Below are 55,933 nucleotides of genomic sequence, written 5' to 3' on the forward strand. Positions count from 1 at the left end.
CATGTCGTGGGCCTGTCGATTCTGAGTGGTTCGCACATGCCGCTGGTTGAGGAAACACTTGCAAAGATGCGGGCAGAAGGGCTGGGCCATATCCCTGTAATCGTTGGTGGTATCATTCCCGAAGATGATGCCCAACGGTTGCGCGAACACGGCGTCGCGTTGGTCTATACGCCCAAGGATTTCGAGTTGAACACCATCATGATGGATATTGTGGCGCTGGTTGATCCGAAGGTTGAAGCAGCGGAGTAGGCGCGGCGTTGAAACGATTGCCCTTGTCTGGCGCAGGTGTATTCTGCGTGGGACCAAGGGAGTTCGAGAATGACCATCCATATCGGGGCCAAACCCGGAGAGATTGCCGAAACCGTGCTGATGCCGGGCGATCCGCTGCGCGCCAAATGGGCCGCCGAAACGTTTCTGAAAGACGCGAGATGTGTCAATGAAACCAGGGGGATGCTAGGTTTTACCGGAACCCGGAACGGCCATAGAGTCAGCATTCAGGGCTCGGGGATGGGCATGCCGAGCCTGTCGATCTATGCTAACGAATTGATCCGCGATTTCGGCGCCAAGACGTTGATCCGCATCGGCTCTTGCGGGGCGATGCAAGAAAGCGTGGGTATCCGCGACGTGATCGTGGCGATGACGGCCAGTTCGCTTTCAACACCGTCGCGCGGCTTTTTCAAGGAGCTGAATTTCGCCCCCTGCGCCGATTTCGGATTGCTGCGCCGCGCGGTGGCCGCGGCCGAGGCCAAGGGGATAGCAAGCCACGTTGGCGGGATCTATTCGGCGGATGTGTTTTATGACGAACGCTCTGATTTAACGGAACAAATGACCCGCCACGGCATTCTTGCCGTCGAGATGGAGGCGGCCGAGCTTTACACCGTGGCGGCGCGGTTTGGGGCGCGGGCGCTGGCGGTTCTGACCGTTTCGGACCATCTTTTGACTAAAGAGGCGCTGCCGAGTGAAGACCGCGAGCGCAGCTTTGGCGAGATGGTGGAGATTGCACTGGAGGCGGCATTTGACTGAAAACTTGGCAAAACGCGACTGGGTTCCGGCAATCAGCGAAGACCGGGTGCAAGAGGTCGCAAATCGTGTCGCCGGGCAGGAAACCGGAGCGATCGCAGCGCGGATCGAGGAATTGGCGCGCGATAACAGGACTGTCCACGAAAAACATTGCTTTAACCTTAACCCAGCGACCAACGTGATGAATCCGCGCGCCGAAGCCTTGCTGGCAAGTGGTTTGGGGACGCGGCCGTCGTTGGGCTATCCGGGCGACAAATACGAAATGGGGCTGGAAGCGATCGAGGAAATCGAGGTGATCTGCGCCGAATTATGCGCCGAGGTGTTTGGCGCGAAATACGCCGAGATTCGCGTGCCATCGGGGGCAATCGCCAATCTCTATGGCTTCATGGCGCTGAGCAAACCGCGAGATCAAATCATTGTTCCGTCAGCGAAAATTGGCGGGCATGTTACGCATCATACCGCCGGATGCGCCGGGCTTTACGGGCTTGAGAGCATCGCGGCGCCGGTGGACGGCGATGGTTTTACGCTGGACCTGGCGGGGCTGGCGGAAATGGCCGAGCGGGTGAAACCGGCGATCATCACCGTGGGAGGGTCGCTTAACCTGTTTGAGCATCCGGTGCGCGAAGTGCGGGAAATCGCCGATAAAACAGGAGCTTGGGTGCTGTTTGATGCGGCGCATCAATGTGGGATGATCGCCGGAAAGGCCTGGCGCAACCCGCTGGACGAGGGCGCGCATCTGATGACGATGAGCACCTATAAATCGCTTGGCGGGCCGCCGTCTGGTTTGATCGTGACAAACGAGGCGGAGATTGCCAAACGGTTGGATTTAATCGCTTTTCCCGGCATGACGGCGAATTTTGACGCGGCAAAATCGGCGGCGCTGGCAATGGCGATGCTGGATTGGAAAGACCATGGGGAAGCCTATGCGCGGGCCATGATCGAGACCGCGCAAGCGCTGGCCAAGGCGCTGAAATCAGAAGGGATTCCGCTGTTTGAGGGCAGGGAGGGCGCGACGCAAAGCCACCAATTTGCAGTGCTGGCCGAGGGATTTGGCGGCGGGCAAACGGCCTCGAAAAAGCTGCGCAAGGCGGGCTTTCTGGCCTGTGGAATCGGCCTGCCGGTCGCGGAATTAGATCATGATCTCAATGGTTTGCGCTTTGGCACGCCTGAGCTTGTGCGGTGGGGGATGGGCGCGGCAGACATGCCGGAACTGGGCGCGCGGATCGCGGCGGCTTTGCGGGCGAACGCGCCCGAGGAGATGGCCGAGGAGACCGCAAGGTATCGCGGGTTGTTCAATCGTATCCACTACGTTCACGGCGGTTAATGGCAGAATCTGACGCCGGATGAGGGGGGTGACTCGCGGCTGCCACCCGGCTGACATTCGGCTGCCGATGGCTATGGCAGAGGTTAACCGCCGATTAAGTTAATCGAGCGTACCGTGGGTGCCGTCATAAGTGTTGAGCGGCGGCGGGGTCCAGCCGTTGAGCGCGCCCGGCGCGGGGGCGAAGACTTCGACGAGCAGCGGGAAGCAGGCGGCAGCATCAGAGGTGTGTTCGGCCGAGCAATCGCCACCGGGGCAGGCGGAGAGCGCGCCCAAGAGGTCGATCTCGGCGAAGAACTCGACGTAGTCGCCGGGGCGCACCGGCGAGGCCTTCATGAAATACTGTCCCGTGTCGCGGGTGAAGCCGGTGCACATGAAGACATTGAGAACGTCATGCACGAGTGGCTCGGCCTCGGTGAGCGGCAGGCCAGTCTCGGCGGCCAAGGCGCGGGTCAGGTTGGAATGGCAGCAATAGTGATATTGCGTGCCCTTGAGCAGATTGCCGGTGTAGGGATCGCAGCGGGTGCCGATCACGTCATGCACCGAGCCGCCAAATTGGTCGATGCCATACCAGGCGAGGGTATCGTCGGTGATCGTGGCCATCGGGCGCAAGTTCGGGAAGCTGCTCCACATGCGTTCGCCTGTGGTGAGATGGGTGCCGTGCAGCGCGCGGGTTTTGCCGGAATAGAACCTTTCGGACAGGTCGTGGGCGTTCCAGAGGTTGAGATCACCGACCTGCGGGCCATCTACAGACGTGATGCGGAAGAAGTGCCCGGCGGGGACATGGAAGGTGTTGGCGTCACGCGGTGGGATCAGAACTTCGGCGGTCTTGATGGCGGTGTCTCGGGCCGACGCATAGAGCGCGAGGTCGGGCTTTGGCAGGGTTTCGTTGGGGTAGCAGATCACCGGCTTGATGGCGCGGCGGGCGGCGGCGTCGGGGGGCGTGGGCATGGGGGCGTCCTTGGGTTGGTTTGGAGAAACCTTCGGACGGAATAGCGTTAAACGCAACAGGAGGCAGCGCCAGCCAGGGGCGGCGCTGCCTTCGGGTTGTTCAGATCACAACCACATCCAGCGGCGGGAAGCCGTTGAAGCCAACAGAAGAATAGCTTGACGTATAAGCACCGCAGTTGCGGATCAACACGCGATCACCGGCGCGCAGGCCGAGCGGCAGATCAACCATGCGTTTTTCATAGAGCACATCGGCGCTGTCGCAGGACGGGCCGGCAAGGATACAGGGGCCAAAACGCTCGTCATCGCGGGCGGTTACGAACTGATAACGGATCGCTTCATCCATGGTTTCGGCAAGGCCCGAGAATTTGCCGATGTCGAGGTAAACCCAGCGGTGCAGGTCATCGTCGGTCTTGCGCGAGACCAGCAGCACTTCGGCGGCGATCATGCCGGATTCGGCAACCAGACCACGGCCCGGCTCGGCCATGATGCGGGGGACATCGCCGAAACGCTCGGCAATCAGCTCCATTACGCGGGCCGCATAGGGTGTGGGCGCTTCGATCGCGTCGCCGTAAAAGGCCGGGAAGCCACCGCCGATGTTGAGCAGGCTGAGATCATGGCCAGCGGCACGGGCGGCGTGCCAGAGGGCGGCGACCTGATCGAGCGTGGCGGTCCACATGCGGGCTTCGCGGGTTTGCGAGCCGACATGGAAGGAAAAGCCGACAGGGTCGAGGCCGAGCGCGCGGGCGTGATCAAGCAGTGCGATGGCCTTGTCACGGCCACAGCCGAATTTGCGCGACAGGGGCCAATCGGCTTCGGAAGCGTCAACGATCAGGCGGATGTAAACTTGGGCACCGGGTGCGAATTCGGCAATTTTTTCAAGCTCTTCTTCGGCATCGGCGGCGAACAGGCGGATGCCTGCGTGATAGGCGAACTCAATATCGCTGGCGCGTTTGATGGTGTTGCCGAACGAGATATGGGCCGCATCGGCGCCTTGGCTGAGGCAAAGCTCGATCTCGGCGCGGCTGGCGGCGTCAAAGCCGGAACCGAGGTTGACCAGCGTTTCGATGATCTCACGCGCCGGGTTGGCTTTGACGGCGAAATGGATGTGCGCGCGGCCCAGACCGGCGGCGAGGGCTGCGTATTGGCGCGCCACGGCTTGGGCGTCGATCACAAGCGTGGGGCGATCGAACTGCGTGGTTTGAAGGAAAGTTTCTACTCGGGAAACAGGCGCAAAACGGGTGTCGACCGACAGGTCGGTTACGAAAGCGTTCATAATCATCTCCAAAAGACTCGGCCAACTTTATGACCGCTCAGTTCCAAGGGAGACGTTACCGTCGCTGCGTAACCATAGGGGTGGCCCCCTTACGCCAGAGGCGCGTGCGTTGGCGTCTTGATTTCGCATTTGGGGCCAAACGCGATTCCAATCAAGAGGGAAAATGACTGGGGGCGAAAATTTTTGACGCCGGGTCTCAGCGCGGCGGGTTTGCATCTTTGAGGTGACAGTTGTGCGGAGGTTTGCCGTTTGAGGTCACGGCGTGGGCTCCGCAGGCGGCGCAGACGTAGGCTTTCTCGCGCGACTTGACCCCACGGCGGCGATCCTCGCGCCAGCGGCACTGTCGGGTGGCGCGGTTGGAAAACAGCGCGATCAGGATGAAGGCAACAACGAAGCCGACAATGAAGATCATTGTTTGGCCTCTGGCTGGGCGGGCTTTGCGCTCATGCGTTTTCGCCTGCGGCGCGCCCCGAGAAGATGCAACCGCCGAGGAAGGTGCCTTCGAGTGCGTTGTAGCCGTGATAACCGCCGCCGCCAAAGCCCGAGACCTCGCCCGCCGCGTAAAGCCCCTCAAACGGGGTGCCATCGGGGCGCAGCACGCGCGAGGCGAGGTCGGTGTGCAACCCGCCGAGCGATTTGCGCGTCAGGATGTTGAGCCGCACGGCGATGAGCGGGCCTTTGGCCGGATCAAGGATGCGGTGGGGTTTGGCGGTGCGCACAAGACGGTCACCGCGATAGGCGCGCGCGGCGTGAATGGCGGTAATCTGGGCATCTTTGGAGAATTTGTTGGTGATCTGGGAATCGCGGGCTTCGATCTGGGCGCGGATATGGGCGGGGTCGAGCGGTGTTTCGGGGCTCAGGGCATTCATTCCGCTGATGAGTGCGTCGAGATCATCAGCGACGATAAAGTCCTCGCCATGTTGCTTGAAGGCTTCGACCGCTTTGGTCGCGCCTTTGGAGAAGGTGCGTTCCTTGAGCACTTCCCAGAGCTTGCCCGAGACGAAATCGGGGTTTTGTTCGGAGCCGGAGAGGGCGAATTCCTTTTCGATGATCTTTTGGGTGAGGATGAACCAGCTGTGTTCATGGCCCGTCGAAAGAATGCGTTTGAGTGTGGCCAGCGTATCAAACCCCGGCAGGCAGGGCGGCTCCATCCGCTCGCCAAGTGCGTCGAACCACATTGAGGAGGGGCCGGGCAGCACGCGGATGCCGTGGTTGGGCCAGATCGGATCCCAGTTGATCACGCCTTCGGTGTAGTGCCACATGCGGTCTTCGTTGATCGCGCCTGCGCCGGCGGCTTTGGCGGCCTCGGCCATCTGGCCATCGACGTAATCGGGCACCCCGGCAACCATACGCGCGGGCGGTGGGCCGAGACGATCCCTGGGCCAGACCTTGCGCACCATGTCATGATTGCCGCCGATGCCGCCGCTGGCGATGATGACGCTCTCGGCGTGATACTCGAATTCGCCCGCGACTTCGCGATTGGTCGAGGCACCGCGGCGGGCCTGATCCGGGGTCAGCATGTCGCCGCGCACGCCAGTAATGCGACCATCGGTGACATCAAGCCCGGTGACGCGGTGGCGAAAGCCGAAACGCAAGAGACCGGCGGCTTCTGCCTCCTGCGCGAGGCGCACATAGGGGGCGACGACACCTTCGCCGGCACCCCATGTGATGTGAAAACGCGGCACCGAATTGCCATGACCATCGGCAAAGCCACCGCCGCGTTCGGCCCAGCCGACCACGGGGAACCAGCGCATGCCGATGGCGGCGAGATCGGTGCGCATTGGCCCGGCGGCATAGTCAAGATAGGCCTCGGCCACGGCACGTGGGTTGTTATCTTCGGGACGGTCAAACCCGGCGCTGCCCATCCAATCGTTACGGGCGAGATCGCGGCTGTCGCGGATCCCCATACGGCGTTGTTCGGGGGTGTCGATCAGAAAGAGCCCGCCAAGCGACCAGAACGCCTGACCGCCCAAGGATTGTTCGCCCTCTTGATCGAGCAGCAGAACCTTGCGGCCACGCGATGTGGCGGCATGTGCGGCGGCCAGCCCTGCCAGGCCGCCACCGACGATAATGATGTCTGTATCTGCCATGAATTTCTCCCTTCGCCCCGTCCTATAGGGTAAGGGGCGGCAAGGCGATTTGTCTATCCTGACGAGGGGTTATTGTTCAAGCACTTCGACGGACAGGACTGTTGGTAGATGGCGCGCGATTTCGTTCCAGTTTTCGCCTTCGTCAAAGCTGGCAAAGATCGAGCCGGTATTGGTGCCAAAATAGACCCCGGCAGGATCATTGGTGTCGGTTGTCATGGCCTGGCGCAGGACGGTGAAAAAACAGTTTTCGACGGGTAAACCGGATTGGCGGGCTTGCCAGTTCGTGCCGCCATCGCGGGACTTCCAGACCGCAGCCGAGGCATTTGGTGGGAAGCGTCCGGCGCTGTCACCGTTGAGCGGTATGACCCAGAGCGTATTGGTGTCGCGCGGGTGCACGGCGATGGGAAAGCCAAAGGTTGAGGGCAGGCCCGCTGTTATATCGGCCCAGGTGCGCCCGCCATCAGACGAGCGCCATGTGCCGTGGTGGTTTTGCTGATACAGTAGATCAGACGCACCGGAGCGGGCGCGCACGAAGTTGTGCACGCAATGACCGGTTTCGCCATCACGCGGGGCAGCCGGGTGATCGTGATCGCTGCAAACCGTTTCATTGGAGAGGCGATTGCGCCGCTCCCAGCTTGCGCCGCCGTCTTCGGTGGCAAAAACCCCCGCCGCCGAAATGCCGAGCCACATGTGCGAAGGTTTGTCAGGGTCGCTGACCAGCGTGTGCAGGGTCAAACCTGCCGCGCCGGGGTTCCAGTTTTCTCGGCTGGGGTGATCCGCCAGCGCTGCGTTGCGCTGCCAGGTGTTGCCGCCATCGCGGCTGATGTAGAGATTTGCGGGGTTGGCCCCGGCATAGAGAACGCCATCGCAATGATGCAGTGACCAAATCGCGGTGATTTCATCTGCGAAGGGGTATTCGGCGGGTTCCCAACCGATCATCGCGGCAAATTCCGGGTCGTTGGCCGCCCATTCATCCATCCCGCCGCTGGAAAGCTTGCTCAGGGTCCAGCTTTCTCCACCATCAGTAGAGCGCCAGACCCCCGCGCCGTGAAATTCACCGCCGCCCCCGGCCCAGAGATGGCCGGTTTCGGGGTCGCCGATCACATGGTTGATGCCCCAGCCCTCACAATACGGGCCGCTGACATTCCAGCTTTCAAGCGTCTCTTGAGGGGTCATCAGGAACGCCCCCTTGGTGGTCCCGATCAATATACGACACGCCATCAGACGCCCTCCAAAGGGCAAATCATAGCACGAATCGATATTCCACAAAGTGTGAAGACGCGTTTGGACAGGTGCGTGGCAGACCAGCGCCTATGCAGGGGTCTTTATTCGTCGTCAAACATCAACTTGAGAAGTGCCGCGCGACGCTCGTCTTTGGCGAGGGTGCCTTTGGAGAGGCCGTAACCAAAAGCCGCTTGCACGTCCTTGTCGTTGTAATGCTTATCAAACACCCGACCCAGTCGGGAAAGCATATCCGCCACTTCCCACGAGAAATGGCTTTCGCCCATGGCGACGCGGTTGAGATAGTGCATCCGCATCGCCATCTGATGGCACGCCGCGCGAAACTCCTCTTTCGATTTAAAGTCGAGCAGGGAGTGCGGTTCTTCTTCGCCCATCAGGTGATCCGATTGACCATCAGTCTCTTGATTTCGGCAATTGATTTGGCCGGGTTCAGACCTTTGGGGCAGGTCTTGGTGCAGTTCATAATAGTGTGGCAGCGATAGAGCTTGAACGGATCTTCCAGATCGTCGAGCCGTTCGCCCGTTGCCTCGTCGCGGCTGTCGATGATCCAGCGATAGGCATGCAGAAGCGCGGCAGGGCCGAGATAGCGATCAGAGTTCCACCAATAGGACGGGCAGGACGTGGAGCAGCACGCGCACATCACGCATTCATAAAGCCCATCGAGCTTCTTGCGATCCTCGATCGACTGTTTCCATTCTTTCTGAGGCCGGTTGGTCTTGGTTTCGAGCCACGGCATGATGCTGGCGTGTTGGGCATAGAAATGCGTGAGATCGGGGATCAGATCCTTGACCACGGGCATGTGGGGCAGCGGGTAGATCTTGACCACGTCGCCCTTGATTTCGTCCATGCCATAGATGCAGGCCAGCGTGTTGATGCCATCAATGCTCATCGCGCAGGAGCCACAGATACCTTCGCGGCACGAGCGGCGGAAGGTCAGCGTGGGGTCCACCTTGTCCTTGATATAGATGAGCCCGTCGAGAACCATCGGGCCGCAATCGTCGAGATCGACGAAATAGGTGTCGACCCGCGGGTTTTGGCTGTCATCCGGGCTCCAGCGATAGATCTGGAACTTGCGCAGATTGGTGGCACCTTGCGGCTTTGGCCATGTCTTGCCTGTGACCATCCGGGAGTTTTTGGGCAGGGTAAGTTCAACCATCTGTCGGTCCTCTGCTTAATTTATAGCTAACGTGATGCTGAATTTGGCGATGCATTGCAGGGCGGCGGGGCGCCGGGCAATGCCCAAAGTCAGCTCAGTCACGTCGGCATGAGCGCCGGTGGAGGCGCTCGCTGCTATTTGAAGAAGTTCCTTGGCGCTTGCGGCGTCGATGATGCAATCGGTGACGGGGGCCGCGTTTACACCGGGAAATTTCTCGGTCACGACCGCGTTGACCGCAGTTTTGGCACGGCCACGCGCCACATCGTCGGCGGCCTGTTGGGCCGCCTCGCAGGCACCAAGCGCCATGAGCGCAAGAAGGGCCGCAGCCAGACGCATCAGAATGTCCGCGCCTTGGGGGCGATTTTCTTGAGGCTGATTCCGCCTTCTTTCTCGGTGGTCAGCGGATCTTTGACCACATCGCGATAGCTGAGATCGACCTTGTTTCCGTCGATGCGCGCGATGGTGTGGACGCGCCATTTCTCATCGTCACGCTTGGAGTGATCCTCGGAGGCATGCGCGCCCCGGCTTTCCTTGCGTGCCTCGGCGCCGACGATGGTGGCGAGTGCGTTGGGCATGAGGTTGGTCAGCTCAAGCGTTTCCATCAGGTCGGAGTTCCACACCAAAGACGTGTCGGTAACGTGGAGATCGCCGAGTTTGGCGGCGACGGCCGTCATCTTTTCGACCCCCTCTTTCAGCGTCTTGTCGGTGCGGAAGACCGCAGCGTCGGCCTGCATGGTCTTTTGCATTTCAAGGCGCAGTTCGGCGGTGGGGATGGCACCCTTGGCATGGCGCAGACTGTCAAAACGATCAAACGCCTTGTCGACGCTGGCCTGATTATAGGCGGCGGCGGAAGCTTCGGGGTCAACCACTTTGCCGGCGCGAATGGCGGCGGCGCGGCCAAACACCACGAGGTCGATCAGCGAGTTTGAGCCAAGACGGTTGGCGCCATGAACAGAGGCACAGCCCGCTTCACCAACAGCCATAAGGCCCGGCACAACGGCGTTGGGGTCTTTTGCGGTCGGGTTCAGCACTTCGCCCCAATAGTTGGTCGGAATGCCGCCCATGTTGTAGTGCACCGTGGGCAGAACCGGGATCGGCTCTTTCGTAACGTCGACACCGGCGAAGATGCGGGCCGATTCCGAAATGCCCGGGAGGCGTTCGTGCAGGGCTTCGGCGGGCAGGTGGCTGAGGTTGAGGTGAATATGATCGCCCTCTTTGCCGACGCCGCGGCCTTCGCGGATTTCCATCGTCATCGAGCGTGACACGTAATCACGCGGGGCGAGGTCTTTATACTGGGGCGCATAACGCTCCATGAAGCGTTCGCCCTCGGAGTTGGTCAGATAGCCGCCTTCGCCGCGCGCACCTTCGGTGATCAGGCAGCCCGAGCCATAAATGCCGGTGGGGTGGAACTGAACAAACTCCATATCCTGCATGGGCAGGCCCGCCCGCGCCACCATGCCGCCGCCATCACCGGTGCAGGTATGCGCCGAGGTGCACGAGAAGAACGCCCGGCCATAGCCGCCGGTGGCCAAAACGGTGGTCTTGGCATTGAACACATGCATGGTGCCGTCGTCGAGCTTCCAGCAGACGACGCCCTGACAGACGCCATCATCGGACATGATGAGATCAATCGCGAAATATTCGATGTAGAATTCTGCGTTATGCTTGAGCGACTGACCATAGAGCGTGTGCAAAATCGCGTGGCCGGTGCGGTCGGCGGCGGCACAGGTGCGCTGCACGGCGGGGCCATCGCCAAATTCGGTGGTGTGGCCGCCAAACGGACGCTGATAGATCTTGCCCTCTTCGGTGCGCGAGAAGGGCACGCCGTAATGTTCCAGCTCGTAAACCGCCTTGGGCGCTTCGCGGGCAAGGTATTCCATCGCGTCGGTATCGCCGAGCCAGTCAGACCCTTTGACGGTGTCGAACATGTGCCACTGCCAATGGTCCGGCCCCATGTTGGAGAGCGAGGCGGCAATGCCGCCCTGGGCGGCAACCGTGTGGCTGCGTGTGGGGAAAACCTTGGTCACGCAAGCGGTGCGCAGACCCTGTTCTGCCATGCCCAGAGTGGCACGCAGACCGGCCCCACCGGCCCCCACGACGACCACGTCAAAATCATGTGTCTCGTATTCGTATTCGGCCATGTTCTTGGTTCCTCAGAGCGCCATCTTGGCGAGTGCGTAAAGCCCGACGGCGGTAATGGTGTAGCTGAGCCCGATCACCAGCATGATCAGCCCCTTGCGCAAGGAGCCTTGCCAGTAATCCTCGATCATCATGATCGCGCCCATCTTGAAATGGATCATCGAAACAAAAATCACCAACCCGGCCAGAATCGCCGGGAAGGGGCGTGAAAAGGTTTCAAGCACCCCGGCATGGTCCTGCCCGATGGCGCGGCCCATGATGATGATGAAGGTCGGAACCAGAAAGGCCAGCGCCACGGCAGAAATCTGCATGTGCCAGTGATGTTCGGTGCCGGTTCCGGAGGCGCCTTTGCCGATGGCGCGTTTGTGGGCGGTAAGGTAGCGCATGTGATTTCTCCTTACACGATCAGAATTGTAATGAGGGTGAGAACGACGGAGCCGATAAGGCAGACCCAGCCGAGCTTGTCTGCGGTCTCCATATCAAGTCCGTGACCGGCGTCGAAATAGAGATGCCTGAGGCCCGCGAGATAATGATACCAGAGGCCCAACACCGAAAGCGTCAGCACCAGATCGCCAAACCACGAGGTGATAAAGCCGTTAGCGGTGGCAAAATAGCTTTCCGATGTGGCGGCGGCGAGAAGCCACCAGACAATCAGCATCGCAGTCACGATCATCGCATTGCCGGTGATCCGTGTGAGGATCGAGGTGAATGAATTCAACTGTGGACGATAGATCGAAATATGTGGGCTGAGCGGACGTTCGACCGGTTTCTCAATGGCCATGGGCGGTTCCCCTGCATGTCGTTGGCATGCGCCTCAAAATTGCGCAATCCTTGGCGCCTTTGATAACGTTTTCAGACGCGGTGTCACGCCCTCTTCGCAATTGCAGCGTGATTTTCCTCAGTTTCGCGGCGATATGTCCATGTTGTGATCACGCTTATTGTCAGTGTGATCACACATTTCAAACTTTCTCTGGCAACGCTGTCTTGCTGGGGCATGCCGTTAAGCCATCCTGCGAATTCATGACAAAAATTGAAAGGAATAGGGGGAAGAACATGTTGCGCGGGTTGAATTTGGAAAGTTCGTTTCATTGCCGCCGGCGGATTTTAAATGCACAGCAACAATGGGTTTGCCGATTTATGATACCTTGTTGAACCAGATGGCGTGACGGATTGAAAGATCTGCCTTCGCCAGCGCGGCGTATCGTCCTTACTGTGATCACAATCGCTCCGCATCAGTCACAACGTGATCCGAGTCTCTGCCGCCCACCGGAAATGACGATGGGCCGCAGGCTGGTGCGCGTAGCGCAACCGCTGAGTCGGCAGTGTGAGATCCCGAGACAATGGGGCCGAGAGGCGAGCTTTTTACCCAGAGACTTGTCGCGCGTTTTCGATAGGTCTCGACAAGTCTAGATCGGCATCAGCGCCCAATAGTCGAGATCGAGCAGGACATGGGGCAGGTATTTGCCATCCTCGCCCTTGAGGGTGAAGGGCGCGCCGCCGCTGGTTGCCACGAGGCGTAGGCGAATGGCGCCGACGCCGGGCGCGGCGGTTTCCGCCTTGTCGAGCACTTCGGACCAGGCCTTGATCGTCAGGCCCGAAAAGCACGGGTTGGCATGGGCGCCGCCGTTGAGGCCCGCGATCATCTGCGCATTGGCAAGGCCGTTGAACGACAGCGCGCGCGCCATTGAAATCACATGGCCGCCATAGATCAGCCGCTGCCCGTCCGGGCGGAAGGTGGCATCGAAATGCACCTTGGCGGTGTTTTGCCAGAGGCGCGTGGCGATCATGTGCTCGGCCTCCTCAATGGTCACGCCATCGACATGGTCGATCACTTCGCCGATTTCATAGTCGCCCCAGCGGTGCGGCTCGCCCGAAAGGGTGAAATCGTAATCACTGAAATCCAGCCCGGCGGGGATCATCAGATCCCCCGCTTCCAGCGTTTTCTTGAGGTCCGGGATCACAGTTTCGGGTGCGGGCGCGTCGAGGTTGGATTTGCGCACCATGACCCAGCGCACGTATTGCAGCACCACTTCGCCACGCTGATTCAGCCCCTGGGTGCGCACGTAAACCACGCCGGATTTACCGTTGGAATTCTGTTTCAGACCAATCACTTCGGACGTGCTGCGCAGGGTATCGCCGGGATAGACCTGTTGCAGCCAGCGCCCTTCTGCGTAGCCGAGATTGGCCACGGCGTTGAGTGAAATGTCGGGCACCGTCTTGCCAAAGACGACATGGAAGGCGACGAGATCGTCGATCGGGGCCGCGGAAAGACCCGAGGCGCGGGCGAATTCATCCGAAGAATAGAGCGCGTGGCGCGCCGGATAAAGCGCATGATAGAGCGCGCGTTCGCCGCCCGACACCGTGCGCGGCACGGCATGGTGGATCACTTCGCCGAGAGTATAGTCTTCGAAAAACCGGCCTGGATTGGTTTTGGCCATGTCGTAAGCTCCAGTTTCAAAAGGGGATCAGCCGAATGGATTATAGCCGAGCCAGTTGTGGATGAGGGCGATGACGCCAAAGACCGCCACGGCGCCGACAATCGCGCCGATCTCCTTGCCCATGGGCGCGGGTGCGGGCTTTTGCCACTCAGACTGGGCGTTGATCAGGAAGATCTCGCTTTCGACCCAGACGAGCAAGCCGCCAAACAGGATGAAGGAAGGCCAGTCACCATTGACCAGCAAATGCCCCACGGCCCAGAGCCGCACGCCCATCAATTGGGGATGGCGGATGAAGGCGGCGGCGCGGGTTTTCATGCCCGACACCGCAAAAAGATAAACCGAAAGCAGCATCAACAGGTTGTTGATCCCGGCCAGCATCGGGGTGCGGCCCCAATAGACCGTCTCGACCTCTGCGCCGCGATAGCCCAGCACCATCAGCACCACACTGAGCAGGATGAGAATTGCGATTGGCCCGCGCGCCTTGTCGCCCATCGAGGCGCGCAAGCCGGGGGCGACACGTTTGAACAGATGCACAAGCGACCAGAGCAGAACGCCGAGGATGAGAAGGGTCATAGCAGTATCACCTTGATGTTGGGAGAATGGAGACTGGGTAGAATGCCCATCCTACGCGATGTCGCCTAGCGCACCATACCTATGATATCGTAAGTGCGCTGGAGAATTGGCGCTGCGATGGCGCGCGCGCGTGCAGCGCCCGCACCAAGGATGCGATCGATCTCGGCTGTGTCGTTCATGAGGCGCCCCATTTCGCTTGAAATCGGTGCCAGTTTTTCGACGGCCAGATCGGCCAGCATCGGTTTGAACTCGGAAAATTGCTTGCCTCCGACATCGCGCAGCACGTCATCCACGCTCTGATCCGAGAAGGCCGCGTAAATATTCACAAGATTGCGTGCTTCGGGACGGTCTTCCAATCCCTTGGCTTCCGAGGGCAGCGCTTCGGGGTCGGTCTTGGCCTTGCGGATCTTCTTGGCGATAGTGTCGGCGTCATCGGTCAGGTTGATCCGGCTGGCATCCGAGGTGTCGGATTTTGACATTTTCTTTGAGCCATCGCGCAGCGACATGACTCGCGTTGCGGCGCCTTCGATGACGGGCTCGGTGATCGGGAAGAAATCGACTTGGTAGTCGTGATTGAACTTGATGGCGATGTCGCGGGTCAGCTCAAGGTGTTGCTTTTGATCTTCGCCAACCGGCACATGGGTGGCGTGATAGACCAGAATGTCGGCCGCCATCAGGGACGGGTATGCGAACAGCCCCAGCGATGCGTTCTGCTGGTTCTTGCCGGCCTTGTCCTTCCACTGGGTCATGCGCTGCATCCAGCCCATGCGGGCTACACAGTTAAAGACCCAGGCCAGCTGGGCGTGTTCGGCCACTTGCGACTGGTTGAAAAGAATGGATTTTTCCGGGTCGATCCCCGAGGCGATGAAGCCCGCAGCCAGCTCGCGCGTGGCGTTGCGCAGATCGTCAGGATTCTGCCAGACAGTGATGGCATGCATGTCGACCATGCAGAAGACGGATTCAATGCCGCTGTTCTGGGACTCCGCGAAACGTTTGAGCGCTCCGAGGTAATTGCCCAGATGAAGGTTTCCCGAGGGCTGGATGCCCGAAAAGACGCGGGGCGTGAATGCCGCCTCTGTCATGCTGTTTCTCCGTCTGGATTTATGGCTGCGGCTGGCTTACCCATGGGGGAAAGCCCCGTCAAGCAAAGCAGGCCCATGAGCAGCAATCCCAATATCAGCCCGGTCAACCCGATCAGTCCCGTCGTGGTGGTTTTCTTCCTCGTCATGCTGGGAATAGAGATCGCATTTTCACTTGGAAATCAGGGGTTTGTCGGCGGCCCCCAGGCGGTCGGCTGGCGCGCGGCAGCAGTGCAGGAGTATGGCTTTAGCGGTGCGGTGTTTGACTGGATGTGGGAAAATGGACAATGGCCGGGCGAACATGTTGTGCGCTTTGTCAGCTTCCTTTTCCTGCATGGCAGCTTCACGCACATGCTGGTGGCCGGGGTGATGCTCTTGGCGCTGGGCAAGTTTGTCGGCGAGGTTTTTGCCGGCTGGGCGGTGGCCGTGGTGTTCCTTGGCTCAGGCATCGGCGGGGCCTTTGTCTGGGGGCTGTTACTTAATGATAACAGTTACTTATACGGCGCATTTCCTGGTGTTTACGGGCTGATCGGGGCGTTTTCCTATGTCCTGTGGTTGCGCTTGGGTCAAAGTGGAGACAACCAATGGCGCGCCTTTGCGTTGATCGGTTTCCTGATGGCGATACAACTGATCTTCGGCGTCCTGTTCGGGGCGCGAACCGATTGGGTGGCGGATATTGCAGGCTTTTTTACTGGCTTCCTGCTCTCCTTTGTCGTCAGCCCGGGCGGCTGGATGCGACTGCGCGCACGCCTGCGTCACGATTAGGCGTGCAGCGCGGTTAACGGGCGCTCTGCTCTGAAAATCGGGGGGGTGATCCGCGGCTGACTTTCGGCTGCAAGGCGTATGACATACGCCAACGAACGGATGAACGCGAAATTAAGTTAATGCGGCGCACGCCTATCCGTTTCATCTTGCTAAAAATATCCAAATACAACCGTTTTTCACACGCTGGTTTCGCCTGTTGAGCGCCGCACACTGAGCCAGATTGCGCCGAGCGAAGCGAGGCGCCCCCCGCGATGCGCAAAGCGCAGCGCAAGACCTCAGATATGGGATCAGCCGCCGCGCCGCAGGGCGTCGCGAAAGTCACGCAGCGCGAAGGCGCCGAGGAGTTGACCTGAGAGGAAATAGCTGACCATTCCCGAACCCACCAGGATGAGCAGCGCCAGATACCGCCAGCCGGTCGCGGTGATCAGCGGCCCGAGCAGAAGGTTCACGCCCCAGAGCACGACGCCCATCACACCTGAAGCCAGAATGATGCGCCACAAGCGGCGTTTGAAGCGGTCGTCAAACCGGGCCATATCGCCCATTGGCTTTGTGCCCCGCATCAGCAGCAAGACCATGGCCCAGCCCGCGAGGGTGGTGGCGATGGCCGGTGCGACCCAGCCGATATAGGGGTGAAAACCGATGGCCACCGCCGCATTGATCACCATCGCCCAGAGCGCAAAGCGGAATGGGGTGCGGGTGTCTTCGCGGGCGAAATAGAGTGGCTGCAACACCCGTTGCAGCACGAAAGCAGGCAGGCCAAGACCATAGATCGCGGTGGCCAGAGCGATGGCCGCGCTGTCGTCTGAGGTTTGCGCGCCACGCTCAAACAGCACCGAGACCAGCGGCATCGGGATCACCATCAGCGCCACGGCCGAGGGGATGGTTAGGGCCAGCGAAATCTCGCCCGCGCGCGAGAACGCATCGCGCGATCCGGGGGCGTCACCGTCGCGCAGGCGGCGCGAGAGGTCGGGCAACAGAACAATGCCCACCGCGATGCCGACAACCCCGAGCGGCAATTGATAGAGCCGGTCGGCGGCAAACAGCCAGCTGACGGCGGATTCGGTGCGCGAGGCAACCTGTTGGCCGACCAGAAGGTTGATTTGCATGACGCCCGAGCTGAGCGCTGCGGGAAGGGCGACCGCGACGAGGTGTTTCATCTCAGGGGTCCAGCGCGGGCGGCCCGGTGTGATCTTGATCCCGGCGCGCGATGCAGCGAACCAGACCAGCGCGAGTTGGGCGATACCCGCCAGAGGCACGGTCCAGACCAGCCACAAGATCACCTCCTGGCCGAGCCAGACCGCCAGGGCCATGGCGCAGACCACGAAGATATTGAGCAGAACGGGCGCGGCGGCGGCCACGGCAAAGCGGCCAGTGGCGTTCAGCACGCCGGAAAACAGCGCCGAGAGCGACATGAAGAGAATGTAGGGAAAGACCACGCGGCCATAGCCGACGGTCAGATCAAATCGGGCATCACCCGAGAAACCCTCGGCGGTGAGCCAGACAAATCCGGGCATGAAGATCATCGCCAGCGCGGTGAGCGCCATGACGATCAGCGCGAGGCCGTTGAAGGCCTCTTGGGCGAAGCCCTGCGGATTATCGCCCGCTTCGTAGCGTTTGGAAAACATCGGCACAAAGGCGGCGTTGAACGCGCCCTCGGCAAAGAAGCGGCGGAACATGTTGGGCAGGCGGAAGGCGGCGACAAAAGCGTCCATCACCGGGCCGGGGCCGATCAGCGCCAGGATCATGATCTCGCGCACGAAGCCGAGGATTCGGCTCATCAAAGTCCAGAAGCCCACGGTGAGGAAGCCGGAAACGAGGCGGATGGGTTTCATGTCTGCTCAAGCCTAATGGGGTGCGGGGCCGTTTTGATGAGGCTTATAGCGGTTTGCAGGTAAGGGGGGAACGGGCGTTTTTGAATGGTGGGTGAGGGACCGTTTTGACGGATACCCTTGTTTCAGCTTACGTCCGCATCTTAAAAGCAACTTGCTGGTAGCTTTAGGTGACGTTGGAAATCGCGCAGGAGGACTAATGATAAAACTGATTTCTATCCTTGTTGTCTGTCTCGTGCTTGTCGCAGTTGTATTGAGCATTTGGCGGTTGGCGGATTACCGGGCTGATCTGTCGGAGATGAATCGACTGCGTGGCGAACAGCCCGTTGATCCGAGCAAGTTCACAGCCAGCATGATCGCCGGTCTGCCGGAACCGGCCCGCAGGTATTTCACCTTTGCCATCATCGAAGGCACGCCGCTGTTTACTGTTGCGGAAATTGAGATGGCAGGGCAATTCAGCCTCGGCACAAAAGACGCCCCCAATTACATGGATATGACGGCGTCGCAGGTACTTGCGGCGCCAGTCGGTTTTGTGTGGAGGATGTCGGGTGGGTCCGGGTTGATGAGAATGGCCGGATCAGACAGCGGACGCTGGACGCGGTTCTGGCTGGCCGGATTGGCACCGGTGGCCCGGTTTGGAGGCAATTTGGACCACACAAGATCGGCCTTTGGACGGTATGTGGCCGAGGCCGCATTCTGGACACCTGCGGCGTTGTTGCCGGGGCCGAATGTGACTTGGGAAGCTGTGGACGAAAACACCGCGCGGTTCACCATGATTCATGACGGCGTCTCGCAATCCGTGGATGTCACTGTGGATGCGGCGGGTCGCCCGATCGTTGTGCAGTTCCAACGCTGGAGCAATGCAAACCCCGAGGGCGTGCACCGCCTGCAACCTTTCGGTGGATTTCTATCAGATTTTCAGGAGGTGCAGGGATTTCGGGTGCCGATGCATGTGGAGGCGGGCAATTTCTTTGGCACCGATGCGTATTTCCCGTTTTTTATCGCCGATGTGTCGGGGGTTCGGTTCCCGTTACCTTGAAGGGGGTGTTGAATTCCAATCGAACATTGTCGGTGATGCAGATGTCGTTGCCAGACAGGTCTATCCCTTCGGCGTCCAGTCCATGCCTATTTGGCCATAACCCTGCTTTAACGCGCCCGGCATTGCGGTGAGGCGGTCTTCGCGCTTGACTGGGGTCTGACGTGGACGCTTGCAAGCGGGCCAGTCGGCGCTTCAAGCCTGTCAGAGATACCCATCGGGCATCATGCCGAGGCGCGTTCCACGCCGCGCGTGATCGCCTCGCGGAGTTTCTTTTCCAGAGATTTCTGTTTCGTTTCGGAATGGAATTTCAGGCCGAACATGTCCTTGACATAAAAGCTGTCGACCACTTGTTCGCCGAAGGTCGCGATCACCGCCGAGGCGATGTAGACATTGCTGTTGGCCAGCGTGCGGGTCAGGTCATAGAGCAGGCCGGGGCGGTCGCGGGTGTCGACCTCGATGATGGTGTAGATTTCGGAGCCTTCATTGTCGAAGGTGATGGTGGTGGGCACGCGGAAGGCGCGTTCGCGTTTCTTGATCTTGTCACGGGTGATGATCGCGTCGCCGGTGAGCACTTCCCCGCTCAGCGTCTTGTGGATCATCTGTTCCAGACGTTTGAGTTTGCGCATTTCATAAGGGTGGCCTTCGGCGTCCTGAATCCAGAAGGCAGCGGTGGCGAAGCCGTCTTTTGACGTGAAGGTGCGCGCATCAACGATATTGGCCCCGACAAGGCCCAAAGCGCCACACATCCGGCTGAAAATGCCCGGATGGTCGGCCATCACGAAACAGGCGCGGGTGGCGTCGCGGTCTTCATCAGGGTGCAGATCGATGCGCACTTCGTTGTCCTGTAGATCCTTGAGCAGGCGCGCAAAGACAACATGTGCCGTGGAATGCAGGCCCTGCCAATAGGGCGGATAATGCCGCGAGGTTTCAAGCTTGAGGTCGGCCTTGTCCCAATCGGGCAGGGCGGCGCGCAGGGCTTTCTTGGCCTCGGTGCCGCGCACCTCGCGGCTGAGGGCTTCCATACCGTCTTCGAGGGCGCGCCGTGTCTGGCGATAGAGCGCGCGCAACAGCACCGCTTTCCAGTTGTTCCACGTATTCGGGCCGACGCCGCGAATATCGCAGACGGTCAGCAAAAGCAGAAGGTCGAGGCGTTTGACCGAGCCGACCGCCTTGGCGAAATCGCGCACCGTGCGCGGATCGGCGATATCGCGTTTCTGGGCCATGTCCGACATCAGGAGGTGATAGCGCACCAACCATTCCACGGTTTCGCAATCGGCTTTGGAAAGCCGCAGACGGCGCGTGATACTGCGCGAAATCTGCGCCCCCAGCACCGAATGATCCACCGCGCGCCCCTTGCCGATATCGTGGCACAACATCGCCACCATCAGCACCTTGCGATTGATCCCCGAACGCAGGATTTCCGTGGCGACCGGCAGTTCTTCTTGCAACTCGCCCTGTTCGATCCGGTTGAAATTCGAGATCACCTGAATGGTATGCTCGTCCACCGTGTAGGCGTGATACATGTTGAATTGCATCATCGCCACGATCGGCTCGAATTCGGGGATGAAGGCGGAAAGCACGCCGAGTTCGTTCATCCGGCGCAGGGCGCGTTCGGGGTTGCCGTGTTTCAGCAGCAGGTCGAGGAAGATGCGGGTGGCTTCCTTATTTTCACGCATCGCGTCGTCGATCTTGTCAAGATTGGCCGTGACAAGACGCATGGCGTCCGGGTGGATCAGCATGCCGGTGCGCAGGCCTTCCTCAAACAGTCGCAGGATATTGACCGGATCGGCAAGAAACTTGCGCTGGTTCTGGATCGCCAGACGGCCATGCACGATCTTGTAGCCGTCTTTGAGTTTGCGGCGGCGTTTGAAAAGCCGCTCGAGCAGGGGTTCATTCTTGGCGTTGACCGCCTCCAGCTTGGTCAGGACGATCCGGGTCAGATCGCCCACAAGGGTGGCGTGGCGGAAGTAATCCTGCATGAAGTGTTCGACAGCGCGGCGCCCGCCGCGATCTTGATACCCCATGCGTTCGGCCATCTGGACCTGCATGTCGAAGCTGAGTTTTTCGTTGGCGCGCCCAGAGGCGAGGTGCAAATGGCAGCGCACGGCCCAGATGAAATTTTCGGCTTCTTCGAACATCGCCAGTTCTTCGGGCGTGAACACCTTGAGGCGGACCAGATCATCGACGTCACGCACATCGTACATGTATTTCGCAATCCAGAAGAGCGATTGCAGGTCGCGCAAACCGCCTTTGCCCTCCTTGACGTTGGGTTCGACCACGTAACGCTCGCCCTGTTTGAGGTGGCGTGCGTCGCGTTCGGCAAGTTTGGCCTCGATGAACGCATGCGCCGTGCCCTTGAAAAGCTCGGTGCGCAGGGTTTCCTGCAATTGGACGGCGAGATTGGCGTCGCCGACGAGGTAACGCTGTTCGAGGAGCGCGGTGCGAATGGTGTAATCCTCGCGCCCGAGCCGCAGGCAATCGTTTACCGTGCGGCTGGCGTGGCCGACTTTCAGGTGCATGTCCCAGAACACGTAGAGCATGGATTCGATCACGCTTTCGGCCCATGGGGTGATTTTGCGCGGGGTGAGGAACAGGAGGTCGATATCCGAGGCCGGGGCCATATCGCCACGGCCATAACCGCCTACGGCCAGCAGCGATAGGCGCTCGCCCTCGGTCGGATTGGGCAAGGGGTGCAATCGGGTTGTGGCAACCTGATAGGTGGCGGCGACGATGCAGTCAGTCAGCCAGGTATAAGCGCGGATTGTCGGGTCAGCCTTGAAAGGTTCGGCCTCAAACGCGGCCTGGATTTGCGCCATCCCGGCGTCGCGCGCATCGCCGAGGATGCGCACCACTTCCGGGCGCAGGGCGGCTTCATCGCTGGCTTTGCTGCAGGCTTCGCCAAGGGTCTGGGCGATCGCGGCGCGGTCGAATATCGCATCCGCCGGGCAGATCAGATCATAAGGCGGATCGACCGGCCCGGGCATCAGGCTGCCAGAATCAAAGGTCTGCATCAGAGACCTGCATCAATCACCAGCATCAGAAACCTGCGCCGCCAAACGAGGCGGGCGCAGGATCGACCACGACGACTTTGCGATCACGGATCTGAGCCACGGCGAGGCCGCGTTCGTTGGTGCCATCGGGGCGCAGGCGGAAGATACCGGTGGCACCCTGGAAGCCCGCGCCCTGGGTTAGCGCAGCCCCGGTCAGCGCATTCGACTTGCCGGATTTGACCAGCGCGCCAATGGCGGCGATGCCGTCATAGCCAAGTGCGGCGATGGGATGCGGATCGGTGCCGTAAGCGGAATTGTAGCGGGCGCGGAAGGCCTGATCCTTGCGCGGGTCGGGCATGGCGAACCAGCCCCCCTGAACGCCCGGAAGCTCCAGCGTTTGCGGCGGGATGTCCCAACGGGAAAGGCCGATATATTGCGTGGTCGCGGGGCTGAGACCGGCTTCGGGCAACATCTGTGCGAAAAGCGGCAGGGCCCCCGCAGTGTTGGCGGTGAGGAAGATCGCGTTGGCCTGACCTGAGGCGGCAGCGGCCTTGATACGGGGCATGGCGGCGACAACGCCTTGCTGGCTGAACTCGTAAGAAACGGTGCCCGCCATGGTGGCGCCGGTGCGCGCGACGGCCGATTGAATGGCGCGGCTGCCAAGCTCTCCGGCGAGGTTCTGCGAATGCACGACGAGGATGCGGCCCTTGCCCTGGCGCACGGCGTATCCGGCAAGGCGGGTCGCGGTATTTTCAAACGTCGGGCCAAGCACGAAGACGTTGCCGCCCGCGATGGTGGGGTTGTTGGAGAACGCCAGAACGTTGACGCCTTTGGGGGCGGCGGCGACTCCTGCGGCGTTGGCGGCTTCGCCAAAGACCGGACCGAGGATGATCTTGGCGCCATCGGCCACGGCCTGGGCCGCGGCGGCCTGAGCAGTGCCGGCATTGCCCGCCGTGGCATAGACGCGCAGGTCGATCATCACCCCGTCGAGATCGGCGATCGCCAAACGGGCGGCGTCTTCAAGGCTTTTGGCAAGAAATTCATCGCTGTTGCTGCCCGAACCGCGCGGCAGGAGTAGCGCCACGGGAACCGGTGCGGAAGGATTGATGCTTGGGCCGCCGCCGGAGGCGACACCGCCGCCGAGCGAGATCGGCTCACATGCAGCGAGCCAGAGGATCGCAGCAAGCGCCGTCAGGCGCGCAGCGGACTTGCGGATCGGGGACAAAACAGCAAACATGCAAAACCTCTCGCTCACTCAAAGGGTCCGCCCGGACAAGGCGGAAGGGTGATGGGAATAATAAACGTCCATGATGCGGGGTCCAGTGGTGAATTTCGAGCCGAGTAAACTTGCCCCCGGGCTGTATCTGATTGCGACGCCGATCGGGTCGGCACGCGACATTACACTCAGGGCGCTGGATCTGCTGGCGGCGGCAGATGTGATCGCGGCCGAGGACACCCGCAGCATGCGGCGGCTGCTGGAGATTCATGGCATTGCCCTGGGCAGTCGTCCGTTGGTCGCCTATCACGATCACAGCGGTGAGGGCACGCGGACACGGCTGATGCAGGCTTTGGGGGAAGGAAAATCGGTGCTCTATGCCTCGGAGGCAGGCACGCCGATGGTGTCGGACCCGGGGTTCGATCTGGTGCGCGCGGCGCGCGATCAGGGGGTTGCGGTGACCTCGGCGCCGGGGCCTTCGGCGGCGATCACGGCGTTGACATTGGCCGGGTTGCCGACGGATCGTTTTTTCTTTGCCGGGTTTCTGCCAAACACCAAAGGCAAGCGGAAAACCGCGCTTGGCGAATTGAGCGAGGTGCCCGGCACCCTGATTTTTTACGAATCGCCACACCGGATAGCAGCGACGCTGGCCGATGCGGTTCAGGTGTTGGGGGCGCAACGACAGGGCGCGATCTGTCGTGAGTTGACCAAGAAGTTCGAAGAAGTATTGACCGGAAGTCTGGAGGAATTGGCTGAACTGACTGCGCAGCGGGTGCTGAAAGGGGAAATTGTTTTCCTGGTGGGGCGGGGAAATTCATCGAAAATTAGTGATTTTGATTTGGACTCAGAGGTGCGGCGGGCGCTTGATTCTATGTCGGTGCGGGATGCAGCGGACGCGGTGGCGGCAAAAAGCGGTTTGAAACGGCGCGCTGTATACCAACGAGCGTTGGAATTGGCCAAGGCGGGGGAAGAGACAGGGGACGTTGACGAATGACAGCGCATTTTCCGGTGGCGAAATCTCACGGTTCTGCTGTGGCGACGCGGCGGGTGCGCGGCAAGCGGGCCTATTGTGCGGGTCTTGCCGCAGAGGAGCAGGTGGCGCAGGAGTATGCGCGACGCGGAATGACGCAGGTGCAGCAGCGCTGGCGTGGTCAGCGCGGTGAGATTGATCTGGTGATGCGCGATGGTGAGGCGCTGGTGTTTGTCGAGGTCAAGCAAAGCAGCAGTTTCGAACGTGCCGCCGAAAGCCTGACGGCGCGGCAGATGGCGCGAATCTATGGTGCGGCGGAAGAATACCTGTCGCATATGGACCAAGGGCAGCTGAGTGAGACGCGTTTTGATGTGGCGCTTGTGGATGGGCGCGGGGTGATCCGGATCATAGAGAATGCCTTCGGCGCGTTCTGACGTTGCACCGAATGCGGGGTTGCGCCATGAAGAAGGAAGCTCAAGCCCGAGGATGACCTGAATGACCGTAGCCACCAAGCCCAAGACCGCGCTTAGAATCGCCTTTCAGATGGACCCGATCGGACCGATCAATATTGATGCCGACAGCAGTTTTCGGCTGGCTGAGGAGGCGCAGGCGCGGGGGCATTCGCTGTTTTATTACACGCCCGAGCATTTGTCCTTTCGTGAGGGACGGGTGATGGCGCGGGGATGGCCGCTGGAGGTGCAGCGGGTGAAGGGCGATCATTTCCGTCTGGGTGAGCAGCAAGATGTCGACCTGTCCGAGTTTGATGTCGTCTGGCTGCGTCAGGATCCGCCGTTTGACATGTTCTATATCACCACCACGCATCTGCTTGATCGGATTCACCCGAAAACGCTCGTGGTCAACGATCCGTTCTGGGTGCGCAATTATCCCGAGAAGCTGTTGGTGCTCGATTTCCCTGACCTGACACCGCCAACCACGATTGCGCGTGATCTCGACACTATTCGCGCCTTCAAGGACACCCATGGCGACATCATCCTCAAGCCGCTTTATGGCAATGGCGGCGCCGGGGTGTTTCGTCTGACCGAGACTGACCGCAACCTCAGTTCGCTGCACGAGCTCTTCACCAGCTTTTCACGTGAGCCGCTGATCGCGCAGAAATTCCTGCCCGATGTCAGCAATGGCGACAAGCGGGTGATTTTGGTGGATGGCGAACCGGTCGGCGCAATCAACCGGGTACCGGCGGCGGGCGAGACCCGCTCAAACATGCATGTCGGCGGGCGCCCCGAGAAGATCGGGCTAAGCCAGCGTGATCAGGATATCTGCGCCCGCATTGGCCCGCTTTTGCGCGAAAAGGGCCAGGTGTTTGTCGGTATCGACGTGATTGGCGACTATCTGACCGAAATCAACGTGACCTCGCCGACCGGTATTCAGGAGTTGGAGCGGTTCGACGGTATCAACGTGGCGGCGAAAATCTGGGACGTGATCGAGGCCAAACGCGCATGAGTTTGCGCGCACGTCTGATTAACATCAGCCTGCGATTGTTTGAAAAGCGCCGCCTGCGTCGAACCGAAGCGCCAGAAGAATTGCGCCGGGGGTTTGAGCGCAGCGCGCGGCTGTTGTTTCATGGTCCGCGCGGCAGCCGCTATGAGCCGGAGGCGCTGGCGGGCGTGCCGACCCTGAAGGTCAGCGGTCCGGGGGCGCGCGAAGACAGAGTGCTGCTTTATTTCCATGGTGGCGGCTATGTGATGGGGTCGCCCGCGTCCCACAAGGCGATGCTGGCGCGGTTGTCGGCGTTGACCGGGCGTGTGGCGTGGCTGCCGGATTACCGCAAGGCACCTGAACACCCGTTTCCGGGGGCGATCGAGGATGCGCTGGCCGTCTACACGGCGCTTTGTGATGAGGGCCCGTCGAGCCGGATCGCTATGGGGGGCGACAGTGCGGGGGGCGGGTTGGTCTTGGCGTTGCTGGGCGAAATCTGCGCCCGAGGTTTGCCGCAGCCGGCGGGGACGTTTGCATTTTCACCGCTGACGGACATGACGTTTTCGGGCGAGTCGTTTATTGAGAATGCCCGCGCAGATGTGATGTTGCCGGTGTCGCGGGCGCGCGACATGGAAGAGATGTATCTGGCCGGGGCTGATCCGACAGATCCGCGCGCTTCGCCGCTGTTTGCACGGTTTTCGGGCGCTGGTCCGGTTTGGATTTCTGCGGGGGATAGCGAAATCCTGCTTGATGACACGCGGCGTATGGCGATGCATCTGATTGAACAGGGTGTTGCGGTAACGCAAATTATTGAGCGAGATTTGCCGCATGTCTGGCCAATGTTTCAACGCCTGATGCCAGAGGCGAACGCGACGTTGGATGATCTGGCGGAGTGGATCACTGCTCTTTCAGAGCCATCAGCCGGAAGCTGACCGCTTCGGCGACATGCGGGTGACGCACATCCGATGAGCCGTCAAGATCGGCGATGGTGCGGGCGACGCGCAGCACGCGATGGTAGCCACGCGCCGTTAGCCCCATGCGTTCGGCCACTTTGATCAACAACTCGCGGCCTTGGGAATCGGGGGTGGCGATTTCTTCCAGCAACTCGCCTTCGGCATCGGAGTTGAGTTGCGCTGTTGAAGACTGTGAATAACGGCTCTCTTGGACCTTGCGGGCTGCTGCCACGCGCGCGGCCACTTCGGCTGAGCCTTCGCCCGAGGGTGGCAAATCGAGATCGCTATAGGCCACGGGCGGCACTTCGATGCGCAGATCGAAGCGGTCCATCAGGGGCCCTGAGATGCGGCCCAGATAGTCTTCGCCACATTGTGGGACACGCGCACAGGCGCGGTTTGGGTCGGAAAGATAGCCGCATTTACAAGGGTTTGCGGCGGCGACCAGCATGAATTTACAAGGATAACGCATATGGGCGTTGGCGCGAGAGACCACGATTTCGCCAGTCTCAATCGGTTGGCGCAGGGTTTCCAGAACGGTGCGGGGAAACTCTGGGAATTCGTCCATAAAGAGCACGCCGTTATGTGCGAGGCTGATCTCGCCGGGGCGGGCGGTGCGCCCGCCGCCGACAATGGCGGCCATCGAGGCGGTGTGATGGGGTTCGCGGAACGGGCGTGTGCGCGAGATGCCGCCCTCGTCCAGCAACCCGGAGAGGGAATGGATCATCGAGGTTTCCAACGCTTCGGTCGGGTTGAGCGGTGGCAGGATCGAGGGGATGCGCGCGGCGAGCATGGATTTGCCGGAACCAGGCGAGCCGACCATGATCAAGTGATGGCGTCCGGCAGCTGCGATTTCAAGCGCGCGTTTGGCGCGTTCCTGTCCCTTCACGTCCCGCAGGTCGCGCTGCTGCGGGTCGGCCAGAACTTCACCCGGTTCGGCGGGGGCAAGCGGTGACTGACCGGTAAAGTGGCGCACCACGTCGGACAGGGACTTAGGAGCCAGCACCAGCGCGCCCCCGACCCATGCCGCTTCGGCGCCGGACGCGCGCGGGCAAATCAACGTGCGGTTCTGTTCGGCAGCCGACATGGCGGCGGGCAGGGCGCCGAGCACGGGAACCAGGGAGCCATCGAGCGACAACTCGCCCAGTGCCGTGACCGCCTCGGTTGCATCGCCGGGAATGATTTCGAGCGCGGCCAGAAGTGCGAGGGCGATCGGCAGGTCATAATGGCTGCCCTCTTTGGGCAGGTCGGCGGGCGAGAGATTGACCGTTATGCGTTTTGACGGCAGCGCGATGGAGAGCGAAGAGAGCGCGGTGCGCACCCGGTCGCGTGCTTCGCTGACCGCTTTGTCGGGAAGGCCGACGATAGAGAACGCGGGGAGACCGGGGGTGACGGCGCATTGCACCTCGACAGACCGGGCCACGACGCCCTCAAAGGCGACTGTATAGGCGCGCGAAACCATGACTTCCCCTGAGCCGGACATTAAACTTGGTTAATGTCTAGCGCGCAGATGGTTGATGAATGGTTAACGCGACCTCATCTGCAAGAGCCACACATACGCTGGCTGCATGAAATGGACTGGGCAAGCGGCAATGAGACATGCGTGGGCAGCCATCACGGAAGGTGATTAAACCGTATTGCGCGCCATTGGTCCTGGTCGAAATGAAGTTCGGTGACCGAGAGATTGTCGATCTTGTGCGAGAAGGCCGCAGTGGCCTCAAGTCGGAGCGCCTGTTGCAACTGCGTCAGGATCACGCCGAAATGTGCGACGGCGATGATGTCGGGAGAGGAATGTTCCCTAAAAATTCGGGACACTGCGGCGTTTACGCGGGTGGTGACATCGTTCCAGCTTTCGCCGCGTGGGGGGCGGATATCGCCGGGGTTTTCCCAGAAGGCGCGGGCGTGGGCCTGATCTTCGATTTCGTTGTGGCGTTTGAGTTCCCAATCTCCGAAATGCATTTCGCGCAATTGCCGATCGTGGGGCAGACGTGGGCGACCCTGGGCAATTGCGTCGGCTGTGGCGGTGGCGCGAATAAGGTCTGAGGAAATCACCGGTGCCGTTAGGGGCAGATATTCGGAAAGACGTGCGATCTGGGCCGTGTCGGAGAGATCGGCAGGCAGATCGGACCAGCCGACCATGGATTTTGCGTGCGTCGGCCCATGACGAACCCAGAACAGACGCCTCATGAGGGCGCGCCTTTCAGGATGAGCGGCAGGCCGGCGGTTATTAGAATGACGTGATCGGCCTGGGCGGCAAGCGCCTGATTGAGCTGACCTTGGGCGTTGGCAAATTGTCGCATGAGCGCATTCTCGGCCACGCCTGCAAGCCCGACCTCGTTGGAGACCACCACAACAGGGGCGGGGCGGGCGGCAAGTGCTGCCAGAAGTTCGGCTTGTTCGGCCGCGAGATCATGCTCGGCGAGGAGATGATTTGAGAGCCATAGGGTCGCGCAATCGAGAAGAACAGCGTGATCCTGGGGGGCTTTGCGAAGGGCTTCGGCGAGAGCAAGCGGGGCTTCAACGGTGGTCCAGTCGGGACCGCGAGAGGCACGATGGCGCTCGATCTTGGCCTTCATTTCGCTGTCGTACGCTTGGGCCGTGGCGAGATAGAGCATGGGCAGACCCATGGCATGCACAAGGGATTCGGCGTAGGCCGATTTGCCGCTGGCGATACCGCCGAGAACGAGAGTGAGTTGTGCAGGCATCGCAATGTCCTTATTTGCGCCTTGGGTAGCAGAGGCGAGAAGGCGAGAAAAGCATGGTGCGATGGGTGATGATGATCTGGCTTGGGTTGGCCGGAATGGCGCAGGCAGGCGAGATGCCGAAAGGGATGGCCGAGGCTGATGTGGTTCTCTTGGGGGAAGTGCATGACAACGCGGTTATTCACGCGCGTCAGGCCGAATTTGTGAAACGGATTCGTCCGCGCGCGATGGTGTTTGAGATGCTCACATCCGAGCAGGCGGCCAAGGCGGTGCCAGAGGTGCGCGCGGATAGTGAAATGCTGAAAACCGCGTTGAGCTGGGACGAATCGGGATGGCCTGATTTCTCGATGTATTACCCGGTTTTTGAGGCTGGTGGAGAGGCGCTGTTCCTTGGCGCGGCGGTGCCGCGAAATGAAGCCTATGCGGCGATGGAAAAGGGTGTGCCCGAGAGCTTTGGCGAAGGTGCCGCGCGTTTTGGGTTGACCAGCGCATTGCCGCAAGACGAGCAGGAGGCACGCGAGGCGCTTCAGCATGCGGCCCATTGCGAGGCTTTGCCGAAAGAGATGTTGCCAGTCATGGTTGAATTGCAACGGTTGCGCGATGCTATGTTGGCGCGCACTGTGCTGGAGGCGCTTGAGGCGACAGGCGGGCCTGTCGTGGTGATCACCGGCAATGGCCACGTGCGCAAGGATTGGGGGGTGCCGTCTTTGTTGGAGAAGGCGCAACCCGGTATCAGCATTTTCGCCATGGGGCTTGTTGAGGAAGGTGGTGAAGGGGAGGGCCAGTTTGACGCTGAGGAGAGCTTCCCGCAGGCGGAACGCGAAGACCCGTGTGGGGCGTTTGAGAAGGGGTGACCCCATTGTTTTCACGCTCATAGCCCCGTAACTAGGAAAGTGAGCCGAATGGGGGGCCATGATGACTGCCAAAACGCCTGCTGAAATACCTGCCAAGACACTGGCGGGGAAACGCATCCTGTTGATCATCTCGGGCGGGATTGCGGCCTACAAATGTCTCGATCTGATCCGGCGATTGCGTGAACGTGGCGCATCGGTGACCCCGGTACTGACACGCGGCGCGCAGCAGTTTGTAACCCCGTTGTCGGTGGCTGCATTGGCGGGCGAGAAGGCCTATACCGACCTGTTTGATCTGACAGACGAGGCCGAGATGGGCCATATCCAGCTCAGCCGAGTGGCCGATCTGGTGGTGGTGGCACCGGCGACGGCGAACATTTTGGCCAAGATGGCGGGTGGGCAGGCCGACGATCTGGCCACGACGTTGTTGATGGCCACCGATACGCCCGTGCTGGCCGCACCGGCGATGAATTTGCGGATGTATGAGCACCCGGCAACTCAGCGCAATATCGCGACATTGAAGGGCGATGGCGTGCGGTTTGTCGGGCCGAACGCCGGTGATATGGCGTGCGGTGAGTTCGGACCCGGACGGATGGCCGAACCGCTGGAAATTGTTGCCGCAATTGAAGCTGAATTGAGCGATGGGCCGCTTAAGGGCAAGCGGATTCTGGTGACTTCGGGGCCGACGCATGAGCCGATTGATCCGGTGCGCTATATCGCCAACCGATCGTCGGGGGCGCAGGGCACGGCGATTGCAAATGCCTTGGCGGCGTTGGGGGCCGAGGTTGTTTTTGTCACCGGTCCGGCAGAGGCCGCGCGCCCCAACGGGGTGCAGATAGTTGAGGTGGAAAGTGCCGCCGAGATGTTGGCGGCGGTGGAAGCGGCGCTGCCAGTGGCCGCGGGGGTATTTGCGGCGGCTGTGGCGGATTGGCGGGTGGACGGGGCGGGGACGTCGAAGATCAAGAAGGTGGCGGGGAAATTGCCTGTGCTGGAATTTTCCGAGAACCCGGATATCTTGAAACGTGTTTCGCGGATGGAAAGCGGGCGGCCCGCGTTGGTGGTGGGGTTTGCCGCCGAAACCGACGATGTGATCGTCAATGCAACGACCAAGCGCAAGCGTAAGGGGTGTGACTGGATCGTGGCCAATGATGTCTCGCCCGAGACGGGAATCATGGGCGGGGCGGAGAATGCGGTGCATCTGATTTCGGATGCAGGCGTTGAAGACTGGCCGCGCATGGGCAAGGGCGAGGTAGCCATGCGGCTGGCGGAGCGGATTGCCGAGGCGTTGGGATAAAGAGATTTAGGGCCTCCGGCGGGGATATTTCGAGCAAGATGAAGGGGTTGGCGTGGTTTCCTTGAAGCTGAGTTGGGTTGAGGGGGCGGACCAGAAGGTGGCGCTTCCTTCCTATGAGACGCCGGGTGCGGCGGGTGCGGATGTGCGGGCTAACCTGCCGGATCGGGGGGCTGTCGTTCTCGCACCCGGAGCGAGAGCGTTGATCCCGACGGGGTTGCGCATGGAAATTCCGCTTGGGTTTGAGGTGCAGGTGCGGCCACGTTCGGGGCTGGCGTTGAAGCATGGGATCATGTTGGTGAACAGCCCCGGGACGATTGACAGCGATTATCGCGGTGAGTTGGGGGTGATCATGCTTAATGCCGGGGACGCGGCGTTTGAGATCAGACATGGTGACAGGGTTGCGCAATTGATTGTGGCACCGGTGGTGCAGGCGGCGTTTTCGTTGGTTGACGAGTTGAGCGAGACGGCGCGGGGCGGTGGCGGGTTCGGCTCAACCGGGCGGGGATAGACGGCGGATGCTGCTGGTTATTGGCATTGCGGTGATGATCTGGGTGGTCGGGCGTTTGATGCGCTGGCCCGGGGTCATGGTCTGGGCGTTGATCGCGCTTTTGTGGCTGGCGGTGTTTGTGATGCATTTGGTGCTGCCGACGGGGCATGGCCTGCGCGTGGCGACGGGGGAAAGCCCGGTGCTGTGGGGGATGATCGGGGCCGGGGCGCTGGTGGCGGCGCTCTATGCGCGGGGGCTGAAATGGCTCCGGGCGCGTGCGCCGGAGCAGACGTTCAGTCAGGCAGAAACGCCGGGCGACGCAAAGCCGGGGGCGTTTTCGGAAGGCGAGCTTTCGCGCTATGCCCGCCACATCGTGTTGCGCGAGTTGGGCGGGCCGGGGCAGAAAAAACTTAAAAGTGCCAAGGTGTTGGTGATTGGGGCCGGGGGGCTGGGGTCGCCTGCGCTGCTTTATCTTGCTGCGGCGGGGGTGGGTCGGATCGGGGTCGTGGATGATGATGTGGTCGATGCCAGCAACCTGCAACGGCAAGTCATTCACCGCCAGGACGATATCGGAGACCCCAAGGTGCAATCGGCGATGGAGGCGATGCGCGGGGTGAATCCCTTTGTCGACGTGCGGCCTTATCAGCGGCGATTGAGCGAGGAAATCGTGGGTGAACTGTTCGCCGAGTATGATGTGATCCTTGACGGGACCGACAATTCCGACACCCGATACCTGGTCAACCGGGCCGCCGTGGCGACGGGTAAGCCGTTGATTTCAGGGGCGATTGCGCAATGGGAGGGGCAGCTTTCGGTGTTTGATCCAAAAGCGGGCGCGCCTTGCTATCAATGCGTGTTTCCAGAAGCACCGGCGGCTGGGTTGGCACCGTCTTGTTCGGAGGCCGGAGTCGTTGGGCCGCTGCCGGGGGTGATCGGGGCGATGATGGCGCTGGAGGCGATCAAGTTGATTGCGGGGGCCGGGCATGTTCTGCGTGGTGAAATGATGATTTACGACGGGCTTTGGGGTGAAAGCCGCAAGATCACCGTGAAACGGCGGGCGGATTGTCCGATCTGTGGTGGCGCCGGTTAACCATTTCGCAAGGCGGGGTTAAGACGGCAAACTCTGTGAAAATCGGGGGGAGATCAGCGTGCACACCCCGGCTGCCCGGCGGCTGCCGGGGGAATTGGGATTGCGCGCGCGCCCGAGAGGTTAACCCGGTGTGCGATGTGGTCGCGCGGGCGGATTGTGATGTCAGGCGTGGGGGCTTATGTCTTGGCCAAGCGACATCAGGAGAGACGCATGACCAACCCCTTGCTGCAAGATTGGGATACCCCGTTTGAATTGGCACCGTTTGATCGGATTTCCGACGCGGATTTCGCGCCCGCACTGGAGGCCGCGCTGAAAGCGCATGAGGCGGAAATTGCGGCGATTGCCGACAATGACGCCGCGCCGGGATTTGACAACGTGATCGGCGCGTTGGAGTCGGCGGGGGAAGCGCTCGACAAGGTGTTGGGCGTGTTCTTTACCGTGGCGGGCGCCGACAGCAATCCGAAGCGGGAAGAATTGCAGCGCGAGTTTTCACCCAAGCTGGCCCGGCATTTTGCCGCCGTAACCGCGAACAAGGCGCTGTTCGCGCGGGTCGAGGCGGTGTGGGAGGCGCGCGATACTTTGGGACTGAGCGACGAGCAGGCGCGGGTCTTGATGTTGACCCGGCGCGGATTCGTGCGATCGGGGGCGGCGTTGAGCGGGGCCGAGGACGCGCGGATGAAAGAGATCAAGGCGCGGTTGGCCGAGTTGGGCACGAGCTTTACGCAGAACCTGTTAGCAGATGAGCGCGCGTGGTTCATGGAGCTGGAAGAGGGCGATCTGGAAGGGTTGCCCGAGTTTGTTGTGGAAGCGGCGCGCGAAGCGGGGCGTGAGAAGGGGGCGAAGGGGCCGGTTGTCACGCTGTCGCGTTCATTGATCGTGCCGTTCTTGCAATTCTCGCCGCGCAGGGATTTGCGCGAGAAGGCGTTTGCGGCGTGGGCTGCGCGCGGAGCGAATGGTGGGGCGCATGACAACCGCGCGATTGCGGGCGAGATTCTGGCGCTTCGCGAAGAGCGGGCGAAACTTCTGGGGTATGGCAATTTCGCGCAATTCAAGCTGGAAACCGAGATGGCCAAGACGCCGGACGCGGTGCGTGAATTGTTGATGGCGGTCTGGGAACCGGCCAAGGCACGGGCCGAGGCAGACGGCGCGGTTCTGGAAGACATGATGCATGCGGATGGCGTGAACGGGCAGTTGGAGGCTTGGGATTGGCGCTATTATGCGGCGAAACGGCGCCAGCAGGAACATGATCTGGATGAGGCGGCGCTGAAGCCTTACCTGTCTCTGGACGCGATGATCGAGGCGGCGTTCTCCTGTGCAAACCGGCTGTTCGGGTTGGAGTTCAAGCCGCTGGACGTGTCGCTTTATCATCCCGATTGCCGGGCCTGGGAGGTGACGCGGAACGGCAAGCATGTGGCCGTGTTTATCGGGGATTATTTTGCGCGTGGCAGCAAACGCTCGGGCGCGTGGTGTTCGGCGATGCGTGCGCAGGCGAACTTTCCGCGCGAGCAGGCGCCGGTGGTGATAAATGTGTGCAACTTTGCCAAGGGGAACCCGTGTTTGCTGTCTTATGATGATGCGCGCACGCTGTTTCACGAGTTTGGTCATGCGTTGCACCAGATGTTGAGCGATGTGACGTATGAGAGCGTCAGCGGGACATCGGTGGCGCGCGATTTCGTGGAACTGCCGAGCCAGCTTTTCGAACACTGGCTGGAGGTGCCGGAGGTGTTGCGCGAATTTGCCCGCCATGTTGATACCGGCGAGGCGATGCCGGAGGCGATGCTGGACAAGGTTCTGGGGGCGGCGAATTTCGATCAGGGGTTCCAGACGGTAGAGTTTGTTGCCTCGGCGATGGTCGATCTGGAGTTTCATGATGGGGCGGCGCCCGACGATGTGATGGCGCGCCAGGCGGAGGTTTTGAAGGGGTTGGGCCTGCCGCATGCAATCACGATGCGTCATGCCACTCCGCATTTTGCGCATGTGTTTTCCGGTGATGGTTATTCCTCGGGTTACTATTCTTACATGTGGTCGGAGGTGATGGATGCCGATGCCTTTGCCGCCTTTGAAGAGGCAGGCGGGGCATTTGACGCCGAGATCGCCCGGTCGCTGGAGGATAATATCCTGTCGAGGGGGGGATCGGTGGATGCCGGCGAGCTATACAAACGGTTTCGCGGGCGGCTTCCGGGGGTTGAGGCGCTGCTTGAAGGGCGCGGATTGACCGGGGTGTGAGCGCTATGGGCGCGCATTTTGCGCGCCCATAAAGCATTTGATCAAAGGGAAGGTCGCCTTACGATGAGACCTGTTCGCGCAGGATTGACGAGGTGAGCGAAACCATCAGATAGACCCCTGCAAAGATCAGGAAGGCTAGAATGGTGTTTTCGAAGGACCGGGGATACGACGCCTCCTGAGCCGCGACCGGCATCACCGGAACGGTGAGATAGCGCACCTGCCTGCTGGCTTCGAGCTCGGCTTGCTTGGCGGCTTGCAGGGCGTTTTGCAGGAAGAGATCCGCGGTCATCAGATCGGCCTGGGCCATCTGGATCTGGGCCGAACGCGAGGCCAGCGACGATGCCTTGTCGGTCTGTGCGGTCATGCGATTGTTGAGCGTCGTGAGAAGCGATTTCAAACGGTTGATATCGGCGCGCGCGCCGTCGACCTTGGCGCGGTTCGGGCGTGCGTTGTCAAGCAGGGCGGCGAGTTGAAGTTCCTTCTCGAGGAGTTCGCTTTCATAGGTCGCGATCTGCTGGCGCAGAACGGCCAGTTGCTCGGTCGGGTCGACGCCTTGGGTTTCTTGAAGGCTGACAAGATTTGCCTGGGCTTCTCGGCGTTCGATCTTGGCCTCCTCCAGGCTTTTGAGGGCCGAGGCCATGGCATCTTCGCGCTTCTTGCGTGACAGCTCATCGACCCGCTCTTCGGCAAAGCGCACCAGCAGTTCGGAGAAGTCAAAGGCCATCTTGGGATCGGCGGCGATCACTTCCATACGCACCACGCCTTCGGTCGGATCATAGCCGATTTTGACGGATTTCTTGTAGACCTTGTAGGCCTTTTCGTTCGAGGCATCGGGCGCGAGACGCTGAATCGGGTCGATCTTGGGCGAGCTGAAATGCGCGATAAACCCATGTTCTTCATCAAGCCTGAGCATCGCGTCCTTGGACAGCATGTAGGATTGCACCGCGATGCTGTCCTGACTGGTGGCATAGTTCGAGGGCAAAAGACCGCCCATGCGCCCGCCGCCGCCGCCATCGGCCTGAAGGATCAGGAATTCGGTGTGCGAGGCATACATCGGCGTGGCGATCACGAAGTAATACCAGCCCGCGAGGATCGTGGGAATGAATACGAAAGCCGAAAGCCGGGTGAACAGCAGCGCCAGCTTGCGACGGCGCCGACGCGCGATATCGCGCTGGATATGCATGATTTCGACCTGCCGACGGTCGGCGGGTGTCATCGTGTCAGTCGAGGGCAGGCCGGCTTTCTTGACCTGAACGGTCTGGGGCAGTTGAGTCCGGCCCATGTCGGGGGGCTGGCCGCCGGTGGCCACGGGGAGGCCGCCATCCTTGCCGCCACCCGCGCCGCCGCTTTCACCTGGCACCACGAGTTCGAGCAGGTTGGAGCGCTGAAACGGATCGATTCCGCGTTTGCGCAGTTGGCGCACGGCATCAAAATCAGAGATCGGGGCCAGCCCGTGTTTTTGGGCTACGCGCCGCGCCATGCGCAGTTGGCGTCCGGTGAGACCTTCCCGGCGGATTGCGTCGATATCGGTTTCGGCGGCGGTTTCGCGGGCCGAGGCGATGTCACCAAGCTGGGCGCTGGGCTGTTCCTCAGCCGGGGTGCCGATCTGGGTTTCGGGCGGGTTTTTCGGCGTGTAATCAGTGCGCTTTCGGGGCGGGGCCTTGGGCGCAGGGGCGCTTGGGCGGGTCAGGGTTTCCGGGGTGATCGGTTGGGGGGCGGATTTGGGCCCGGATTTGGGTGCGGGGGCGGCGCGGGGTTTGGCGGTCGAGGCCGGGGCGGCGGAAATGGACGAGCGTTCGGCGGCACTGGAGGGGTGCGCCGTGTTGGCCGCTTGCCTGACACCTTCCGGGGGAGTGGTGCGGCGGATGCGGAACTTTCTAGCCTTGGGTTTGGTAGTCATAGAGCTGTTTTGCCTCTTCCAAGGTGTCAAAAATTTCAAGCTGCCCGTCGATCAGGACCGCGGCGGAGGTGGCGAATTGTTCAAGCACCTGTGGGCTGTGCGAGACAATGACCACCGTGGTGGTGCGCAGACGTTCGCGCAGGATTTCGCCCGCCTTGCGGTTGAACTCGACATCTGTCGAGCCGGGCATGCCTTCGTCGATCAGGTAGATGTCAAAATCGAGGGCCAGCATCAGCGCAAAGGAAAACCGCGACCGCATACCCGATGAATAGGTGCCAAGCGGTTGTTCAAAATATTCGCCCAGGCCGCAGAGCCAGCGGCAATAGGCTTCGACATAATCAGGATCGAGGCCATAGAGGCGGGCGATATAGCGGCTGTTTTCCACGGCCGAATGTTTCGAGATGACGCCGCCCATGAAGCCCAGCGGAAAGGATACGCGGCAGGAGCGACGGATTTCGCCCTCATCAGGTTTTTCGAGGCCCGCCATCATGTTGATAAGAGTGGTTTTCCCAGTACCATTGGGCGCCAGAATGCCCATTGAGCGACCGATATCAACGCGAAAGGATACGCGATCAAGGATGACCTTGCGCTGTGTCCCTGTCCAGAAGGACTTGCTGACGTTTTCAAATACGAGCATCTCAGGCTCCGGTTCTGCTCTCATCACCCTCTTTTAACGGGGTTTTTCCTAAGGCTTGGTTAGCCGATGACTCCGGCATTATGTCGGATCACGGGGTCTTATGACAACGCCATACGTCAAAAATGTGTCGTGAGGTTGAAAAAAATGGACTCTGGCGCAGGGGGCGGCGGGGGTTCACCGGAATGTGAAGTGCGCGGGGAATTGATGAAACGGGCGCAAAAACCAGTCAGGAAAGCCTTTGGAACACCTCGGAAGCGGCTTGGATATGCAGGGGGCGTGAAATCGGGCAAAACCGTTCGAAATTGGTTGCGAACCTGTTGTAATTTCAGACCGGGAAAGTTACCAACTTGGGTCAAGAAGTGGTGCGAAAAAGACCGGGGCATGAACGCGGACAGCGGGCACCGTTGCAGGGCAGAGTTCCGGGGCAGAACAGGGGGGCGACATTTTGCGGATCATTGGGTCGATCATCGTACTGTGTGCGCTTTGGCTGCTGCTTTCGGGTGTCTATAAGCCTTTGGTGATCGGCCTTGGGTTGGTCTCGGTGCTGCTGTCGGTGTTTTTCGCACAACGGATGAACCGCGTTGACGGTTACGTGATGCTGTTGATCCTGCGGCCCGTTCGTTCGGTGCTCTATTTCATCTGGCTTCTTGGTGAAATCGCCAAGGCGACCTGGACGGTGACGCGGGTGATCATGGCGCCCGAAGCAAAGACCCGCCAGCATCTGTTTGCCCTCAAGCAGAGCCAGAAAAGCGATCTGGGGCAGGTGGTTTTTGCCAATTCGATCACGCTGACGCCGGGTACGATCACGGTCGAGACCGAGCCGGACCGCTTTATCGTGCATGCGCTGTGTTTTAGCCCGAGCGACGTTGAAGATCTGCGCGATATGGATCGCCGGGTGAGCAAGCTTGAACGCGAAGGGGGCGAGGGCTGATGTTTGTGCTGGCGACCATCGCGATCTTTGTGGGCATGATTTTTGTGATGATCCGGGCGTTTTCAGGGCCGACGATGTATGACCGCGTGTTAGCGGTGAACCTGTTTGGTACTCATACCGTGTTGCTGATCGGGGTGATGGGGTTCTTGTTTGGGCGGCCCGACTTTCTTGATATCGCACTGCTCTATGCGCTGATCAACTTTGTCGGCACCATCGCCGTTCTGAAGTTTTTCCGCTATCGCGCGATTGGTGATGTTACCCAGGTGTCTGATCGTGTGCCTGCGAAAAGCACAGGTGCCGAGACCGGGGGCGGGGCATGAGCATGGATATGATCACGGGGGCATTGATCGTTGAGGCGTTGAGCTGGATCTGCATCGTGTCGGGGGCGTTCTTTGTTGTGGTGGGGGCGTTTGGCAGCTGGCGGCTGGAGGATTTCTGGGCGCGGTTGCATGCGGCATCGGTGACAGATTCGGGTGGTGTCATCTTGTTGACCGTTGGTATGTGTCTTCAGGCCGGGCTTTCACTTGTAACGGTCAAGTTGTTGATCATAGGGATTTTCCTGTTCATTACCGGACCGACGGCAACCCATGCCGTGGCCAATGCCGCGTTGGTCTCGGGGTTGCGGCCGCGGGTGGCCAAGGGGTTGGTTGCAGCCGAGCCTGCGCCGTTGATCGCGTCGGATGTGCCCGAGGATGACGACGATCACGAGGAAAATGACGGCGATTATCAGAAGGCGGACAAGTCATAGATACCTTTATTGATATCTCGCTGTTCACCATGCTTGTGCTGACAGCTTTCGCCATCACGCGAACTAACCGGCTGTTTTCCTCGGTGATGTTGGCGGGGATGTTCAGCCTGTTGTCGGCGCTGTTGTTTGTCGTGCTCGATGCGGTCGATGTGGCGTTTACCGAGGCGGCGGTGGGCGCAGGGATCTCGACTGTTTTGATGTTGAGCACGCTGGCACTGACCAGTCGGGTCGAGAAGCCATCGCGCCGCCCGCCGTGGATTCCGCTTTTCGTGGTCGGGATGACCGGTGCGGTGCTGATCTATGGTACGCTGGACATGCCGAATTTCGGCTCACACACAGCGCCGCCGCAGACCCATGTTTCGCCCGAATATCTGAGCCAAAGCCCCGAAGATATTGGCGTGCCGAACGTTGTGACGGCGGTTTTGGCCAGCTATCGCGGCTATGACACTCTGGGCGAGGTGGCGGTTGTATTTACGGCGGGGATTGGCGTGTTGATGTTGATCAGCGGGTTGAAACGTCGGCGACGCAGGCGCCCGGAAGGTGACAAGAGGGAGGACGCGTAATGGGGTCACACCATCTCATCTTGCGGATCGTGACCAAGTTTCTGGTCTCCACAATCATCTTGTTCGGGCTTTATGTGCAGTTTCACGGCGATTATTCGCCAGGCGGGGGCTTTCAGGCCGGGGTGATCTTTGCCGTGGCGTTCATCCTTTACGGCGTTGTCTTCTCGCTGCGCCAGGCCAAGCAGGTGTTTCCGCCGTGGCTGGTGCACAAGCTGATGGCGCTGGGCGTGTTGATCTATGCGGGGACCGGCGTTGTCAGCATGCTTTTGGGGTATGAATTTCTCAACTATGGCGCGTTCACGCAGGATCATCCGTCGCACGGCCAGCATTGGGGCATTCTGGTAATTGAGCTGGGGGTTGGGGTGACGGTGACCGGGGTGATGGTGGCAATCTATTATGCCTTTGCCGCGCGCCCGCCGCGCATCAGTGATGAGGAGTGGTGATGGCAGTTGATTGGGTTGAATATGTCATTGGCCATCTGAATTATTGGCTGTTCACGACTTTGATGATGACCGGGCTGTATATCGTTGTGGCCAAAGGGAATTTCGTCAAGAAGATCATCGGGCTGAACATTTTTCAGACCAGTGTTTTCATGCTCTATATCTCGATGGGCAAAGTCACGGGCGGCACCGCGCCGATCTTTCCGCTGGACATGAATATTGACCCGAATGTGGTCTATTCCAACCCGCTGCCGCATGTTCTTATCCTGACCGCGATTGTGGTGGGGATTGCGACGACATCTCTGGGATTGGCGTTGATTGTGCGGATCCGTGAGGAGTTTGGCACCATCGAGGAGGAAGACATCCTTCTGATCGAAACCGCGATGAGCGCCGAGGAAACCCGGCTGCATGGCGGCACTATGGGCGGGCGGGCATAATGGCGACTGAAACGCTGGCAGGAGCGGCCCAGGACGCGGGCCATCAAGCGGCGGCGCATGTGGCGCTTGGCCTTGTCGATCAATTGCCATTGCTGTTGGTTTTGGCGCCGTTTTGCGCGGCCCCTTTGATTGTGCTGATTGGTGTGCGTCGGCTTTCATGGGCGTTGGCTTATGGTGCGGTGACGGCCTCGTTTGTCATGTCGATCTTTGTTTTGATGCGGGTGATCGGCGGCGATGTGATTTCGTATCATCTTGGCGGCTGGGCTCCGCCTCTTGGCATTGAATACCGGGTGGATTCGGCCAATGCCTTTGTGCTTTTCCTTGTCACGGGGATTGCCACGGTGGTGATGCCCTATGCGCGGGTGAGCATTCTGGCCGAGATGGGCGAACGTCACCTGACGCTGTTTTATGCGTGTTTCCTTTTGTGTTTCACTGGTCTTTTGGGTGTGGCCATTACGGGCGATGCCTTCAATGTCTTTGTTTTCCTGGAAGTTTCGTCGCTTTCGACCTATGTCTTGATCGCGGCAGGGGCCGAGCGCGACCGCCGCGCGCTGACCGCTGCTTATGATTATCTGATCATGGGGACCATCGGTGCGACGTTCTTCGTGATCGGTCTTGGTCTGCTCTATATGGCGACCGGCACGCTGAACATGGCCGATATCGCCGACCGGATCGCGGATCAGACCGGCAACCGCACGGTGCGCGCGGCGTTTGCCTTTATCGTGGTGGGTATTGGGCTCAAAGCCGCCATCTATCCGCTGCATCTTTGGTTGCCCAACGCCTATACTTATGCGCCAAGCGCCGTGACCGTGTTTCTGGCGGCGACGGCGACCAAAGTGGCGATTTATGTGCTGATGCGGTTCATGTTTTCGGTGTTTCAGCCGGAATACCTGTTTGAGGTCAAGACGCTGGAATTCATCATCCTGCCGCTGGCCATTCTGGCAATGTTTGCCGCGTCGCTTATCGCGGTATTCCAGACCGATCTCAAACGCTTGCTGGCGTATTCCAGTCTGGCGCAGATCGGCTATATGCTGCTTGGCATCGGCCTGCTCAGCGAGACCGGGCTTACCGCCGCCATTGCGCATCTGTTCAATCACGGGATCACCAAGGCGGCCCTGTTCATGGGGGTTGGTGCGCTTGTGCTGCGCTATGGCAATTCGTTCTGCGACCGGATCGCGGGGGCGGGCAAAACCATGCCTTGGACTTCGGCTGCGATGGTGATCGGGGGATTGAGCCTGATCGGGGTGCCGGGGACCGCCGGGTTTGTTTCAAAATGGGTGTTGGTGCAGGCGGCACTTGAGGCCGGATGGTGGCCGCTGGCCATTCTGATCGTGTTCTCGTCGCTTTTGGCGGTGATCTACGTCTGGAAGATGGTCGAGGCGCTTTATCTCAGCCAGCCAGCCGAGGATATCGTGGTGCATGAAGCGCCGATGGCGATGCTGGTGCCGCTGTGGATCATGGCGGGCGCTTGTATCTGGTTCGGGCTGGACACCGATCTGACGCTGGGCGCGTCGATCAGCGCCGCGAAGGGATTGATTGAGGGGTCTGCAGGCATGGCCGATGTGGCCGGATTGGTGGTGCGGTGATGGAAACCTGGGTCGCCATAACGCTTTCGATTTTGATCCCTTTTGCGGCGATGGTGAGCAACATGGTGTTGCGCGGGCGTGCCAACCTGCGCGACAGCATGACGCTGTTGGCGGCGGTGCTGACGTTCCTTTGCGTGCTGGTGGTGTTGTTCAACGAGGGTAACGGCACCAGCGAGGTCATGCTTTTGGGCGAGGTGATGCCGGGGATCGACATTGCCTTTCATGTTGAACCTTTGGGCCTGCTGTTTGCGCTGGTGGCCAGTGGGCTTTGGATTCTGACGCATCTTTATGGCATCGGCTATATGCGCGGGAACAACGAGAAGGACCATGCGCGGTTCTTCGCGTCATTCTCATTGGCGATTGCGAGTGTCATGGGGCTGGCCTTTTCGGCCAATATGTTCACGCTGTTCCTGTTTTACGAAATCCTGACGATTTCGACCTATCCGTTGGTCGCACACAAGGGCACGCCCGAGGCGATCAAGGGCGCGCGCACCTATCTGGGTATCCTGATGGGCACGTCGATCGGTCTGTTGCTGGTGGCGGTGATTTGGACCTGGTCGCTGGCCGGGACGTTGGATTTCCGTCTTGGCGGTATTCTGGAAGGGCATGTTTCCGGCATCTTGGTGCCGATTTTGTTGGGGCTTTATGCCTTTGGGATCGGCAAGGCGGCGTTGATGCCGTTTCACCGATGGTTGCCCGCTGCGATGGTGGCGCCGACGCCGGTATCGGCGCTGCTGCACGCGGTTGCGGTGGTCAAGGCCGGGGTGTTCACCATATTGAAGGTGGGCGTTTACATCTTTGGCATCGACTTTCTGGCCGAGACGGGCGCGAGCGAATGGTTGATGTGGGTGGCGGCCTTTACGATTGTCGCGGCGTCGATTGTGGCGCTGACCAAGGATAACCTGAAGGCGCGGCTGGCCTATTCGACGGTTTCACAGCTCTCCTACATCACGTTGGGCATGGCCTTGGCCACGTCGATGGGCGTGATCGGGGGCGGTATGCATATCGCGATGCACGCGATGGGCAAGATCACCTTGTTCATGTGCGCCGGGTCGATCTATGTCGCGACGCACAAGACCGATATCAGCCAGATGACCGGGCTGGGACGGGCGATGCCGGTGACGTTTATCGCTTTCCTGATTGGCGCGCTCAGCATCATCGGCTTGCCGCCGATGGGCGGGTCGTGGAGCAAATGGCTGTTGATCATGGCGGCGGCCGATACGCAGCAATGGGTGATGATCGGGGTCTTGATGCTCTCATCCTTGCTCAACGTCGCCTATTTGTTGCCGGTGGTGGGCAAGGGGTTTTTCCTCAAAGGGAAAGAGGCGCATGACGGCTGGGGCGAGGCGGGCACGTTGGTCTGGTTGCCGCCTGCGATTACCGCGTTTGGCTGTCTGGTGCTGTTTTTCTATGCCGGGGCGATACAGGAATTTCTGATGCCGCTGGTGGCGAAATGACGGGGGCAGACATGAGCGAGAAACCGAAAGAAGATACCAGCCGCTTCCCCATTCTCGGGCGAATGTTCTTGTGGACCGACAACCCCAAGGCCGTGAACCGGTTGGTTTATACGATCTATACGGTCTGTGCGGCGCTGTTTCTGGCGGATTTCTTTTATCACAAGCATGTCTACTTTCCGATTGAGAACGTGCCAGGGTTTTACGCGCTCTATGGCTTTATCATGTGCGCGCTTTTGGTGATCTGTGCCAAGGGGTTGCGGTATTTTCTCAAGCGGGACGAGGATTACTATGCGCCTTATGATGTGGAATCCGAGGCTTATCCCGAGGATCAGCTTGGAAAGGTGAACCACGATGGCTGAGGTGATCCTTCCTCCTGCATTTCTGTTCTTTGCCGCGGCGATCCTGTTGCCCGGCTTGCCGATGTTGTTGCGCAACCTGCTGCTTTTAACGGTGCCGCTTGTGTCGGGGTGGATCGTTTGGAACCTGCCTGGAGGATTGCTTGTGCAGGTGGGGTTCTTCGGCTTTGAGCTTGAGCTTTTGCGGGTCGATCCGCTGGCGCGGATTTTCGGGCTGATCTTTAGTCTGGCGGCGTTTTTGGGCAATCTTTACGCGTGGCATGTGCGCGATACGGTGCAACAGGTCGCGGCACTTCTCTATGCAGGGGCGGCGATTGGCGCGGTGTTTGCCGGTGATCTGATCACGCTGTTCTTCTATTGGGAAGGTACGGCGGTTGCGAGTGTGTTCCTGATTTGGGCGCGGCGCACGGAAGGGGCGTATCACACGGGTATGCGCTATCTGATCGTGCAGATCGCTTCGGGGGTCTTGTTGCTGGCGGGGGCGATTGTGCTTTACCGCGAAACCGGGGCTTTGGCGTTTGAGCGGATGGAGCTTGGATCGCTGGGCACATGGTTGATCTTTATCGCGTTTGGCATGAAATGCGCCTTTCCGTTGCTGCACAACTGGTTGCAGGATGCTTATCCGGCGGCGACTGTCACCGGCACGGTGATCCTTTCGGCCTTTACTACCAAACTGGCGGTTTATGCCCTGGCGCGTGGGTTCGCAGGGACCGAGATGCTGATCTATATCGGCGCGGTGATGACCCTGTTCCCGATTTTCTATGCGGTGATCGAAAATGATTTGCGCCGGGTTCTGGCTTATTCGCTCAACAACCAGTTGGGCTTTATGGTGGTGGGCATCGGGATTGGCACCGAGCTGGCGCTGAATGGCACGGCGGCACATGCGTTTGCGCATATCCTCTATAAGGCGTTGTTGTTTATGAGCGTGGGCGCGGTGTTGTTCCGCACTGGCACCGCCAAGGGCTCGGAACTGGGCGGGCTTTACAAGACCATGCCGCTCACCATGATTTTCTGTGTTATTGGGGCGGCGTCGATTTCGGCCTTTCCGCTGTTTTCCGGGTTTGTCACCAAGTCGCTGATCCTGTCGGCCTCGGCCAAGGAGCAATATTATGTGATCTGGGCGATCTTGCTGTTTGCTTCGGCCGGGGTGTTTCACCATTCAGGCATCAAGATACCGTATTTCGCGTTCTTTGCGCATGACAGCGGTTTGCGGCCCAAGGAAGCGCCCTGGAACATGCTTCTGGCGATGGGGATCACGGCGTTTTTCTGTATTGCCGTTGGCGTTTATCCCGCGCCACTTTATGCGCTCTTGCCGTATGATGTGGCGTATGAGTCTTATACGACGACCCATGTTGTCACGCAGTTGCAGCTTTTGATGTTCTCGGCACTGGCCTTTACCGTTTTGATGCGGACAGGGATTTATCCGCCCGAATTGAAATCGGTTAACCTTGATACAGATTGGACTTATCGCAAGGCCGGGCCTGTGGCTCTGCGCTATCTTCATGCGGCGTGGCAGGCGAGCGCGGCGTATCTCATTGGTCTGATTAGTGGATGGGCGATGGGGATTTTCCGACGCTTCCAATTCTCCACCGGACCGGAAGGGCGACTGGCGCAGTCTTGGCCCACGGGTGCGATGGTGATCTGGATCGCGATCCTGTTGGGCGTGACGATGATGGTGAATTTCCTGAGCTGACAGGCCGCACGTCAGCGGGTTGCGATGACCAGCGTTGGCCGGTCATCGCCTCTGGTTTCGGATATGGCCTTTAGGCGACGACACCCCACGCCAGACCAGCCAGCGTTGCGCCGAGGATGGCATAGCCGAGATAGGCCGCAAACACCCGTGGTTTGACCAGCGCCCAGACCGCGACGGCGGCGGGAATGGAGCTTACCCCGCCCGCAATCACGAAGGACATCGCGGCACCTTGGGCCATGCCCTGATCCAGAAGGGCATCGACCAGCGGCACGGCAGCGTAGCCGTTGAGATAGGCCGGAGCCCCGACGAGCGCGCCGAGAAGGATGGGTTGGAGGCCCTCGCCGCCAAGCACCGAGGCAACCATTTCAGCAGGCACGTAGCGGATCATCAGCGATTCCAGCACATAGGCCAGCGTGAGCCATTTCAGCAGAAAGACACCATTTTCAACCGCGCTGTCGCGAAAGGCGAGGCGACGCTCGCTCTCTTGCCAGAACTTCCATTGTGGTTTGTCAGAGAAGGGTTTCTTGACGCCGCAGCAACCACCGACTTGCGGCTTTTCACGCAGGGGATTGGTGAAGACGGGCGAGGATTTGAATAGCATCGTTCCGAAGCCGCCCAAGAGGCCGACGCTGACGGCAGCCAGGGTTTTGGCGATAGCGAAATCGAAGCCGAGCGTGCCGGAGGTGATGGAAAACATGGCGGGGTCCATCAGGGGCGAGGCCAGCCAGAAGGCCATCACGGCGGAGAGTGGTGCGCCCATAGCCAGAAGGGCGGCAATGAAGGGGATGACCTGACAGGAGCAGAAGGGCGAGAGGCCGCCCAGCAGGGCCGCCATGACGATCATGCGGGTCTCGCGCCCCTCAAAAGCCTTGGCGAGAAGGTTTTCCGCGCCGGTGGCTTTCATATAGGCGACGGCGGCAACGGCAAAGAGGATGAAGGGCGCGGTGCGCCCGAGTGCGCCGATGGCGAAGGTCACGGTGGGCTGCAATTGCGGCAAGTCGATGAGCGCGATGAGCGCGAGGATCACCGCGAGAGCGAGCCATGCCTTGTCTATGTTCTTCCACGCAAAGCGGGGGGAGGAATGGGGGATATCAGTCATTACTGGACTCTTTTTTGGAAGGGGCATCGGCGCAGCATTCGCGCAGGAGGAATTCGGAGAGGCCGCGCAATTCGCCGTAAGCGATGGCGGCGCAGATGATCTGTCGTCCCTTGCGGGTCTGGTTGACCAGCCCGGCCTGGGACAGGATCTTCATGTGATGCGTGAGGGTCGAGCCGGTGACGCCAGAGCGCGTTCCAAGCTCGCCAATGGTGAGGCCCGCGTGGCCGGCGCGCACCAGCGTGCGCATGACCGTGAGGCGTTGCTCGGATCCAAGTGCTGCGAAGGTTGAGGCGGCGCGGATCAGGTCGAGATTGGTGGGATCAGAATGTTTCATGATTCTAGAAATATCGAAACATTGAGAGCTTGTCGAGTTTTAATTCGAGAATTGTCGAACTATTGAAACTTGCGGTTTGAGGGCGCTAGGATGAAGGCATGGAAAAGCTGGTGCAAGAAATCAGGGCGTGCCGAATTTGTGCCGAGGTGTTCGCGGCCACTAAGACGGCGCATGAACCGCGCCCGGTGGCATGGTTTTCGCGCGAGTCGCGCATTTTGATTGCAGGGCAGGCGCCGGGCGCGCGGGTGCATGAGAGCGGGGTGCCGTTTGATGATCCTTCTGGTGATCGGCTGCGTGAATGGCTGAACGTGGATCGCGACACATTTTATGACCGCAAGAGTTTCGCAATCGTTCCCATGGCGTTTTGCTTTCCGGGGTATGATTCGCGTGGCAGCGATCTGCCACCGCCAAAAATCTGCGCGCAGACATGGCATGAACGGGTGATGGCCGAATTGAGCAACGTGCGTCTGACGCTGGTGGTGGGGGGCTATGCGCATCGTTGGCATATGGGGGTGAAGAGCGGGGTGACGCAGACCGTCGAGGGCTGGCGCGATCATGCGCCGCGGGTTTTCCCCTTGCCGCATCCGTCGTGGCGCAATACCGCATGGCTGAAGAAAAATCCGTGGTTCGAGGCCGAGCTTTTGCCCGAATTGCGCAAGGCCGTTGGGGAGGCGTTAGGCCCATGAACACGACATCGCTGGATCACGCGCATAACGCGATGCAGGCGGCGCCCGAAGACGAGGTGGCGCGGCGCGGATTTTATCAACATCTGGCCGATAGCGAGCTGTTCTTGTTGCTGGTGCGCGAGGCCGAGGGCGGAAGTCTGGAGCCCGAAGTATTCGCGTTTGACGAAGGGTCTTACGTGCTGGTTTTTGACCAGGAGGAGCGGCTGGCCGATTTTGTCGGGAGCGCTGCACCTTATGGTGCTTTGACGGGGCGGGCGTTGGTCGCGATGTTGAAGGGGCAAGGGATCGGGCTGGCGCTCAACCCCGAGGTTGCGCCATCGTCGATCATGTTACCGGGCGAGGCGGTGGATTGGCTGGCCGAGATGCTGGAACCCGCGCCCGAAGAGATGCAGGGCGCGGTGGCGCGAGACATCGCAGCGCCGGAATTGGGCGAGGCCGTGCTGTCGACGATTGAGGCGCGGCTGATGCGGATGGCGGGGGTGGCACGGGCCGCCAGCTTTGTGAAGGCAGAGTTCGAGGGCGGCCAAACGGGGCATATGCTGGCGATTTTTGATGCATTGCCAGAGGCGCAAGCGGCGCTGGCCAAGGCGATGGGAGAGGTGCAGGCTTTTCTGGGCGCCCAGAGTCAAGGATTTGATATTGCGTTCTTTTCCGGGGCGGGCGCGGTGGCTGAAAAAGCCCGCGCGGTCGGGTATTGGATCGAATTGCCCGAACCGAAAGAGGATGAGAGCGTGCAGGTCCCCGGCGCGGCGCCGGGGATGGACCCGAACAAGCCGCCACTTCTTAAGTGAAAATGAACGAGGCGGGCGCAGGTTTCGTCGTTTGAGTGATGTTGCGCAGCAGGCAAGTTGCGTCACGCCATAGGCTAGCCGATCTGGGCGTGACGCTGGTTAACCTGGTGCACGTCAGTATCCGGCGCTGCGATCGACCAGATGGAGGAACGGCTCGCCCGATTCGCCGCGCCGGATGTTTTCGGCGATGACTTCGGAAGCGGGTGACGGGCGGGTGGCAGAGGCGATGTGCGGTGTGACAGTGACCTTTGGGTGCGCCCAGAAAGGGTGTTCTTGCGGCAGGGGTTCGGTGCGGAATGCGTCGAGCGTGGCGTGGGCGATCTGACCGTTATCAAGTGCGTCGAGCAGTGCATCATCGTCAATCAGCGTGCCGCGTCCGGGGTTGAGAATAAAGGCACCTGGGGCCGTGAGGGCGAGGGTTTCGGCGTTGAGCGTGTTCTCGGTTGCAGGGGTGTCGGGCAACAAGAGGATGACGATTTGAGCGCCGCTGAGCGCCTGCGTCAACCCGTCGGGGCCATGGGTTGAGGGGATGCCTTCAATGTTCTTGGGCGAGCGTGACCAGCCGGTGACAGGAAAGCCAAGGTTGCGCAGGGCCCGGGCGCAGGCGAGGCCCAATTCGCCAAAGCCGAGGATCGTGACCGGGCGTTCGGCGGCGATGGGCGGGACGGAGGTTTTCCAGTCATGCGAGGGGTTTACGATATGGGCGTCGATTCCGAGATGATGGCGCAGGGTGTGGGCGGTGACCCATTCGACCATGCCTTGGGTGAGACCGCCGCCAACCATGCGGGCCAGCGGGATTTTCAGCGTCTTGTTGGGCGCGACATGTTCGACGCCCGCCCAGAGGTTAAGCACAGCCTTGGCGCGGGTGTAGGGGGTGAAATCCTGAACGTCAGAGTTTGGGGCGTAGACGATATAGTCAACCTCCTCGGGCGCAAATTCGGTTTGCAGAGAGTAGTTTAGACCGGTTTTCGCAAGTGCCGCATGAAGCGGGTTTTCGTATTCGGCCCAGCGTTTGGGATCGGCGGCGAAGAGGATATTGACGGACATTTGTTGCCTGTAGTTAAGGAGGGTTTGCGGCGCAGGGTGGACGCTGGGCTGGGGCATTGCAAGGCCGACTGTCAACGCGGCGTACGGTCGGGTTAAGGGTGCGGCGCGGCGGCGAATCGGGGCGGGTGATCGGCGGCTGTTGAGTGCTGACATGCGTGCTGGAATAAGTGGGGGCCAGCCCCCACACTCAGAACCAAGTGGGGGCCAGCCCCCACACCCCCGGGATATTTCGGGCAAGATGAACGGGTGGGGATGGGGGCGGAGGATGTGGGGGGTGAAGGCGGCGAGCGGTTAGCGGGGTTTATGGACGTGGGCCGATTGCACGAGGCCAAAGGCCATCATCAGCACCAGCATCGCCGAGCCGCCATAGCTGACCAATGGCAACGGCACGCCGACAACCGGCAACAGCCCCATAACCATCGACATGTTGACGGCAAAATAGAGAAAGAACGTGGTGGCGATGCCGAGCGTCAAGAGGGCGGCGAAGCGATTGGCATTAGAGAGCGCCGAAGCGATGCAGAAGAAGATGATCAGCGCATAAAGGCCGAGAAGCGAGACAGCGCCGAGAAAGCCGAACTCCTCGGCCAGGGTGGTGAAGATGAAATCGGTATGTTTCTCGGGCAGGAAGTTGAGGCGGCTTTGGGTGCCTTGCATGAAGCCGCGCCCGGTCCAGCCGCCGGACCCCAGCGCGATTTTGGATTGGGTGATATGATAGCCTGCGCCCAAGGGGTCGGCGGCGGGATCGAGGAAGGTGTCGATGCGGCGGTATTGATAGTTGTTGAGCAATTGCCAAGGGGTGCCGCGCGATTGAAACACAGCCGTAACGACGCCGACGCCCGAGGCGATGACGGCGGCGAAATAGAGCCAATGCACCCCGGCGATGAACATCACCGCGCCGCCGCCCATGAGCAACAGGATCGCGGTGCCGAGATCGGGCTGGCGTAGCACGAGCGCGGTGGGCAGCAGGATCAGCAGCACCGGCAGGGCGACCCAGAGCGGGTGCGACACCTTGTTGATCGGCAGCCAGTCGTAATAGGCAGCCAGCAGCATCACCAGGGTGATCTTCATCAACTCGGAAGGTTGCAGGCGCATGAACCCGAGGTCGATCCAGCGCTGTGCACCGCCGCCCTCGGCGCCGAACATTGCCACCAGAACCAGGAGCGCGATGGTGCCGAGATAGGCGACCAGCGCGACATTGCGCCAGAACCAGATCGGGACCATGGCGATTACGATCATCACCACGAGCCCGAGGCCAAAGCGTTTTATCTGGGGTTCGGCCCAGGGCGAAAACGACCCGCCTGCCACGGAATAGAGCATGAGGAAGCCGAGACAGGCGACCGCCGCCAGCAACAGCACCACCGGCCAGTTGAGGAACAGCATCTTGCGCGGGCCGGAGGGGACGTGCTGAACCGTGTGTTCGAGATAGCTCATGCGCGCCCTGGCCTGTCATTTTCCTCGGGCGGGCGGAGTTTGCTCAGTTGTTCCTGTTGGGCGCGGATGCGACCGCGATCTTTTGAGGGGTAGGCGGCGAGCGGCGGGTCTTCGCCATAGAGCGCCTGGAGTGTGATGTCGCGCGCAATCGGGGCTGCCGTGGTGGAGCCGCCGCCGCCATGTTCGACGACAACTGACACGGCGATGCGCGGATTGTCGAAGGGGGCGAAGTCGACATAGAGCGCGTGGTCGCGGCGGTTCCACGGCAGATCCTGATTGCGGGTCACGCCCGCGCGCCGTTCGGCGGCAGTAATGCGGCGGACCTGGGAAGTGCCGGTCTTGCCAGCCATGCGGAAGCCTTCGGCGACGATGCGCGAGCTGTATGAGGTGCCACGTTGGTGGTTGGAGACGTCGAACATTGCTTTGCGTATCGCGCGCAGGTGGTTTTCGTTGAGGCCGAGAGTTTCGCCTTGTCGGGAGGGTTGTTCGACGCCGTCGATCGAGCGGATAAGCCGAGGGGTGAGCCCGCGACCCGTGGCGATGCGCGCCGTCATTACCGCCAGTTGCAGCGGCGAAGCCAGAACGAAGCCCTGACCGATGGCGGCGTTGACGCTGTCGCCGATGACCCAGTCCTCGCCCTTGGTGGCGCGTTTCCACTCTTTGGTGGGCGCGACACCGGAGGCGACGGAGGACATCGGGATGTCGAATTTTTCGCCGATGCCGAGGCGTTTTGCCATCGCGGAAATCCGTTCGATCCCGGTTTCCAGTGCCAGTTCATAGTAGAAGATGTCACAGCTTTCGCGCAAACTCCGGTTGAGATCGACGTTGCCGTGACCGGCGCGTTTCCAGCAGTGAAACCGCGAGGAGTGGACTTCGAGCACGCCCTTGCAATTGAAAGTGTCTTTCTGGTCGATAATCTCGGCTTCGAGAGCGGCCAGCGCCACGACCATCTTGAAGGTTGAGCCGGGCGGGTAGAGCCCTTGCACCGACTTGGCGACGAGCGGGCGGTGATCATCTTCCAGCAGGGCGTTGTAATCGGTGGTCGAGATGCCGTTGACGAAAAGGTTGGGATCGAACGTGGGCGCCGAGGCGACGGCGAGGATGTCACCGCTTTCGCAATCTATCACCACTGCGGCGGCGCTTTCGTCGCCAAGGCGCGCCTGAACATAGTTTTGCAGCATGTGGTCGATGGTGAGCTGGATGTCGGAGCCGGCTTCGCCTTCCTGGCGGTCAAGTTCGCGCATTTCGCGCCCGGCGGCGTTGACCTCGACGCGTTTGATGCCGGCCTTGCCGCGCAGGCGTTCTTCCTCGCGCGCCTCAAGGCCGATCTTGCCGATCTGGAAGCGGGGCAGGCGCAGCAGCGGATCGGGAGTTTCGATCCTGGAGAGGTCATAGTCGGAGACCGGGCCGACATAGCCGACCACATGGGTGAAGTCGGGGCCGAGCGGATAGGTGCGCGACAGGCCGACTTCGGGGGTGACACCGGGCAGGGCGGGGGCGTTGATCGCGACGCGCGACAACTCCTCCCAGGTGACGCGGTCAGCCACGGAAACCGGCGTGTCGCCACGGCGCTTGCGCATCTCTTCGCGTGCGTCGGCGACCGCTTCGGGATCAAGCGTGATGATCTGTGACAGGCGCACGAGGACGGCGTCGACATCGCCGGCCTCTTCACGGGTCATGGTGATGCGATAGGACGGCACGTTGCGCGCCACAAAGCGGCCGGTGCGATCGAAGATTTCGCCGCGCGCGGGCGGGATCAGGCGGATCGAGATGCGGTTCTCTTCGGCGAGAAAGCGGAACTGATCGGCCTGATCGACCTGAAGGAAGCGCATGCGTAGCGCCAACCCGCCCAAGGCGGCGACCTGCATACCGCCGAGCAGCAGGCCACGGCGGGTCACCATGCGGTGCGATTGGGCGGTGTCACGGGGGGATCGTCGCATTGCCGCTGTCTCCTATTGCCGCTGTCCGAGCGCGTTGATCTCGCCGAGGCCAACAGCGCGCAGGCCGAAGGCATAGCGGCTGATCAACACGATCACCGGGTAGGTGAGCACCGTCATCGTCAGTTGGCTGAGGAAGAGGCCCGGGCCGGGCGGGTTGACCAGCAGGAGCGACAGGATCAGCCGATAGCCCAGCATCACGGCGATAAAGGCGAAGGAAACGGTGATCCATTCGACGGAAAACGGCATCGTGCTGAGGGATTGGCGGCGCGCGGAGAGTTTGTTGAACGCGATCAATGACAGCGCGGCGTAGAGCCCCGGCGGGCGGCCAAGCAGCAGATCGGCAAGCAGCAAGAGTCCGGCGACCATCAGGACGGGCGTGTATTCCGGGCGGCGCAGCACCCAGGCAAAGGCAAAACCCAGCACCAGATCAGGCCCGGCCCAGCGGCGCGGCGTGGTTTCCAGAGGCAGCAGATGAAAAAACAGGATCGCCAACACCAGAAAGGCAAAACCGAAGCGCATCAGCCAGAGCCGCAGGAGGGAGACTTCATCCATCGGTGCCCTCCGTCGGTATGACGGCGGCGGGAGATGGCGCGCCATCGGTGGCTGTCAGGGGTTCGGGCACGATCAGCTGACCGGGATCGAGGATGCGTTCGCGGCCATGATGGCGCAGCACGCGCAGGTATTCGAGCCGCTCGTAGTCTGCTGCCAGCCGCACCCGCATCCGCCCACCGGGATCGACCGCGATTTCGCCCACCAGAAGGCCGGGTGGGAAGACTTCACCGTCACCGGAACTGACCACGCGATCACCGGGGCGCACGATATCGGGGTTTTCGATGAATTCGATGGAGGGCGAGAGGGTATTGTCGCCCACCAGAAGGGCGGTTTGCCCGGACGCCTGAATAGTGACGGGGATGCGCGAACTGGCATCGGTGAGCAGGATCACGCGCGAGGTGTTTTCGCCAACCCCCGAGATGCGCCCGACCAGCCCGATTTCATCCATCGCCGCCCAGCCATCAAGGATGGAGTCGCGTGCGCCGATATTGAGCAGCACCGACTGGCGGAAGGGGGAGCCGCTATCGGCAAGGACGACGCCGGTGATGAAGGTCAGGCGCGGATCGAGGCGCACCTTGTTGAGATCGAGCAGGCGGGCATTTTCCTGACCCAGTTGCACGGCGGCTTCTTTCCATTTGCGCATCTTCTGAAGCTCGCGTTTGAGCTCCTGATTTTGTTCATGCAGGCTTTGATAGCTCTGAAAATCGCGCAAGAGGTTGACCGATGCAGTGACGGGCGCCATTGCCCAGCTGAAACTGGGGACGACCCGATCGACCACCTGGGCGCGGAAGCGTTCGACGCGCGGACTGTCGATTCGCCAGACCAGGAAGAGGGCGAGCAGCAACAGCACGAGAATCGCGCCCATCAGCCGCTTGAGCGGGCCGGTATAATCATCAGATTGTGCGCGGTCGCGTGCCATGCGTGGAGTTATACCATGGGCAATGAGGGAGGTTGAGAGGGAAAAGGCTCACGAATGTGTGGGAGTGGGGGGGGGCGAGTTTGAGGCGAGTAGGACAGTCGTTTGCAGCGCGGCAGATGACCGCTCGTGTGCAGGGTTCGTGTGAATGACGTTCATGCGGCAAACAATGAAGCCTTCCAGCCATTATCATTCCTTGTTGCTTAGCATAAGGGAGGGGGACCTTTAGGAGAATGAACGATGAAGACTTCACAGAGCGTGCCAGAACTGGTTGCGGCGGCACGGGCCAACGCAAAGGTGTTAGAAGATAAAATTTCGGCCATTCGGGAAGAGTTGGACGGGCAGAATGGTTCTGATGCGCAAGTTGAAGAGCTTTGCGCTGCGAATGCCGCCCTTGAATTGGCAGCGGTTGATATTTTCACTCTTTTTGAGTCGCGAATGCAGCATCATTTCAAACGCGGTCCGTTTTCACGAAAATTGAAGGCATCGCTGTTGGCTTCCGGGCGTGATGATCTGGCCGAAAGGATTCACCAGTATTACCTTGCAGTTAACGTGCTCAAGCACGGAACAGGCGCGAGTTATCGGGAATTGCTTGACGCTCCGAGCACACTTTTTCAACTGAAGCTTGTCGAAAGTGTCAAATCAGGCGAGGGGCATGCCACTTCGGGGCTAATAGATGTTGACGTTCCGGGCTTTTTTGAGGGGTTGGCCACAACACTTCTTGAGGCGCATCAATACCTTGAAAAGCGGTAGTTTTGCGAACTCAATTTATCGAAAATGAATATGCGATGCATGGTTATTGATGCGTCCACGACTGAGAAAGTCCACATATCCTATGTCTGATCCGCGCATGAAAATCGTGTTGGTAACACCCGAGATCCCCTACAATACTGGCGCTATCGGCCGGACGTGCGTTGCGTTGAACCTGGAGTTGATACTGATCAAACCTTACGGGTTTTCTCTTGACGAGAAAGCCGTGCGGCGGGCCGGGACGGATTATTGGAAATACGTAAATCTGAGCGAATATGACAGTTGGGATAGTTTTCTGAAGGTGCGCAAGCCAGGCCGCGAAAAGCTGTTCTTCTTTGAAGAACACGGCGCCCAAACCCTCTATGATGCTGATTATCAACTAGATGGTTATTTGGTATTTGGCTGTGAATCCAAGGGCTTGCCATTGGAAATACTATCTGAGGTGGAGGATCGGACGTTCAGCTTGCCGATGCTTGATACACGTGTTCGATCGCTCAATCTGGCGAATGTCGCC

General features: G+C 60.4%; 57 protein-coding genes (2 of these 57 only partly in view). 28 read left to right on the forward strand and 29 right to left on the reverse strand.

Annotated elements, in window-relative coordinates; translation table 11 throughout:
• From LZG00_05790 to LZG00_05800, 3 genes are all read left to right on the forward strand, one after another.
• A protein-coding gene (locus LZG00_05790) for a protein meaA (GenBank protein ID MCF3593505.1) crosses the window boundary here: on the forward strand, positions 1-249 show its end. It extends 1,731 nt beyond the left edge of the window; the window shows 249 of its 1,980 coding nt (coding positions 1,732-1,980); the start codon falls outside the window, past its left edge; the stop codon is at positions 247-249.
• Between the two features lie 69 nt (positions 250-318).
• Positions 319-1,023: a purine-nucleoside phosphorylase gene (deoD, locus tag LZG00_05795; GenBank protein ID MCF3593506.1), complete on the forward strand. Its 705-nt coding sequence runs from the start codon at positions 319-321 to the stop codon at positions 1,021-1,023.
• On the forward strand, positions 1,016-2,344 hold the full coding sequence (locus LZG00_05800) for an aminotransferase class I/II-fold pyridoxal phosphate-dependent enzyme (protein MCF3593507.1): 1,329 nt from the start codon (positions 1,016-1,018) through the stop codon (positions 2,342-2,344). Before deoD ends, LZG00_05800 begins: the two co-directional genes overlap by 8 nt.
• A 99-nt stretch (positions 2,345-2,443) precedes the next feature.
• Here the strand turns inward: LZG00_05800 and LZG00_05805 are convergent, their stop codons facing one another.
• From LZG00_05805 to trpS, 14 genes are all read right to left on the reverse strand, one after another.
• The gene (locus LZG00_05805) at positions 2,444-3,292 is read right to left on the reverse strand and encodes a DUF1989 domain-containing protein (protein MCF3593508.1); all 849 of its coding nucleotides are present in this window, start codon (positions 3,290-3,292) and stop codon (positions 2,444-2,446) included.
• A 100-nt stretch (positions 3,293-3,392) separates the two neighbouring features.
• On the reverse strand, positions 3,393-4,565 hold the full coding sequence (locus LZG00_05810; protein ID MCF3593509.1) for a type III PLP-dependent enzyme: 1,173 nt from the start codon (positions 4,563-4,565) through the stop codon (positions 3,393-3,395).
• A 196-nt stretch (positions 4,566-4,761) separates the two neighbouring features.
• Positions 4,762-4,977, reverse strand: a complete 216-nt coding sequence (locus LZG00_05815; protein MCF3593510.1) for a hypothetical protein — start codon at positions 4,975-4,977, stop codon at positions 4,762-4,764.
• Positions 4,978-5,008: 31 nt separating this feature from the next.
• A complete protein-coding gene (locus LZG00_05820; GenBank protein MCF3593511.1) occupies positions 5,009-6,655 on the reverse strand; it encodes an FAD-binding dehydrogenase in 1,647 nt (548 codons plus the stop codon).
• 69 nt (positions 6,656-6,724) lie between these two features.
• A complete protein-coding gene (locus LZG00_05825; GenBank protein ID MCF3593512.1) occupies positions 6,725-7,876 on the reverse strand; it encodes a glycoside hydrolase in 1,152 nt (383 codons plus the stop codon).
• Positions 7,877-7,980: 104 nt separating this feature from the next.
• Positions 7,981-8,271 carry a hypothetical protein gene (locus tag LZG00_05830; GenBank protein MCF3593513.1) on the reverse strand — a complete coding sequence of 97 codons (291 nt, stop codon included), beginning with the start codon at positions 8,269-8,271 and terminating at the stop codon, positions 7,981-7,983.
• Complete coding sequence (locus LZG00_05835) at positions 8,271-9,053, reverse strand: succinate dehydrogenase iron-sulfur subunit (GenBank protein ID MCF3593514.1); 783 nt, start codon at positions 9,051-9,053, stop codon at positions 8,271-8,273. Before LZG00_05835 ends, LZG00_05830 begins: the two co-directional genes overlap by 1 nt.
• A 15-nt stretch (positions 9,054-9,068) precedes the next feature.
• Entirely contained in the window at positions 9,069-9,389 is a 321-nt protein-coding gene (locus LZG00_05840) for a succinate dehydrogenase (protein ID MCF3593515.1), read from the reverse strand.
• Entirely contained in the window at positions 9,389-11,194 is a 1,806-nt protein-coding gene (sdhA, locus tag LZG00_05845) for a succinate dehydrogenase flavoprotein subunit (GenBank protein MCF3593516.1), read from the reverse strand. The genes LZG00_05840 and sdhA overlap by 1 nt, the downstream gene beginning before the upstream one ends.
• 12 nt (positions 11,195-11,206) lie before the next feature.
• Positions 11,207-11,578 (reverse strand): succinate dehydrogenase, hydrophobic membrane anchor protein, encoded by a 372-nt coding sequence (sdhD, locus tag LZG00_05850; GenBank protein ID MCF3593517.1) that lies wholly within the window; start codon positions 11,576-11,578, stop codon positions 11,207-11,209.
• Between the two features lie 11 nt (positions 11,579-11,589).
• A complete protein-coding gene (sdhC, locus tag LZG00_05855) occupies positions 11,590-11,973 on the reverse strand; it encodes a succinate dehydrogenase, cytochrome b556 subunit (GenBank protein ID MCF3593518.1) in 384 nt (127 codons plus the stop codon).
• A gap of 625 nt (positions 11,974-12,598) precedes the next feature.
• Positions 12,599-13,630, reverse strand: coding sequence for a MaoC family dehydratase (locus LZG00_05860; GenBank protein MCF3593519.1), 1,032 nt, complete (start codon positions 13,628-13,630; stop codon positions 12,599-12,601).
• A 27-nt stretch (positions 13,631-13,657) separates the two neighbouring features.
• The gene (locus LZG00_05865) at positions 13,658-14,203 is read right to left on the reverse strand and encodes an NnrU family protein (protein ID MCF3593520.1); all 546 of its coding nucleotides are present in this window, start codon (positions 14,201-14,203) and stop codon (positions 13,658-13,660) included.
• Between the two features lie 65 nt (positions 14,204-14,268).
• Positions 14,269-15,285, reverse strand: coding sequence for a tryptophan--tRNA ligase (gene trpS / locus LZG00_05870; protein MCF3593521.1), 1,017 nt, complete (start codon positions 15,283-15,285; stop codon positions 14,269-14,271).
• 75 nt (positions 15,286-15,360) lie between these two features.
• On the opposite strand from trpS, the gene LZG00_05875 reads away from it, so the two are divergent.
• A complete protein-coding gene (locus LZG00_05875) occupies positions 15,361-16,047 on the forward strand; it encodes a rhomboid family intramembrane serine protease (protein ID MCF3593522.1) in 687 nt (228 codons plus the stop codon).
• 287 nt (positions 16,048-16,334) lie between these two features.
• Here the strand turns inward: LZG00_05875 and murJ are convergent, their stop codons facing one another.
• Complete coding sequence (murJ, locus tag LZG00_05880) at positions 16,335-17,879, reverse strand: murein biosynthesis integral membrane protein MurJ (protein MCF3593523.1); 1,545 nt, start codon at positions 17,877-17,879, stop codon at positions 16,335-16,337.
• Between the two features lie 196 nt (positions 17,880-18,075).
• Between murJ and LZG00_05885 the strand changes: the two genes are divergently transcribed.
• Positions 18,076-18,915 (forward strand): hypothetical protein, encoded by an 840-nt coding sequence (locus LZG00_05885; protein ID MCF3593524.1) that lies wholly within the window; start codon positions 18,076-18,078, stop codon positions 18,913-18,915.
• 221 nt (positions 18,916-19,136) lie between these two features.
• Here LZG00_05885 and LZG00_05890 read toward each other — a convergent pair whose 3' ends face one another.
• Positions 19,137-21,926 (reverse strand): [protein-PII] uridylyltransferase, encoded by a 2,790-nt coding sequence (locus LZG00_05890; GenBank protein ID MCF3593525.1) that lies wholly within the window; start codon positions 21,924-21,926, stop codon positions 19,137-19,139.
• A 25-nt stretch (positions 21,927-21,951) separates the two neighbouring features.
• Positions 21,952-23,142 carry a penicillin-binding protein activator gene (locus LZG00_05895; GenBank protein ID MCF3593526.1) on the reverse strand — a complete coding sequence of 397 codons (1,191 nt, stop codon included), beginning with the start codon at positions 23,140-23,142 and terminating at the stop codon, positions 21,952-21,954.
• Between the two features lie 70 nt (positions 23,143-23,212).
• Between LZG00_05895 and rsmI the strand changes: the two genes are divergently transcribed.
• The 4 genes from rsmI to LZG00_05915 all read left to right on the forward strand — a co-directional run bounded on the left by rsmI (position 23,213) and on the right by LZG00_05915 (position 26,460).
• Positions 23,213-24,115, forward strand: a complete 903-nt coding sequence (gene rsmI / locus LZG00_05900) for a 16S rRNA (cytidine(1402)-2'-O)-methyltransferase (protein ID MCF3593527.1) — start codon at positions 23,213-23,215, stop codon at positions 24,113-24,115.
• A complete protein-coding gene (locus tag LZG00_05905) occupies positions 24,112-24,525 on the forward strand; it encodes a YraN family protein (GenBank protein MCF3593528.1) in 414 nt (137 codons plus the stop codon). Before rsmI ends, LZG00_05905 begins: the two co-directional genes overlap by 4 nt.
• Before the next feature lie 61 nt (positions 24,526-24,586).
• Positions 24,587-25,552, forward strand: coding sequence for a glutathione synthase (gene gshB, locus LZG00_05910; GenBank protein MCF3593529.1), 966 nt, complete (start codon positions 24,587-24,589; stop codon positions 25,550-25,552).
• Positions 25,549-26,460, forward strand: coding sequence for an alpha/beta hydrolase (locus tag LZG00_05915; protein MCF3593530.1), 912 nt, complete (start codon positions 25,549-25,551; stop codon positions 26,458-26,460). The genes gshB and LZG00_05915 overlap by 4 nt, the downstream gene beginning before the upstream one ends.
• On the opposite strand, the gene LZG00_05920 is transcribed toward LZG00_05915, so the two are convergent.
• From LZG00_05920 to cobU, 3 genes are all read right to left on the reverse strand, one after another.
• A complete protein-coding gene (locus LZG00_05920; GenBank protein ID MCF3593531.1) occupies positions 26,426-27,940 on the reverse strand; it encodes a YifB family Mg chelatase-like AAA ATPase in 1,515 nt (504 codons plus the stop codon). The two genes, LZG00_05915 and LZG00_05920, sit on opposite strands and share 35 nt — an antisense overlap.
• A 152-nt stretch (positions 27,941-28,092) precedes the next feature.
• On the reverse strand, positions 28,093-28,665 hold the full coding sequence (locus LZG00_05925) for a histidine phosphatase family protein (GenBank protein MCF3593532.1): 573 nt from the start codon (positions 28,663-28,665) through the stop codon (positions 28,093-28,095).
• Complete coding sequence (gene cobU / locus LZG00_05930; GenBank protein ID MCF3593533.1) at positions 28,662-29,183, reverse strand: bifunctional adenosylcobinamide kinase/adenosylcobinamide-phosphate guanylyltransferase; 522 nt, start codon at positions 29,181-29,183, stop codon at positions 28,662-28,664. The genes LZG00_05925 and cobU overlap by 4 nt, the downstream gene beginning before the upstream one ends.
• A gap of 53 nt (positions 29,184-29,236) precedes the next feature.
• Between cobU and LZG00_05935 the strand changes: the two genes are divergently transcribed.
• The 5 genes from LZG00_05935 to LZG00_05955 all read left to right on the forward strand — a co-directional run bounded on the left by LZG00_05935 (position 29,237) and on the right by LZG00_05955 (position 35,125).
• The gene (locus LZG00_05935; GenBank protein MCF3593534.1) at positions 29,237-30,034 is read left to right on the forward strand and encodes a ChaN family lipoprotein; all 798 of its coding nucleotides are present in this window, start codon (positions 29,237-29,239) and stop codon (positions 30,032-30,034) included.
• 58 nt (positions 30,035-30,092) lie between these two features.
• Entirely contained in the window at positions 30,093-31,325 is a 1,233-nt protein-coding gene (gene coaBC, locus LZG00_05940; GenBank protein MCF3593535.1) for a bifunctional phosphopantothenoylcysteine decarboxylase/phosphopantothenate--cysteine ligase CoaBC, read from the forward strand.
• Positions 31,326-31,377: 52 nt separating this feature from the next.
• Positions 31,378-31,833, forward strand: coding sequence for a dUTP diphosphatase (dut, locus tag LZG00_05945; GenBank protein ID MCF3593536.1), 456 nt, complete (start codon positions 31,378-31,380; stop codon positions 31,831-31,833).
• A gap of 7 nt (positions 31,834-31,840) precedes the next feature.
• Positions 31,841-32,899, forward strand: a complete 1,059-nt coding sequence (gene moeB / locus LZG00_05950) for a molybdopterin-synthase adenylyltransferase MoeB (GenBank protein ID MCF3593537.1) — start codon at positions 31,841-31,843, stop codon at positions 32,897-32,899.
• A gap of 210 nt (positions 32,900-33,109) precedes the next feature.
• Positions 33,110-35,125 carry a M3 family metallopeptidase gene (locus tag LZG00_05955; GenBank protein ID MCF3593538.1) on the forward strand — a complete coding sequence of 672 codons (2,016 nt, stop codon included), beginning with the start codon at positions 33,110-33,112 and terminating at the stop codon, positions 35,123-35,125.
• Positions 35,126-35,183: 58 nt separating this feature from the next.
• Here the strand turns inward: LZG00_05955 and LZG00_05960 are convergent, their stop codons facing one another.
• A complete protein-coding gene (locus LZG00_05960) occupies positions 35,184-37,025 on the reverse strand; it encodes a capsule biosynthesis protein (protein ID MCF3593539.1) in 1,842 nt (613 codons plus the stop codon).
• Positions 37,003-37,662: an ATP-binding cassette domain-containing protein gene (locus LZG00_05965; GenBank protein MCF3593540.1), complete on the reverse strand. Its 660-nt coding sequence runs from the start codon at positions 37,660-37,662 to the stop codon at positions 37,003-37,005. Before LZG00_05965 ends, LZG00_05960 begins: the two co-directional genes overlap by 23 nt.
• Positions 37,663-38,107: 445 nt before the next feature.
• Here LZG00_05965 and LZG00_05970 point away from each other — a divergent pair, with 445 nt between their 5' ends.
• Genes LZG00_05970 through LZG00_06015 form a run of 10 tightly spaced genes read left to right on the forward strand, consistent with a single transcriptional unit; the run spans position 38,108 to position 45,873 of the window.
• Positions 38,108-38,593, forward strand: coding sequence for a Na+/H+ antiporter subunit E (locus LZG00_05970; GenBank protein MCF3593541.1), 486 nt, complete (start codon positions 38,108-38,110; stop codon positions 38,591-38,593).
• Positions 38,593-38,913, forward strand: a complete 321-nt coding sequence (locus tag LZG00_05975; GenBank protein MCF3593542.1) for a monovalent cation/H+ antiporter complex subunit F — start codon at positions 38,593-38,595, stop codon at positions 38,911-38,913. Before LZG00_05970 ends, LZG00_05975 begins: the two co-directional genes overlap by 1 nt.
• Positions 38,910-39,341, forward strand: a complete 432-nt coding sequence (mnhG, locus tag LZG00_05980) for a monovalent cation/H(+) antiporter subunit G (GenBank protein MCF3593543.1) — start codon at positions 38,910-38,912, stop codon at positions 39,339-39,341. The genes LZG00_05975 and mnhG overlap by 4 nt, the downstream gene beginning before the upstream one ends.
• 29 nt (positions 39,342-39,370) lie before the next feature.
• Positions 39,371-39,904, forward strand: coding sequence for a DUF4040 domain-containing protein (locus LZG00_05985; GenBank protein MCF3593544.1), 534 nt, complete (start codon positions 39,371-39,373; stop codon positions 39,902-39,904).
• Positions 39,904-40,347, forward strand: coding sequence for a Na(+)/H(+) antiporter subunit B (locus LZG00_05990; GenBank protein ID MCF3593545.1), 444 nt, complete (start codon positions 39,904-39,906; stop codon positions 40,345-40,347). The genes LZG00_05985 and LZG00_05990 overlap by 1 nt, the downstream gene beginning before the upstream one ends.
• Positions 40,347-40,781, forward strand: coding sequence for a cation:proton antiporter subunit C (locus tag LZG00_05995; GenBank protein MCF3593546.1), 435 nt, complete (start codon positions 40,347-40,349; stop codon positions 40,779-40,781). The genes LZG00_05990 and LZG00_05995 overlap by 1 nt, the downstream gene beginning before the upstream one ends.
• Positions 40,781-42,367: a monovalent cation/H+ antiporter subunit D family protein gene (locus tag LZG00_06000; GenBank protein MCF3593547.1), complete on the forward strand. Its 1,587-nt coding sequence runs from the start codon at positions 40,781-40,783 to the stop codon at positions 42,365-42,367. Before LZG00_05995 ends, LZG00_06000 begins: the two co-directional genes overlap by 1 nt.
• Positions 42,367-43,824, forward strand: coding sequence for a monovalent cation/H+ antiporter subunit D family protein (locus LZG00_06005; GenBank protein ID MCF3593548.1), 1,458 nt, complete (start codon positions 42,367-42,369; stop codon positions 43,822-43,824). The genes LZG00_06000 and LZG00_06005 overlap by 1 nt, the downstream gene beginning before the upstream one ends.
• Positions 43,825-43,835: 11 nt before the next feature.
• Positions 43,836-44,183, forward strand: coding sequence for a hypothetical protein (locus LZG00_06010; GenBank protein ID MCF3593549.1), 348 nt, complete (start codon positions 43,836-43,838; stop codon positions 44,181-44,183).
• Entirely contained in the window at positions 44,176-45,873 is a 1,698-nt protein-coding gene (locus tag LZG00_06015; GenBank protein ID MCF3593550.1) for a Na(+)/H(+) antiporter subunit D, read from the forward strand. Before LZG00_06010 ends, LZG00_06015 begins: the two co-directional genes overlap by 8 nt.
• Positions 45,874-45,943: 70 nt before the next feature.
• On the opposite strand, the gene LZG00_06020 is transcribed toward LZG00_06015, so the two are convergent.
• Complete coding sequence (locus tag LZG00_06020; protein MCF3593551.1) at positions 45,944-46,972, reverse strand: permease; 1,029 nt, start codon at positions 46,970-46,972, stop codon at positions 45,944-45,946.
• A complete protein-coding gene (locus LZG00_06025; protein ID MCF3593552.1) occupies positions 46,965-47,306 on the reverse strand; it encodes a metalloregulator ArsR/SmtB family transcription factor in 342 nt (113 codons plus the stop codon). Before LZG00_06025 ends, LZG00_06020 begins: the two co-directional genes overlap by 8 nt.
• 98 nt (positions 47,307-47,404) lie before the next feature.
• Between LZG00_06025 and LZG00_06030 the strand changes: the two genes are divergently transcribed.
• Together LZG00_06030 and LZG00_06035 are read left to right on the forward strand one after the other, a co-directional pair.
• Positions 47,405-47,992 (forward strand): uracil-DNA glycosylase family protein, encoded by a 588-nt coding sequence (locus tag LZG00_06030; GenBank protein MCF3593553.1) that lies wholly within the window; start codon positions 47,405-47,407, stop codon positions 47,990-47,992.
• The gene (locus tag LZG00_06035) at positions 47,989-48,783 is read left to right on the forward strand and encodes an SseB family protein (GenBank protein MCF3593554.1); all 795 of its coding nucleotides are present in this window, start codon (positions 47,989-47,991) and stop codon (positions 48,781-48,783) included. The genes LZG00_06030 and LZG00_06035 overlap by 4 nt, the downstream gene beginning before the upstream one ends.
• Positions 48,784-48,897: 114 nt before the next feature.
• Here LZG00_06035 and LZG00_06040 read toward each other — a convergent pair whose 3' ends face one another.
• The 5 genes from LZG00_06040 to mreC form a co-directional block, all read right to left on the reverse strand.
• Positions 48,898-49,830, reverse strand: coding sequence for a glyoxylate/hydroxypyruvate reductase A (locus LZG00_06040; GenBank protein MCF3593555.1), 933 nt, complete (start codon positions 49,828-49,830; stop codon positions 48,898-48,900).
• A 291-nt stretch (positions 49,831-50,121) separates the two neighbouring features.
• Entirely contained in the window at positions 50,122-51,261 is a 1,140-nt protein-coding gene (rodA, locus tag LZG00_06045) for a rod shape-determining protein RodA (GenBank protein ID MCF3593556.1), read from the reverse strand.
• The gene (gene mrdA / locus LZG00_06050; protein MCF3593557.1) at positions 51,258-53,201 is read right to left on the reverse strand and encodes a penicillin-binding protein 2; all 1,944 of its coding nucleotides are present in this window, start codon (positions 53,199-53,201) and stop codon (positions 51,258-51,260) included. Before mrdA ends, rodA begins: the two co-directional genes overlap by 4 nt.
• A gap of 12 nt (positions 53,202-53,213) precedes the next feature.
• Complete coding sequence (locus tag LZG00_06055) at positions 53,214-53,753, reverse strand: rod shape-determining protein MreD (GenBank protein MCF3593558.1); 540 nt, start codon at positions 53,751-53,753, stop codon at positions 53,214-53,216.
• Positions 53,746-54,672, reverse strand: coding sequence for a rod shape-determining protein MreC (gene mreC / locus LZG00_06060; protein MCF3593559.1), 927 nt, complete (start codon positions 54,670-54,672; stop codon positions 53,746-53,748). Before mreC ends, LZG00_06055 begins: the two co-directional genes overlap by 8 nt.
• A gap of 255 nt (positions 54,673-54,927) precedes the next feature.
• Here mreC and LZG00_06065 point away from each other — a divergent pair, with 255 nt between their 5' ends.
• Together LZG00_06065 and LZG00_06070 are read left to right on the forward strand one after the other, a co-directional pair.
• Positions 54,928-55,422 (forward strand): hypothetical protein, encoded by a 495-nt coding sequence (locus LZG00_06065; GenBank protein MCF3593560.1) that lies wholly within the window; start codon positions 54,928-54,930, stop codon positions 55,420-55,422.
• Positions 55,423-55,504: 82 nt separating this feature from the next.
• On the forward strand, positions 55,505-55,933 hold the 5' portion of the coding sequence (locus tag LZG00_06070) for a tRNA (cytidine(34)-2'-O)-methyltransferase (protein MCF3593561.1). 45 nt of this gene lie beyond the right edge of the window; the window shows 429 of its 474 coding nt (coding positions 1-429); it begins with the start codon at positions 55,505-55,507; its stop codon lies off the right edge, out of view.

The sequence above is a fragment of the Rhodobacteraceae bacterium LMO-JJ12 genome (genome assembly GCA_021555075.1).
Lineage (GTDB): Bacteria > Pseudomonadota > Alphaproteobacteria > Rhodobacterales > Rhodobacteraceae > JAKGBX01.

Bases quoted from the DNA above. Each gene is read 5' to 3' on its own strand.
- LZG00_05965 (MCF3593540.1), bottom strand. From the start codon at position 37,662: ATGCTCGTATTTGAAAACGTCAGCAAGTCCTTCTGGACAGGGACACAG.
- rsmI (MCF3593527.1), top strand. From the start codon at position 23,213: ATGATGCGGGGTCCAGTGGTGAATTTCGAGCCGAGTAAACTTGCCCCC.
- LZG00_06035 (MCF3593554.1), top strand. From the start codon at position 47,989: ATGAACACGACATCGCTGGATCACGCGCATAACGCGATGCAGGCGGCG.
- LZG00_05895 (MCF3593526.1), bottom strand. From the start codon at position 23,142: ATGTTTGCTGTTTTGTCCCCGATCCGCAAGTCCGCTGCGCGCCTGACG.
- LZG00_06030 (MCF3593553.1), top strand. From the start codon at position 47,405: ATGGAAAAGCTGGTGCAAGAAATCAGGGCGTGCCGAATTTGTGCCGAG.
- trpS (MCF3593521.1), bottom strand. From the start codon at position 15,285: ATGACAGAGGCGGCATTCACGCCCCGCGTCTTTTCGGGCATCCAGCCC.
- moeB (MCF3593537.1), top strand. From the start codon at position 31,841: ATGCTGCTGGTTATTGGCATTGCGGTGATGATCTGGGTGGTCGGGCGT.
- LZG00_06005 (MCF3593548.1), top strand. From the start codon at position 42,367: ATGGAAACCTGGGTCGCCATAACGCTTTCGATTTTGATCCCTTTTGCG.
- murJ (MCF3593523.1), bottom strand. From the start codon at position 17,879: ATGAAACCCATCCGCCTCGTTTCCGGCTTCCTCACCGTGGGCTTCTGG.
- LZG00_05835 (MCF3593514.1), bottom strand. From the start codon at position 9,053: ATGGTTGAACTTACCCTGCCCAAAAACTCCCGGATGGTCACAGGCAAG.
- LZG00_05890 (MCF3593525.1), bottom strand. From the start codon at position 21,926: ATGCAGACCTTTGATTCTGGCAGCCTGATGCCCGGGCCGGTCGATCCG.
- LZG00_06055 (MCF3593558.1), bottom strand. From the start codon at position 53,753: ATGGATGAAGTCTCCCTCCTGCGGCTCTGGCTGATGCGCTTCGGTTTT.
- LZG00_05915 (MCF3593530.1), top strand. From the start codon at position 25,549: ATGAGTTTGCGCGCACGTCTGATTAACATCAGCCTGCGATTGTTTGAA.
- LZG00_06025 (MCF3593552.1), bottom strand. From the start codon at position 47,306: ATGAAACATTCTGATCCCACCAATCTCGACCTGATCCGCGCCGCCTCA.
- LZG00_05935 (MCF3593534.1), top strand. From the start codon at position 29,237: ATGGTGCGATGGGTGATGATGATCTGGCTTGGGTTGGCCGGAATGGCG.
- LZG00_05875 (MCF3593522.1), top strand. From the start codon at position 15,361: ATGAGCAGCAATCCCAATATCAGCCCGGTCAACCCGATCAGTCCCGTC.
- LZG00_05905 (MCF3593528.1), top strand. From the start codon at position 24,112: ATGACAGCGCATTTTCCGGTGGCGAAATCTCACGGTTCTGCTGTGGCG.
- LZG00_05830 (MCF3593513.1), bottom strand. From the start codon at position 8,271: ATGGGCGAAGAAGAACCGCACTCCCTGCTCGACTTTAAATCGAAAGAG.
- LZG00_05990 (MCF3593545.1), top strand. From the start codon at position 39,904: ATGGGGTCACACCATCTCATCTTGCGGATCGTGACCAAGTTTCTGGTC.
- mreC (MCF3593559.1), bottom strand. From the start codon at position 54,672: ATGGCACGCGACCGCGCACAATCTGATGATTATACCGGCCCGCTCAAG.
- LZG00_05805 (MCF3593508.1), bottom strand. From the start codon at position 3,292: ATGCCCACGCCCCCCGACGCCGCCGCCCGCCGCGCCATCAAGCCGGTG.
- sdhD (MCF3593517.1), bottom strand. From the start codon at position 11,578: ATGCGCTACCTTACCGCCCACAAACGCGCCATCGGCAAAGGCGCCTCC.
- LZG00_05955 (MCF3593538.1), top strand. From the start codon at position 33,110: ATGACCAACCCCTTGCTGCAAGATTGGGATACCCCGTTTGAATTGGCA.
- LZG00_05820 (MCF3593511.1), bottom strand. From the start codon at position 6,655: ATGGCAGATACAGACATCATTATCGTCGGTGGCGGCCTGGCAGGGCTG.
- LZG00_06015 (MCF3593550.1), top strand. From the start codon at position 44,176: ATGGCTGAGGTGATCCTTCCTCCTGCATTTCTGTTCTTTGCCGCGGCG.
- rodA (MCF3593556.1), bottom strand. From the start codon at position 51,261: ATGAGCTATCTCGAACACACGGTTCAGCACGTCCCCTCCGGCCCGCGC.
- LZG00_05960 (MCF3593539.1), bottom strand. From the start codon at position 37,025: ATGACTACCAAACCCAAGGCTAGAAAGTTCCGCATCCGCCGCACCACT.
- LZG00_06020 (MCF3593551.1), bottom strand. From the start codon at position 46,972: ATGACTGATATCCCCCATTCCTCCCCCCGCTTTGCGTGGAAGAACATA.
- LZG00_05885 (MCF3593524.1), top strand. From the start codon at position 18,076: ATGATAAAACTGATTTCTATCCTTGTTGTCTGTCTCGTGCTTGTCGCA.
- gshB (MCF3593529.1), top strand. From the start codon at position 24,587: ATGACCGTAGCCACCAAGCCCAAGACCGCGCTTAGAATCGCCTTTCAG.
- LZG00_05860 (MCF3593519.1), bottom strand. From the start codon at position 13,630: ATGGCCAAAACCAATCCAGGCCGGTTTTTCGAAGACTATACTCTCGGC.
- LZG00_05810 (MCF3593509.1), bottom strand. From the start codon at position 4,565: ATGAACGCTTTCGTAACCGACCTGTCGGTCGACACCCGTTTTGCGCCT.
- LZG00_05975 (MCF3593542.1), top strand. From the start codon at position 38,593: ATGTTTGTGCTGGCGACCATCGCGATCTTTGTGGGCATGATTTTTGTG.
- LZG00_05925 (MCF3593532.1), bottom strand. From the start codon at position 28,665: ATGAGGCGTCTGTTCTGGGTTCGTCATGGGCCGACGCACGCAAAATCC.
- sdhA (MCF3593516.1), bottom strand. From the start codon at position 11,194: ATGGCCGAATACGAATACGAGACACATGATTTTGACGTGGTCGTCGTG.
- LZG00_06040 (MCF3593555.1), bottom strand. From the start codon at position 49,830: ATGTCCGTCAATATCCTCTTCGCCGCCGATCCCAAACGCTGGGCCGAA.
- LZG00_05920 (MCF3593531.1), bottom strand. From the start codon at position 27,940: ATGGTTTCGCGCGCCTATACAGTCGCCTTTGAGGGCGTCGTGGCCCGG.
- coaBC (MCF3593535.1), top strand. From the start codon at position 30,093: ATGATGACTGCCAAAACGCCTGCTGAAATACCTGCCAAGACACTGGCG.
- LZG00_05840 (MCF3593515.1), bottom strand. From the start codon at position 9,389: ATGCGTCTGGCTGCGGCCCTTCTTGCGCTCATGGCGCTTGGTGCCTGC.
- cobU (MCF3593533.1), bottom strand. From the start codon at position 29,183: ATGCCTGCACAACTCACTCTCGTTCTCGGCGGTATCGCCAGCGGCAAA.
- LZG00_05865 (MCF3593520.1), bottom strand. From the start codon at position 14,203: ATGACCCTTCTCATCCTCGGCGTTCTGCTCTGGTCGCTTGTGCATCTG.
- LZG00_05825 (MCF3593512.1), bottom strand. From the start codon at position 7,876: ATGGCGTGTCGTATATTGATCGGGACCACCAAGGGGGCGTTCCTGATG.
- LZG00_06000 (MCF3593547.1), top strand. From the start codon at position 40,781: ATGGCGACTGAAACGCTGGCAGGAGCGGCCCAGGACGCGGGCCATCAA.
- LZG00_06010 (MCF3593549.1), top strand. From the start codon at position 43,836: ATGAGCGAGAAACCGAAAGAAGATACCAGCCGCTTCCCCATTCTCGGG.
- sdhC (MCF3593518.1), bottom strand. From the start codon at position 11,973: ATGGCCATTGAGAAACCGGTCGAACGTCCGCTCAGCCCACATATTTCG.
- mnhG (MCF3593543.1), top strand. From the start codon at position 38,910: ATGAGCATGGATATGATCACGGGGGCATTGATCGTTGAGGCGTTGAGC.
- LZG00_05995 (MCF3593546.1), top strand. From the start codon at position 40,347: ATGGCAGTTGATTGGGTTGAATATGTCATTGGCCATCTGAATTATTGG.
- LZG00_05985 (MCF3593544.1), top strand. From the start codon at position 39,371: ATGCTTGTGCTGACAGCTTTCGCCATCACGCGAACTAACCGGCTGTTT.
- deoD (MCF3593506.1), top strand. From the start codon at position 319: ATGACCATCCATATCGGGGCCAAACCCGGAGAGATTGCCGAAACCGTG.
- LZG00_05815 (MCF3593510.1), bottom strand. From the start codon at position 4,977: ATGATCTTCATTGTCGGCTTCGTTGTTGCCTTCATCCTGATCGCGCTG.
- mrdA (MCF3593557.1), bottom strand. From the start codon at position 53,201: ATGCGACGATCCCCCCGTGACACCGCCCAATCGCACCGCATGGTGACC.